47 protein-coding genes and 1 tRNA gene (2 of these 48 cut by a window edge) are annotated in these 57,671 nt (G+C 57.6%); 28 read left to right on the plus strand and 20 right to left on the minus strand.

Annotation, left to right across the window (positions count from 1 at the left end):
• From Q0650_RS05190 to Q0650_RS05205, 4 genes are all read right to left on the minus strand, one after another.
• On the minus strand, positions 1–281 hold the 5' portion of the coding sequence (locus Q0650_RS05190; RefSeq protein ID WP_298816605.1) for a hypothetical protein. Its footprint begins 325 nt before the window's first position; the window shows 281 of its 606 coding nt (coding positions 1–281); it begins with the start codon at positions 279–281; its stop codon lies off the left edge, out of view.
• 75 nt (positions 282–356) lie between these two features.
• Positions 357–1,289, minus strand: a complete 933-nt coding sequence (locus Q0650_RS05195; RefSeq protein ID WP_298816607.1) for a PrsW family glutamic-type intramembrane protease — start codon at positions 1,287–1,289, stop codon at positions 357–359.
• A 44-nt stretch (positions 1,290–1,333) separates the two neighbouring features.
• The gene (locus Q0650_RS05200; protein WP_298816608.1) at positions 1,334–3,913 is read right to left on the minus strand and encodes a M4 family metallopeptidase; all 2,580 of its coding nucleotides are present in this window, start codon (positions 3,911–3,913) and stop codon (positions 1,334–1,336) included.
• Positions 3,914–3,982: 69 nt separating this feature from the next.
• The gene (locus tag Q0650_RS05205; RefSeq protein WP_298816610.1) at positions 3,983–4,627 is read right to left on the minus strand and encodes a redox-sensing transcriptional repressor Rex; all 645 of its coding nucleotides are present in this window, start codon (positions 4,625–4,627) and stop codon (positions 3,983–3,985) included.
• Positions 4,628–5,005: 378 nt separating this feature from the next.
• Between Q0650_RS05205 and coaBC the strand changes: the two genes are divergently transcribed.
• From coaBC to Q0650_RS05260, 11 genes are all read left to right on the plus strand, one after another.
• Positions 5,006–6,244 carry a bifunctional phosphopantothenoylcysteine decarboxylase/phosphopantothenate--cysteine ligase CoaBC gene (gene coaBC / locus Q0650_RS05210; protein WP_298816612.1) on the plus strand — a complete coding sequence of 413 codons (1,239 nt, stop codon included), beginning with the start codon at positions 5,006–5,008 and terminating at the stop codon, positions 6,242–6,244.
• Positions 6,241–7,293, plus strand: coding sequence for an SH3 domain-containing protein (locus Q0650_RS05215; protein WP_298816614.1), 1,053 nt, complete (start codon positions 6,241–6,243; stop codon positions 7,291–7,293). The genes coaBC and Q0650_RS05215 overlap by 4 nt, the downstream gene beginning before the upstream one ends.
• A 63-nt stretch (positions 7,294–7,356) precedes the next feature.
• Positions 7,357–9,612: a glycosyltransferase family 39 protein gene (locus Q0650_RS05220; RefSeq protein WP_298816616.1), complete on the plus strand. Its 2,256-nt coding sequence runs from the start codon at positions 7,357–7,359 to the stop codon at positions 9,610–9,612.
• A gap of 77 nt (positions 9,613–9,689) precedes the next feature.
• Positions 9,690–11,831 (plus strand): glycosyltransferase family 39 protein, encoded by a 2,142-nt coding sequence (locus Q0650_RS05225; protein ID WP_298816618.1) that lies wholly within the window; start codon positions 9,690–9,692, stop codon positions 11,829–11,831.
• 10 nt (positions 11,832–11,841) lie between these two features.
• Entirely contained in the window at positions 11,842–12,786 is a 945-nt protein-coding gene (locus Q0650_RS05230) for a glycosyltransferase family 2 protein (protein WP_298816620.1), read from the plus strand.
• 8 nt (positions 12,787–12,794) lie between these two features.
• Positions 12,795–13,754 (plus strand): lysylphosphatidylglycerol synthase transmembrane domain-containing protein, encoded by a 960-nt coding sequence (locus tag Q0650_RS05235; RefSeq protein ID WP_298816689.1) that lies wholly within the window; start codon positions 12,795–12,797, stop codon positions 13,752–13,754.
• Complete coding sequence (locus tag Q0650_RS05240) at positions 13,751–14,515, plus strand: class I SAM-dependent methyltransferase (RefSeq protein ID WP_298816622.1); 765 nt, start codon at positions 13,751–13,753, stop codon at positions 14,513–14,515. Before Q0650_RS05235 ends, Q0650_RS05240 begins: the two co-directional genes overlap by 4 nt.
• A complete protein-coding gene (locus tag Q0650_RS05245; protein ID WP_298816624.1) occupies positions 14,500–15,426 on the plus strand; it encodes an asparaginase in 927 nt (308 codons plus the stop codon). Before Q0650_RS05240 ends, Q0650_RS05245 begins: the two co-directional genes overlap by 16 nt.
• A gap of 103 nt (positions 15,427–15,529) precedes the next feature.
• Positions 15,530–16,270, plus strand: a complete 741-nt coding sequence (gene ubiE, locus Q0650_RS05250; RefSeq protein WP_298816625.1) for a bifunctional demethylmenaquinone methyltransferase/2-methoxy-6-polyprenyl-1,4-benzoquinol methylase UbiE — start codon at positions 15,530–15,532, stop codon at positions 16,268–16,270.
• A gap of 48 nt (positions 16,271–16,318) precedes the next feature.
• Positions 16,319–17,116 carry a DUF4230 domain-containing protein gene (locus Q0650_RS05255; RefSeq protein WP_298816627.1) on the plus strand — a complete coding sequence of 266 codons (798 nt, stop codon included), beginning with the start codon at positions 16,319–16,321 and terminating at the stop codon, positions 17,114–17,116.
• Between the two features lie 22 nt (positions 17,117–17,138).
• A complete protein-coding gene (locus Q0650_RS05260; RefSeq protein WP_298816629.1) occupies positions 17,139–17,846 on the plus strand; it encodes a response regulator transcription factor in 708 nt (235 codons plus the stop codon).
• Between the two features lie 50 nt (positions 17,847–17,896).
• On the opposite strand, the gene Q0650_RS05265 is transcribed toward Q0650_RS05260, so the two are convergent.
• The 6 genes from Q0650_RS05265 to Q0650_RS05290 form a co-directional block, all read right to left on the minus strand.
• The gene (locus Q0650_RS05265) at positions 17,897–18,115 is read right to left on the minus strand and encodes a hypothetical protein (RefSeq protein WP_298816630.1); all 219 of its coding nucleotides are present in this window, start codon (positions 18,113–18,115) and stop codon (positions 17,897–17,899) included.
• A 252-nt stretch (positions 18,116–18,367) separates the two neighbouring features.
• Positions 18,368–19,285, minus strand: coding sequence for an alpha/beta fold hydrolase (locus Q0650_RS05270; protein WP_298816632.1), 918 nt, complete (start codon positions 19,283–19,285; stop codon positions 18,368–18,370).
• A 3-nt stretch (positions 19,286–19,288) separates the two neighbouring features.
• On the minus strand, positions 19,289–20,461 hold the full coding sequence (gene galK, locus Q0650_RS05275) for a galactokinase (RefSeq protein ID WP_298816635.1): 1,173 nt from the start codon (positions 20,459–20,461) through the stop codon (positions 19,289–19,291).
• A gap of 96 nt (positions 20,462–20,557) precedes the next feature.
• Positions 20,558–22,096, minus strand: a complete 1,539-nt coding sequence (locus tag Q0650_RS05280) for an MDR family MFS transporter (RefSeq protein WP_298816637.1) — start codon at positions 22,094–22,096, stop codon at positions 20,558–20,560.
• Positions 22,097–22,260: 164 nt separating this feature from the next.
• On the minus strand, positions 22,261–23,241 hold the full coding sequence (locus tag Q0650_RS05285) for a patatin-like phospholipase family protein (protein WP_298816639.1): 981 nt from the start codon (positions 23,239–23,241) through the stop codon (positions 22,261–22,263).
• A 550-nt stretch (positions 23,242–23,791) separates the two neighbouring features.
• A complete protein-coding gene (locus tag Q0650_RS05290; RefSeq protein ID WP_298816641.1) occupies positions 23,792–24,850 on the minus strand; it encodes a ParB/RepB/Spo0J family partition protein in 1,059 nt (352 codons plus the stop codon).
• 253 nt (positions 24,851–25,103) lie between these two features.
• Between Q0650_RS05290 and Q0650_RS05295 the strand changes: the two genes are divergently transcribed.
• Both Q0650_RS05295 and Q0650_RS05300 read left to right on the plus strand, forming a co-directional pair.
• On the plus strand, positions 25,104–25,847 hold the full coding sequence (locus Q0650_RS05295; RefSeq protein WP_298816643.1) for an SDR family NAD(P)-dependent oxidoreductase: 744 nt from the start codon (positions 25,104–25,106) through the stop codon (positions 25,845–25,847).
• A gap of 79 nt (positions 25,848–25,926) precedes the next feature.
• Entirely contained in the window at positions 25,927–27,006 is a 1,080-nt protein-coding gene (locus Q0650_RS05300) for an STAS domain-containing protein (RefSeq protein WP_298816644.1), read from the plus strand.
• A gap of 228 nt (positions 27,007–27,234) precedes the next feature.
• Here Q0650_RS05300 and Q0650_RS05305 read toward each other — a convergent pair whose 3' ends face one another.
• Positions 27,235–27,429 carry a hypothetical protein gene (locus Q0650_RS05305; RefSeq protein WP_298816645.1) on the minus strand — a complete coding sequence of 65 codons (195 nt, stop codon included), beginning with the start codon at positions 27,427–27,429 and terminating at the stop codon, positions 27,235–27,237.
• Positions 27,430–27,761: 332 nt separating this feature from the next.
• Here Q0650_RS05305 and Q0650_RS05310 point away from each other — a divergent pair, with 332 nt between their 5' ends.
• Complete coding sequence (locus tag Q0650_RS05310) at positions 27,762–28,676, plus strand: hypothetical protein (protein WP_298816646.1); 915 nt, start codon at positions 27,762–27,764, stop codon at positions 28,674–28,676.
• 182 nt (positions 28,677–28,858) lie between these two features.
• A complete protein-coding gene (locus tag Q0650_RS05315) occupies positions 28,859–31,615 on the plus strand; it encodes a TPM domain-containing protein (protein WP_298816648.1) in 2,757 nt (918 codons plus the stop codon).
• Here Q0650_RS05315 and Q0650_RS05320 read toward each other — a convergent pair.
• On the minus strand, positions 31,580–31,816 hold the full coding sequence (locus Q0650_RS05320; RefSeq protein WP_298816650.1) for a hypothetical protein: 237 nt from the start codon (positions 31,814–31,816) through the stop codon (positions 31,580–31,582). The genes Q0650_RS05315 and Q0650_RS05320 overlap by 36 nt on opposite strands.
• A gap of 275 nt (positions 31,817–32,091) precedes the next feature.
• Between Q0650_RS05320 and Q0650_RS05325 the strand changes: the two genes are divergently transcribed.
• Together Q0650_RS05325 and pyrC are read left to right on the plus strand one after the other, a co-directional pair.
• Positions 32,092–33,024: a TerB family tellurite resistance protein gene (locus Q0650_RS05325; RefSeq protein ID WP_298816652.1), complete on the plus strand. Its 933-nt coding sequence runs from the start codon at positions 32,092–32,094 to the stop codon at positions 33,022–33,024.
• On the plus strand, positions 33,021–34,013 hold the full coding sequence (gene pyrC / locus Q0650_RS05330) for a dihydroorotase (protein WP_298816653.1): 993 nt from the start codon (positions 33,021–33,023) through the stop codon (positions 34,011–34,013). Before Q0650_RS05325 ends, pyrC begins: the two co-directional genes overlap by 4 nt.
• A gap of 298 nt (positions 34,014–34,311) precedes the next feature.
• On the opposite strand, the gene Q0650_RS05335 is transcribed toward pyrC, so the two are convergent.
• Positions 34,312–34,776 (minus strand): hypothetical protein, encoded by a 465-nt coding sequence (locus Q0650_RS05335; protein ID WP_298816654.1) that lies wholly within the window; start codon positions 34,774–34,776, stop codon positions 34,312–34,314.
• Positions 34,777–34,885: 109 nt separating this feature from the next.
• Between Q0650_RS05335 and Q0650_RS05340 the strand changes: the two genes are divergently transcribed.
• Positions 34,886–36,016 carry a lipocalin-like domain-containing protein gene (locus Q0650_RS05340; RefSeq protein ID WP_298816655.1) on the plus strand — a complete coding sequence of 377 codons (1,131 nt, stop codon included), beginning with the start codon at positions 34,886–34,888 and terminating at the stop codon, positions 36,014–36,016.
• Positions 36,000–36,962 carry a GTP-binding protein gene (locus Q0650_RS05345; RefSeq protein ID WP_298816656.1) on the plus strand — a complete coding sequence of 321 codons (963 nt, stop codon included), beginning with the start codon at positions 36,000–36,002 and terminating at the stop codon, positions 36,960–36,962. The genes Q0650_RS05340 and Q0650_RS05345 overlap by 17 nt, the downstream gene beginning before the upstream one ends.
• Here the strand turns inward: Q0650_RS05345 and Q0650_RS05350 are convergent.
• The 3 genes from Q0650_RS05350 to Q0650_RS05360 form a co-directional block, all read right to left on the minus strand.
• Positions 36,873–37,850, minus strand: coding sequence for a hypothetical protein (locus Q0650_RS05350; RefSeq protein WP_298816658.1), 978 nt, complete (start codon positions 37,848–37,850; stop codon positions 36,873–36,875). The genes Q0650_RS05345 and Q0650_RS05350 overlap by 90 nt on opposite strands.
• Complete coding sequence (locus Q0650_RS05355; protein ID WP_298816660.1) at positions 37,834–39,204, minus strand: PP2C family protein-serine/threonine phosphatase; 1,371 nt, start codon at positions 39,202–39,204, stop codon at positions 37,834–37,836. The genes Q0650_RS05350 and Q0650_RS05355 overlap by 17 nt, the downstream gene beginning before the upstream one ends.
• A gap of 346 nt (positions 39,205–39,550) precedes the next feature.
• A complete protein-coding gene (locus Q0650_RS05360) occupies positions 39,551–39,769 on the minus strand; it encodes a Franean1_4349 family RiPP (protein WP_298816662.1) in 219 nt (72 codons plus the stop codon).
• Positions 39,770–39,928: 159 nt separating this feature from the next.
• Here Q0650_RS05360 and Q0650_RS05365 point away from each other — a divergent pair, with 159 nt between their 5' ends.
• The 3 genes from Q0650_RS05365 (at position 39,929) to Q0650_RS05375 (ending at position 44,041) form a co-directional block, all read left to right on the plus strand.
• Positions 39,929–41,569: a trypsin-like serine protease gene (locus tag Q0650_RS05365; RefSeq protein WP_298816664.1), complete on the plus strand. Its 1,641-nt coding sequence runs from the start codon at positions 39,929–39,931 to the stop codon at positions 41,567–41,569.
• Between the two features lie 204 nt (positions 41,570–41,773).
• Entirely contained in the window at positions 41,774–42,382 is a 609-nt protein-coding gene (locus Q0650_RS05370; RefSeq protein ID WP_298816666.1) for an inorganic triphosphatase, read from the plus strand.
• Positions 42,383–42,547: 165 nt separating this feature from the next.
• Positions 42,548–44,041: a CHAD domain-containing protein gene (locus Q0650_RS05375; protein ID WP_298816668.1), complete on the plus strand. Its 1,494-nt coding sequence runs from the start codon at positions 42,548–42,550 to the stop codon at positions 44,039–44,041.
• Here Q0650_RS05375 and Q0650_RS05380 read toward each other — a convergent pair.
• Positions 44,002–44,751 (minus strand): TIGR02206 family membrane protein, encoded by a 750-nt coding sequence (locus Q0650_RS05380; protein ID WP_298816670.1) that lies wholly within the window; start codon positions 44,749–44,751, stop codon positions 44,002–44,004. The genes Q0650_RS05375 and Q0650_RS05380 overlap by 40 nt on opposite strands.
• A 605-nt stretch (positions 44,752–45,356) precedes the next feature.
• Here Q0650_RS05380 and groES point away from each other — a divergent pair.
• Positions 45,357–45,659, plus strand: coding sequence for a co-chaperone GroES (gene groES / locus Q0650_RS05385; protein ID WP_298816672.1), 303 nt, complete (start codon positions 45,357–45,359; stop codon positions 45,657–45,659).
• Positions 45,660–45,706: 47 nt separating this feature from the next.
• Positions 45,707–47,347 carry a chaperonin GroEL gene (gene groL / locus Q0650_RS05390; protein WP_298816674.1) on the plus strand — a complete coding sequence of 547 codons (1,641 nt, stop codon included), beginning with the start codon at positions 45,707–45,709 and terminating at the stop codon, positions 47,345–47,347.
• Between the two features lie 60 nt (positions 47,348–47,407).
• On the opposite strand, the gene Q0650_RS05395 is transcribed toward groL, so the two are convergent.
• On the minus strand, positions 47,408–48,232 hold the full coding sequence (locus tag Q0650_RS05395; RefSeq protein WP_298816676.1) for a hypothetical protein: 825 nt from the start codon (positions 48,230–48,232) through the stop codon (positions 47,408–47,410).
• A 200-nt stretch (positions 48,233–48,432) separates the two neighbouring features.
• Between Q0650_RS05395 and Q0650_RS05400 the strand changes: the two genes are divergently transcribed.
• A tRNA-Gly gene (locus Q0650_RS05400) sits at positions 48,433–48,508 on the plus strand.
• Positions 48,509–48,622: 114 nt separating this feature from the next.
• Here the strand turns inward: Q0650_RS05400 and Q0650_RS05405 are convergent.
• Together Q0650_RS05405 and Q0650_RS05410 are read right to left on the minus strand one after the other, a co-directional pair.
• Positions 48,623–50,095 (minus strand): P-loop NTPase fold protein, encoded by a 1,473-nt coding sequence (locus Q0650_RS05405; protein ID WP_298816678.1) that lies wholly within the window; start codon positions 50,093–50,095, stop codon positions 48,623–48,625.
• A gap of 84 nt (positions 50,096–50,179) precedes the next feature.
• Complete coding sequence (locus tag Q0650_RS05410; RefSeq protein WP_333691927.1) at positions 50,180–52,225, minus strand: SUMF1/EgtB/PvdO family nonheme iron enzyme; 2,046 nt, start codon at positions 52,223–52,225, stop codon at positions 50,180–50,182.
• A gap of 533 nt (positions 52,226–52,758) precedes the next feature.
• Between Q0650_RS05410 and Q0650_RS05415 the strand changes: the two genes are divergently transcribed.
• The 3 genes from Q0650_RS05415 to Q0650_RS05425 form a co-directional block, all read left to right on the plus strand.
• Positions 52,759–54,741 carry a GAF domain-containing protein gene (locus Q0650_RS05415; protein WP_298816682.1) on the plus strand — a complete coding sequence of 661 codons (1,983 nt, stop codon included), beginning with the start codon at positions 52,759–52,761 and terminating at the stop codon, positions 54,739–54,741.
• Positions 54,738–56,906 carry a GAF domain-containing protein gene (locus Q0650_RS05420; RefSeq protein WP_298816684.1) on the plus strand — a complete coding sequence of 723 codons (2,169 nt, stop codon included), beginning with the start codon at positions 54,738–54,740 and terminating at the stop codon, positions 56,904–56,906. The genes Q0650_RS05415 and Q0650_RS05420 overlap by 4 nt, the downstream gene beginning before the upstream one ends.
• 134 nt (positions 56,907–57,040) lie before the next feature.
• Positions 57,041–57,671 carry the 5' end (the start) of an ATP-binding protein gene (locus Q0650_RS05425; protein WP_298816685.1) on the plus strand. 2,108 nt of this gene lie beyond the right edge of the window, so only the first 631 of its 2,739 coding nucleotides appear in the window; it begins with the start codon at positions 57,041–57,043; its stop codon lies off the right edge, out of view.

Genomic DNA, 57,671 nt, shown 5'->3' on the forward strand with positions numbered 1-57,671 from the left:
TCGCGTTGTTCTACGCTCAACGTGGTTTTAAACAAGCTGACTGTCTGCGGATCTTCGACTTTGAGTAGCAGATCGCTGAGCGAGTCGACACTCACCCACCGGGCAGGGTAAGCCAGGCTCAGGCTGTTGTCAGGGCTGCTAAACGGGCGTGTCGCCGTTTCGGTGCGCCACATCAGTAACGTGCCGGCCAGCAGCGCCAGCGCCGTGATCAGGGCCACTCCCAGGTCTTTATTCCAGAGTCGCAACCGCCAGACTTGTTCGTTGCCAACTCGACCGATCATCCTGACCTCCTGCCGCGAGGATCAACGTTTGTGAACAATGCGTAGCGCTGGCTATACGGTATCTGCGCTTTCGTTTCAAGGAGAGCGCTGTAGTGTGACCGAGATACTGCGACGGATCAATCCGATCAGCGTCAGGTAGGCCAGCACTGCTACTGCCACTCCCAACCACAAAGAGCGCCATGGATCGACCGTTAGACCAACAGCGCTCACTTCAGCGATGAACCAGCTCACCAACCCGTTGAGCGCTGCGATGATCGCAAACCCGAGCGGAACAAACCAGAGCGGACGATGGCTGAATTTCGCTTCGGCCATGACATAGCCCATCAAGCCGCCAAAACTGGCCTGGGCAAGCGCCGTGGTCGCGGTCGCAATCACGCCAGCGGTCAAGACAATCCCTTCGCTGGCCAGGATGTAACGCAAGTTCAGCAGCGTGGCAACTCCCAGTCCGGCGACCGTTCCGTAGACAATCCCGTCCATTCGTTCGTCAAATTCAGGCGTCGCGTAAACAATTGCTCGCACCGCCACATAAGCGATAACCTGGCGCAGCGGCCCCAGAATGCAGAGCGCGGCCAGTAGTGAGGTGGTTGTATCGAAGGTTGACCACGCGCTCAGACGCCACCACTCTTCGACGGCGCGCCGCCCAATCACATCGGTAAGGAAGAGCGCAGTCAGCAAGACGGCAATAATGCCTCGTTTCGGTTCAGGTTCGAGTCGATCTTGTTGGTAGAAGAAGATAAGCCAGAGCGCTGCCGGCAAGACCGACAGCACAATGCCAGCGAGGAATAGGGGCAGGCCGCTGAGCGGGCCGATGACATTGCCCAAACCGGCCAGCGCCGCGCTCAACGCTGCCATACCGATAATCTGGATCAAACCTGCCTGCCAGAAACCGCGATGCGGTTTGTTAACGATCGCGTAATGGCGCGCGCAGTAGATGCGTCCACCGAGAATGTGGTAAGGGGGCGATTGAGGCTGGTGACAGATACAACACTCGAAGCGTTCGTCGTTCATGGTTTGTACCGGTAGCGTGTAGGGGCACTACACCCTCTAATCAATTACGGACGAGATCGGCGCATCTGCGCATCGAGTCGATACGGATTGGTGGCTGTGGCCGGGATTCGTAACTCACCATCTGACAAGATGGTGCGATAACCACGCGCCACAACGATCACACTGTAACTCTGCCCACGTGGAACCGGTTGTTCGGTGCGAAAACCACCGCTATCGTCGGCAACAGCCATCGTCAGCACCTCATCGGGGGTGAGAGTGTCATCGGCGGCAGCCTGGCGGGTGGTTAAACCCGGTCGCAGAATGAAGACCTGAGCGCCGCGTATACCGCGTCCGCTATCGGCATCGCTAACCGTGCCTTGCAGGAAGACAAGATCGTTGTTTGCCGGCGGTGTCGTTGGCGCCGCGCCGGTTGTGCATGCGATCAGCGCAACATCATCAACAAACATACTGCTGACGTTACCGCGCGGATTTTCCGCCGCAAAGAGCAAACGGATTGTTTTGCCAGCATATTGGCTCAGGTCGGCGCGCCGGTCACGCCACCTGTCATCACCATCGCTCGACTGAATCTGCTCGACTGTGGTTAACGGATTCGCGCGGGTATCGGCGATGACAACTGAGAAGATCGCCTCACCGGCGAAGAGGCCGGCAATTCCGCTCAGTTCGAAATGAACGAGGCGTGAATACCGCAGTTCGACCCCGGTGGCGTTGGCCGGAATCCGCACATCTTGATAGATGTACTGCAAGCTCTCTTGATCGGTGCCACCCAGCCAGGCGCTACGCTTGCCGCTGCGCGGCAACTCGGTATCGATCAATGATGCATCCAGGTTAGTCACCTGTTGCCAACCGGCATCGGCTTCAAAACCGCCATTGACGATCAGATCGCTGCATCCAGGCGGAATATTCTGCGCAGCAGGCGGCAGTGGTGATGGCTCAGGCAACGTATCCGGTGGTTGAGTAACCGGTCCGCCGGGAATCGCCGTACTGGTGATCCCGACTGCGGCGAACGCTTTGCGCGCGGCTTCGACTTCAGTCGGGCCATAAAGATCGGCGGCAGCGCGAGCGGTAGCGGCGGCGGCATCGGCGAAATTACTGTCTGGGGTAAGGTATTGGGTCAGGGCGCGGTAGTAAATCTGTTCTACCCGTTCGCGTCCGATCTGTTGCGCCAACAGGTACGCCGCGTGATTGGGAATGCCGCTATTGATATGGACACCGCCGTTGTCTGTGCGACGGGAATTTGGCAGATTAGCGTATTCTTGCATTGTGGCCGGCTGCCCAATGCTACTCAACGGATTACGCGCATCGTAACGACCACCGAGGGTTGGATCAGCGAGGCTGCGCAGATGGTTAACCGGATATGGCGGCGATTTGACGACATCTTCACCGATGAGCCAGTCATCGCGGTCAATCATCACGGCGAAAACATCGGCATACGACTCGTTAAGCGCACCCGATTGCCCCTCGTAGATCAATTGCGCAGTTGCATCGATCACTCCATGGGTAAATTCGTGACCGATAACATCAAGGCTATAGGGCAGCGGGCGAAAGAGGCGTCCGCCATCGCCATAGATCATCTGCTTGAGTTCACCTATCCAGGCCGCGTTTTCGGCATCTTCAGGATCGCTGCCATAACTGACGGTTGAGACCATTGCGCCGCCTCTACCATCGAACGAATCACGCTGGTGTGTATTGAAGTAGTAATCGTAAACTTTGCCGGCGCCTTCGTGAGCGGCGCGGGCGATGGCATCGCGCGGCAATTCACCCTCTTCGGCGAGCAAACGACCGGGCAAGCGGGTGGTATTGTTAGCGGTATAGGTGCGGCGGCGTTTAGCGGCGGCCAGACGGTCAATCGCATGCACCACATTGCCCCGTCGCGCATGCACAAAAACGAGCCATTCACCCAGCGGCGCTGTCGTCAGCACACGCACCTGCCAGACAACTATCGCGTGACCATCATCGCGCGCATAGACCATCAGGCGCGCGCGGTCAGGGAATGGCGTAAACTGCACTCGCTGGCGTTCGGCGGGGTCAAGTTCACTCCAGATATGCGCGAGCGCAATAGTTTGCGCCGCCGCTGGCGCAATGGCTGGCCGGGGATCGATCTCGATTCCCGGCTCGAAGTGACCATTGACGGCCACGATCTGGTTGGTCGGATCAAGGTGAACAACAAGCTGGCGGCCAAAGACCGGCAGGCCGGCAGCGATCTGTTCGAAGCGAATATGGCTGAAACCGCGTTGATGGTCAGGTTCAATCGGTAGCGGTCGGAGTTCGGCGGCGACGCTACGCAGACCAAAGAGCGCGCGTTCACGGTCAAGAAAACCGCGAGCAATGGCGAGCGGGTTGCCAGTTTCGGCAGCGGTAGGAGTGTAGGGAAGATGACCATCAACGGTAGCGGGGGCAAGAAAGGTGGGAATACCATTGCGGGCATCCCAGGCGGCGAGCAAGGGGCCATTGGCGCGCGCGACAAGGGCGCTAAAAGCGTGATCGGCTGCGGGAGCGACCAGCGCAGGGCGCTGAATCCGTTCAATTGTCGACCAACTGCTCAACCACGGTTGAACCAGCCCGATACCGACAATGATGATCGCAACCAGCGCGCCTAATCGGTTGGTTTTTCGTGTGGCCAGCACACCGATCCCTTTCATGTATGGCGCTGGCTTGCTCCAGATTATGCTGCGCTACGGCTCATAGTACCGGCATCAATGCTCAAGTTGCTGATCGCGAGCCAGATAGTAGGTCATGCTTTGGAGGACTGCAACCGGATCGATATACCTGACCCAGACATCTTCCGGCACTTGCAAAATCATCGGCGCATAGCTGAGAATGGCGCGCACACCAGATTCGATCAAGACATCAGCGACGCGCTGCGCTTGCAACGCCGGCACAGCAATGATGGCGAGTTTAATCTGTTTCTCGACGATCACCCACCGCGCATGGGCGAAGTCTTGCACAGTCAGATCACCAATCTTCTGCCCAATCTTCGCCGGATCAGCGTCAAACAGGGCAACAATCTCAATCCCCTCGGTGCGAAAACCTTCGTAACGCGCAATCGCCTGTCCGAGTAGACCGATACCAACCAGTGCCACCGGCCAGTGCTGGTTGATACCGAGAATCCGCTCAATGTGCTGCAAGAGCTTTTCGACATCGTAGCCGATGCCTTGCTTGCCAAACTCGCCGAAATACGAAAGATCCTTGCGGATTTGGGCGGCTGTGACATTAATGCGCTCGCCCAGTTCTTGTGATGAAACCGAGTGAATGCCCTCTTCGAGCAGATAACGTAGACTGCGCGCATAAAGGGGAAGTCGTCGGATTACGACATCAGGTGGTAAATCTGAACGCTCCACGAAAGTCCTCCATTGGCTCGAGGAGAGTGCCTTCAGCTATTCAAGGCTATTTGCCTCAATTCATGCGTAACTCTGGGCTGAATACCTGAGTACAGCGGCGCGGACTTTTGACCTGGCAGTCGGCTTTTTGTGAAGTGTAGCACTAGCTTGCCGGTTCTGCAAGAGTGTAACCGAGGACATATGTGAATCTTGCGCTTCACGACAGGAACGCAATCGGATTTGCTCATCAATTCTGCTGGCGTCGCTACAGGCAATTGCTCGTTACCGGTTGGTTGTCAGACAGGCAGCCGGTCACGCATACTGCCGGTCGTGAGACCTCCTCCATTCAGATGTGCTACAATGCGCCCGCAGGGAGTCTGCCTGAGCAGTGAGAGGCTTATGGATACGCTGGCGGGCAAACGAGTTATCCTGGGAGTGTGCGGAAGCATTGCCGCTTACAAGGTCGCTCAACTGGCGCGTGATCTGACTCTGGCCGGCGCGCGCGTCGATGTGATTATGACCAAAGCCGCCGAACAATTCGTCGGCGCGGCCACATTTCAGGCCCTCACCGGGCGACCGGTGCTGACCGATATGTGGACATTGCCGGAAGATGGTGTGGTCGGTCACGTGAGTCTTGGCATGCAGGCGGATGTGGTGGTGATTGCGCCGGCGACGGCCAATACTATTGCGCGACTGGCTGCCGGGTTGTGTGACGATCTGTTGACGACGACAGTATTGGCAACGCGCGCGCCGCTGTTGATTGCGCCGGCGATGAATCCGGCCATGTATGATCATCCGGCAACGCAAGCCAATATCGCGACCCTGCGCGCGCGGGGCGCTTGCGTGCTCGAGCCAGAGTTTGGTCGGATGGCCGAACCGCTCGTTGGCCGTGGTCGATTACCCGAACCGGCTGATCTGCTGGCCGAGATCCGCGCGCTGCTTGGTCGTCACAACGGGCCGTTGCGTGGTCGCCACGTGGTGGTAACTGCCGGTGGTACTCGTGAGCCGATCGATCCGGTGCGTTACCTCGGCAATCGTTCGTCGGGGCAGATGGGGTATGCGCTGGCGGCGCGAGCGCGTGACCTTGGCGCGACGGTCACGCTGATCAGCGGGCCAACAGCGCTGACACCACCGCGCGCGGTACATGTTGTAGCCGTGGAGACGGCGCTCGATATGCGAGCGGCAGTGCAGGCTGCCTGCGCTCAGGCTGACATTTTGATCATGAATGCGGCAGTGGCCGATTTTCGCCCCGCCCAACCCTCGACTGAGAAGATCAAAAAGCAGGCCGATGAGGGTTTGACGATCCAGCTCGTGCAGAATCCGGATGTTGTGGGAGAGCTGGCTCATCGCAACGATCTGTTCAAGGTCGGGTTTGCCGCCGAAACGCGCGATTTGCTGGCTAATGCCCGCAGCAAACTGCAACGCAAAGGATTGCATTTAATTGTTGCAAATGACGCTGTTGCCAGTATCGGCCAGGCCGAGATTGCCCTGGTCGTCCTTGATGGTGAGCAGGCAATAGAATTGCCGCGCCAATCGAAGGAAACTGCGGCAGCGATGCTCCTTGATCTGATAGTGGAACGTTTTGAGCAATGGTTGCCTGGCCGGCAACCATCCGCCAGAGAGAACGGAGACCGATGACCACCGAACCAGAGTCGAACCAGTCATCTTCTGAGTCGCTACCGTCATCGAGGCCAACGCGACGCTTGACTGCCCCTCGCATGCCACGCGCGACGACTCCGGTCGAGAGACCTGCATCTCGTACCGAAATTGATGAATTGATCGGCGCGCTCGGTAACCCGACCCATCCGCGTCATGCTGAAGCGGTTGATGCACTGGTTGCCATCGGCGCGGCGGCAGTGCCGGCATTATGCGCAGTGGTAGGGCCGCAGCAACCATGGTTGCTCGTTTACCGCGCGACCGAAGTGTTGGCTCAGATTGGCGATGGTCGAGCAACCGGGCCGTTGATCGCTGCTTTGAAACATCAGAATGCTAATGTGCGTTGGGGAGCAGTGCGCGCATTGACTCAGGTTGGTGATGTGCGCGCGCTGTTTGCCTTGCGCGAAGTTGCTCGCTCGGATCAGGGACGCACGAGTTGGGGTGAGTCGGTGGCCGGCGCAGCGCAGAGCGCGCTTGATTTGCTGAGCCGGCGCAGTATCTGGGCACAGAGCCTGGAACTGATAAAACTGTCTATTGTGAGTGTGATCTTTTTGTTGTCGGTTGCGCTCGCCTTTGGCGTGATCGGTACGCTGCGCAACGAGCTGGAACAATTCGGTCGGTATGTTCCCGGCCAGACTGAGCTACCGAATCTGGTCTTGCCAACGCCGCGTCCTACGGCTACTCCCCGCCGCTCGACACCGGTTGCCGATCAGCCAACTGCTTTGCCGGCAGCAACATCGGTAATCACCGGCACTGTGTTACAGGTAGCAAATGTCCGTCCCCTTCCCGGTACCAATAACCAGCCAATTGGTCGGATCAACGCTGGCGATGAGATCATCTTTCTCGCCCGGACGACCAACGGTCAGTGGTACCTGATCCGACTCGGCGATCAGTATAGCCCTGACTCGTTCATTGCCAACCCCGATGGAAGTGGCGCCGGCTGGGTCAATCAGGCGCTGGTCTCACCGCCACCGGCAGACGTGCCGGTGCAGGAGCCGTTACCGTTAATCGTGCCGACAGCGACACCGTAAGCCTGGTGTGGCCCGCAGGGGTAGGGATGGAAACGATCGTCTGGGTGTCAGGTGAATACAGGTATGTCCCCAGACCGTCAACAACGCGCGCAAACATCACCGCAACCGGCAGATCTGCCGGTTGCGCCCCGCTTTGCGTGCCTGTCTGCGCCGGGCGCGCGTAAGCTGGCCGCTCTCTTCGGTTGGGCTGTCTTTGCGGCGCTCATCATCACGCTTTTCAGTCAGATACCGGCGCGGCAGACGTTTGACATTGGGCGTAACGATGCTGCGGTGGCGCAAGGGTTGGCCGAACCTGAAATGGAATTGCCCGGTTCAGATGGGGTCGCGCGGCGATTGACACCGGAAGCTGCGTTGCGCCTGCCGCAAATCGGCATGCCGGCAACGGTAACTTTACGCTGGTATGCAGCGGCTGGGACGCCGGTGTTCGTTCAGGTCAATAATGATCCACCAACCCAGTGGATCGCCAGCGGTGATTGGGTAGAGCAGAGCGTTACAATCAGGAGTGGCTGGTTCAAGGCTGTTGATGTTGTTATCAAAATCTCGGCGGCGACCGCAAGCGATCCCGTCTGGCTTGATCGAGTGACACTGGTGGCAATGCCACCGGTAGTGCCTTATCCGGCGCAACTAGGGTATGCTGCATGCGCCGGCGCGTTGGCGGGCGCCTTACTGGCCGGTCGTCCACGCCGGCAGATACTGGTTGCGCTTGCCGGATACGGCGGATTGTGGTTGTTGCTCTACCGTATCAGCCCTTATCCGCTGCTCTACCTGCCGCCGGTGACTGTGGCCGGTCTGGCTGTCGGTTGGCTGGTCTGGCGCTGGCCGACGATGAGCGAACGCTGGCCGCGTTGGGCTACGCCGTGGCTAGTTGGCGCTATCATTGCGCTCTGGATGGCATTGATGTGGCCGGCGATGCAGGCGCGCGTTACACTGGCCCGGCCCGGCGTTGAAAACGATTTTCGCGTTTTTGCCACTCGCGACACGCTGGAGACCATCTTTCAAGCCGATGGTTTCTACAATCTTGGTTACCCCTTGCTCCTCTGGTTGACACGACCTTTTACGCATGATAATCCTTTTCTGGCCGGTCGCCTGATTGCCCTGATCGGCGGTGGTTTGCTCATCGGCGCCGGCTATCTGCTCGCGCGTTGCTTTAACTCGCCTGGACAGGCGCTGCTGGCTGCGATCATCCTGGCATTGAGCGGCATGGTGGCGCAGTACGGTTTGCTGGTGGGCAGTGATATGCCATTTGCGGTCTTGTTTACGCTGGCTGTCGCTGTGACACTGCGCGTCAGACCTGACTCACATCGTATGGTTGCGTTGGCTGCCGGAGTGCTGGCAGGGGCTGCCTTCCTTATCCGGCATCCAGGATTGCTCTTGTTACTGTGGGGCACGATAACGCTATGGTGGCTGGTTGATCGACGAACGGCGATGCGTTTTGCATTGGGATTTGCCCTGGCTGCTTCGCCTCAATTGATTGTCAATATGCTGCAAACCGGTCAACCGTTGTTTAATCAGCAGGTCAAGAACGTCTGGCTGGCAGTCTATGCCAATACCGATTGGAGTCGTTGGGATGAAGTGCCCAATAGTATCGGTCTCTTCGAGGTAATTGCTCGCGATCCGATCCGTTTTCTGGCTAACTGGAGCCGTAATGTGATCGGATTTATCGGGGCGGGCGCGGAGGATGTAAGCGAATTTGGCCGGGCCGATCAGTTACGGTTGCTGGGTTGGCCGGCAAACTGGCTGGCTATCGGTGGGTTGGCGCTGGCTGGCTGGCAGGCGTGGCACGGTAAAGCTGATCGGCGCTGGCTGGCTCTGGTTGCGCTGATTGGCCTCTATGTAGCCGTCATCGCGATAGCTTTCATCCTGCCACGCTTCTTTCTGCCGCTGACACCGATATACGCGGGAGCTGCGACGTGGATGGTAAGCCGGCTATGGAATCATTCGCGCGCTCTGGTATCGACAGCGGTTGCGCTGATCGTGCTTCTTGCGCCTGGCCCGGCAATCGCCGTTAACGCTGTGCTGGCAGCTCAGCCGGCAGAGGAAGTGGCAGCGGTTGCGTTGGTGCAACGAACTCTACCAGAACCGGGAGCGCGGCTCGTGGCGGCGATACCCGAACGCTTGCCGTTGGCCAAATATTCGGCGATTGCCCATCTGATCGATGAGCGTGTGCCGGTGACGGTGACATCCGTCGAGTTACAGGCATTGCAGGCCGATTACCTGCTCTGGGACAATGCTCAGGGGCCGCCGCCAATTGCAGAACTAGATCGGAAACAGATTGGCGATGGTCGATTCTCGTTATACGTGTTGCTGCCAGCTCGTTGAAATGCGCAAGCCGAAAATCTCTGCTATGATAGAGCGGATCCGCGGCTGGAATGCGCGCGATTAGTAACCTGGAAACTATGGTCTCTTCATCTACGCGCCCGCTCGCAACCGAAAAGCATCGCTCCCAGACCGTCAAACTTGCGCATATCGCGCGCCGTCCGGCAATCTGGTTGGGCGCGCTGATGATCATCGGTCTTGGGTTGCGGCTCTGGTTTTTGTCCGTGAACCAGATCGACCCCCGCTTTTCGGCAGCCGACGACGGTGACTACTATCTGCGCGCGCTGCAATTTGCCGTCACCAGCGAATATCAAGACAATTCGTGGCTGGTGCGTCCACCCGGACATATCTTTTTCTTTGCGGCATTATTGCGAATTGGGCTGATTTTCGGCGATCCGGCCATTGGCATTGCGCTCATCCGCGTGGCGCAAGTTGTGATGTCGTTGGCGCTCATTCCGCTGGGCTACGATCTGGCGCGGCGTCTGTTTGATCGGCGCACTGGCTTCATCTTTGCTCTGATTCTGACCGTCTGGTTACCGATGGTCGAGTTACCGGCGCTCATTCTGAGCGAACCGCTGTTCTTTTACATGCTCGTTACCCATGTCTGGATGTTGGTGCGCTGGCGCGATGACCGGCGCGCTGGCTGGTTGATCGGCGCCGGGATAACGCTGGCGCTGGCGGCGCTGGCTCGATCGCCCGGTCTCTATGGCGCGCTGTTTGCTGCGCTCGTCATTGTTGTGATTGCATGGCAATCGGCTACTCAACGGCGGTTTCAGCGTATTGTTACGGCGCTCGTGACCTTCTCGTTGCCATTTATCCTGACAATTGCGCCATGGACGATCCGCAACTACCTGTTGTATCAGGACATCATTCTGGTCGATTCGCTGGGGCCGGTCAATCTCTGGATTGCGATGAGCGATGCGGTGCATGAAGGGCGCGGCGAAGGTGAGGCAAAGGGTATCTTGCTCGCTGTGCCTCAGGCCGAACGTCAGCGTTTTGTCAGCGCTGAATTGCGTCGGATTGCGCAGACGGAACCGGAGCGCTTCGTTCGCAATTTCTGGTCTCATTTTCAGCACATCTGGAAAGCGCAGTTTATCGAAGACTTCCTGGTCAAAGCGAGTTTTTTTACTCGACCTTTGCGTGAAGTCTGGCTGCTCGGGATCGTCGGCGATCTGATCTGGCTTGCATTCACACTGGCAGCGCCGGTTGCCTTCTGTTTACGCTGGCGTGATGGCGCGTTTCGCTTGCTGGCCTTGGGCTGGATCGGGTATACCTGCCTGATGGTGATGCTCATCCATGTGGAACTGCGTTATTTGCTGCCGATCTGGTTTTGGCTGGCGCTGTACGGCGCAGCGGCAATCGCCCATAGCAGTCACTGGCTGCGCCGACCAGGTTGGCCAGTGCTGGCCGGTCTGGCCGTAAGCTGTGGTCTGGCAGTGCTAATCTTCAGCTACTGCAACTACCCGCAGATTATGCGCAATGGGCTGGCGCGTGAGCAGGCCTGGATAGCGGCTCAGCAAGCACTGGCGCGCAATGATGTCGTGGCGACCGAGCAGGCATTGCGGGCCATGCTGTCGGCTGATCCCGATTTTGCCGATGGGCAGGTCGAATTTGCCCGCTGGTTGCTGACGCAGGGGCGTTACGATGAGGCATGGCAGGTTATCGGTGACTATCAAACCCATCGCGGGAATCTGGTGCGCGGCGCGCTGGCCAGAGCGCAGGGAGATATGGAAACGGCTGCGGTCTACCTGCGCGATACCGAAGAACGGGCCGGTGAGGATGTGCAGCGACTGGCATGGGCCTGGCTGAAACCTTCGCCAATAACAGCGCTGACGTTGGGCAACGATCTCGATCTTGGTTACCTGCACGGATTCGCTTTCGGTGAGCGGGCGGGTGAGGTTACGTTCCGCTGGTTGCAAGGGCAGGGTATGATCAGGTTGCCATTACCTGAACCATTGGCCGGCGATGAAATCTTGATGCTGCGCCTGGCAGCGCCGGAGCCAACCCCGTTAACGGTCATTATCGCCGAACAGCATTACAATCTAACGGTCACGCCGGGCGACTGGCGGGTGTATCGGTTGCCGCTGCCGGCGCAGGCGCATGGCTTGCAAGAAGTGACCATTGAGCTGCGCGCGCCGACATTTCTGCCTTTCCAGCGCTATCCCGGTAATCCCGATGCGCGCCCGCTGAGCGTGATGGTTCAGCGCATATCTATTCGCTAAGGAAGGAAGAATGCAACAGATACAAGTATCGCCCCAGTCGATGCTAAAGGAAACCGGTAGCTATCCGTTTACTGTCAGTGTGGTGATTCCTGCCTATAACGAGGCGCACGGCATTGCCAGTGTGATCGAACGTGTGCGCACCGTACTACCCACGGCTGAAATCATCGTTGTCGATGACTGTTCACGCGATGAGACGGCGGCAGTAGCGCAAGCCGCTGGCGCGCGAGTGATCCGACACCCGGTCAATCGGGGTAACGGCGCAGCGGTGAAGACCGGGATCCGGCGAGCGCGCGGCGAGGTAGTGCTGCTGATGGATGCCGACGGTCAAATGGATCCGCGCTACATTCCCGATCTGCTCGGTGGAATTGCCGCCGGTTACGATATGGTCGTGGGCGCGCGTACCCGCGATACGCAGGGCGATTCGATCTTTCGACGCTGGGGGAACCGGGCGCTCGATGCATTGGGCAGCTATCTGGTCGAAACCGAGGTGCGCGATCTGACTAGTGGCTACCGGGCAATGCGGCGCGACGTGATTATGGAATTTATTAATTTACTGCCTAACCGGTACTCATACCCTACCACCAGCACCCTCGCCCTGCTCAAGGCCGGCTACCATGTCGGCTATGTACCGGTGACCGGTCAGCGACGACAAGGCGGTCAGAGCGGGCAAAAACTGGTGCGCAACGGGATTCGGTTTGGCCTGATCATTCTGCGCATCGTTTCCCTCTTTGCCCCGTTGCGGGTCTATTTTCCGGTTGCGCTCTCGATGCAGGGGCTGGCGCTTCTCTCGTTCCTGGTCAGCTTCTTCATTACCGATCCGTTTCGTTTCCATATTCCCAATTCGGCGGTGGGCTTATTTGTGGGCAGCATCATCATCTTCATGTTTGGCCTCAATGCCGAACAGGTTGCCGCGCTCCGCTTCCAGCGTCCGCCGCGCATCGCTGACGAGGAGTAACCGCTGTGATGCGTCATGTCATCTCGTGGTTGCTACGCTTGATCGGGCCGGCGCTGTTAATTGCCTTTCTGGCGACCAGTGACCTTAACAGGCTTTGGGAAATTGTGCGTTCGGCGGCAATTGTTCCGATCCTCTGGTCGCTGGCATTATTTCCGCCGTTTGTTATCATCAAATCGTGGCGCTGGATTCAGATTATGCGCGCCATGAATCTGGTGCTCGATCTGCCGACGGCGTGTGTGCTTTACATCGTTGGGCTGTTCTACGGCGCGACGACCCCCGGCCAGGCGGGCGATCTGCTCAAAGCGGTTTATCTGCGTGAGCGCGGCCACCCGTTTGCGCCGGCGCTGCTCTCGGTAGTGCTCGATCGACTGTGTGATCTGATCATCATGGCTGCTTTGGGCGCGATTGGCGTCTTCGCGTTAGGCCGCTTGCTGCCCAGTCGTGAGTTGCAACAGGCAATCGTCATCGTGTCCGGGATCGGGCTGGTGGTAGTTACCGTGTTGCTGACCGCGCGCGGGCCGCGTTCGTGGGCGCTCACCGTAGCGCTGCCCAGGATCGCGCCGCGATTGCGCGCGCGCCTCGACCACTGGAATGAGCAGATGCACAGCCTGACATTGACCCCTGCTCTGATTGCAACTGTGAGTGGCGCGACACTTATCTCGGCCAGTTTTACTTTTTTGCGCTTGTGGCTGCTCTTCCTGGCCCTCGATCTGGGCGCGGTGCCCTTGCCGGTTGTGATCGGCTCGTCGGCCTTGATCGCTGTGTTGCAGGCGTTACCCATCTCGATTGGCGGCGTTGGTGTGCGCGATGTCGTGCTGGTGGCAACTCTGGCCGCGTATGGCTACTCACAAGAACAGGCGCTCACCCTGTCAGCCCTCTTCTTATTGATTAACGTCGAGCATATCATCATCGGTTTTATCGTCTCGTTATGGTTTCCGATCAGGCAGAGTGGTACAATATCTTCATGACGTATAACCGTTACGCTGCTGTGTATGATGGCAGTGGGCAGATTCGGTTTGCCTTGCTGACCGGAATCTATCTGGAAGAGATCTTGCAACGCCACCCGGTTGATGGTCGGCGAGCGCTCGATCTCGCTTGCGGCACAGGTACCTTGTTAGCGATCCTGGCAGAGCGGGGATGGGAGGTAACCGGGCTTGACGCCTCGGCAGCGATGCTGGCGCAGGCGGCAGCAAAACTGGCGCAGGCGTCTACCAGAGTTGAACTGTATCAGGGTGACATGCGTGATGTGGCCACACTGTTGCCGGCCAACACCTTTGATTTGGTGACGTGTACGTATGATAGCCTCAATTACCTGATCGGCGGCAACGATCTGGCTACCTGTCTGCGTGGTATTGCGCAGGTATTGGCGCCAGGTGGCTTATTTGTCGGTGATATGAATACCCGCCACTTTCTGGCTGTTGATTGGGGACATTGCCTGTTGAGTGAACAGCCGGGTTATGTGCAGGTGGAACAAACTCATTTTGACCCGGTAAGTGACACATCGACTATGTGGCTTACCGGATTTATCGGCAATGATCACGACGGCTACGAGCGGTTTGATGAGATTCACATCGAGCGCGCCTATCCGACTGAACAGGTAGCAATGCTGATCAACACTGCCGGGCTGACAATTGAGGGATGTTACGATGGCTTTACCTTCCAACCGCCGGTAGCAACGACTCAGCGTATCTTCTGGGTCGCCCGTAAACCACTATGCCGAAACTTTTAATCCTCTCAACCGGGGGCGCTCTTGTGGTCAGGCGCGCTTTAGGCTGCCGCGATGACCAGCCGGTGACGCTGCGCACCGATCTGGTTGCGACTATCGAAGAGTTTGCTAACCTCCCCGGCAGTCATCTAACGCCGCAGCAGGTGTTTACGTTAGCGCAGCGGATTCATAGTCTGCGCGAAGCGTATGATGGTATAGTCGTCGCTTCTGGCAGCGACACGCTAGAAGAGACCGCATTTCTGCTTGATCTGCTCGTGCCTGATGGGTCGCCGGTAGTCATCACCAATCTGCCGCGCCTCAATGCCAGCGGCGTAGTGGCTGCCAATGGTTTACAGGCAGCAATCGCGGTAGCGGCAACACCGGCAGCAGCTCAGTTGGGGGTGCTGGTGGTAGTTGACGACTCCATCTATGCGGCAATGAGTGTACAGACCCAATACAGTCAGGGTAGCAGAATGTTTACCGATCCTTTTGGCCCGTTAGGACGGGTTGAGGGTGAACAGGTCAGCATCTGGTTGCGACCGACAAACCGGCAGTATATCGCCGCGACGCGCCTGGTTGAACCAGTCGATCTGATTCGGGTCGGGCAGGGTGCTGATGATCGGCAATTACGTCACAGCATTGCCGATCAGGTGGCCGGGATCGTGATTGAAACTCTGGGAAGCGGACGGGTGCCGCCGTGGTGGTTGCCGGCTATTGGCGAAGCGATTCAGCGCCGGATTCCGGTGGTTGCGGTCAGTCGGGCCGGCGCCGGCGGACTGGGTGATGAGTTTGGTTTTGTCGGTGCATACCACGATTTGCGCAAACTGGGCGTCATTTTTGCCCCCAATCTCAGCGGGATCAAAGCCCGGGTGAAGTTAATGGCTGCGCTGGCAGTGGCTCGCTCACCGGCTGAGCTGCGTTCCTTGTTTCGCTAAAACACCACCGGCTTCGACAGATGAGGAATAGCAAGAAGCCAGTTTCAAACAGCCACCGAATGGCTTCATCGCAGGATGGCGCTCCGTATCGATTGAGGTGATTATGGCAGAGGAACGAACGATCACAAACGTCTTGCCGCCGCCAGAAGAGAAGGCGGCATACGTTGAACGAATGTTTGCGCGGATTGCCCGCGGCTACGATCGCGTCAATCGGGTCATGACCTTTGGGCTTGACCAGACCTGGCGGCGTAAAGTGGTCGAGGCTGTTGCGCCGCCGATCAATGGGCGAGCGCTCGATGTAGGCACCGGCACCGGCGATTTCTTGCCGGAATTGGCGGTATGGATGCGCAACGGGATTGTGATCGGAGTTGACTTTACCGTGCCGATGATGCGTGCCGGTCAGTCTAAGATTGCTGACCTGACTGCGAGCGGAAGAGGCATGTTTGTAGCCGGTGATGCCTTGCAGTTGCCGTTTCCTGATAACACCTTTGACTCGATTACAACCGGTTTCGTCTTGCGCAACGTAACCGACATCCCCACTGCCTTGCGCGAGATGTACCGGGTGGCCCGCCCTGGCGCTATGATGGCGTGCCTGGAAGTTGCGCGTCCGCGCAACCCCCTGATCCGCTGGGGGCATCGCCTCTACTTCGAGCAAATCGTGCCGTGGATTGGCGCATTGCTTGGCGGCGACCGGCGCGCCTATACCTATTTGCCGCAATCGGCCCGCGCCTTCCCGCCACCCGATGAACTGGCAGCGATGATGCGAGCCGCTGGATGGCAGCATGTGTCTTACCGTTTGTATGGACTGGGCGCAGTCGCGATCCACGTTGGCGCTAAGGTGTAGCGCGAGGCTCAAACCGTTGGCGTCACAATCAAAGGATGAGGTTGTCCGATGAACTACGACGACGACGATATTCGCTTGCGCGCGCAGCGATTAAGGCGGATTCGCCGACAACAAGAATGGATCGATGATGATTGGGATGATCTGCCGTCGGTACGGTATCGGTCACGGCCTGCCGGTGGCGGCTGGTCGTTGTCATTCATCAGCCTGCTTCTGATCATTCTGGTGGGAGGTCTGGCCGCATTCTGGTTGACGCAACGCATGAATGCCATCGGTTCAGCGATGCCGAATCTCCAGGTGATTGTGCAAACCCCGACACCGCAGATTATCAGCGGCGCGGCAGTTGTGCAACGCATTCAGCAGTTGAGCCGGTTAGAGACGAGCAAATATACGATCGAGCGCGTGATCGACATCAGACAAGGAAGCAACATTCCAATCATCGGCGACTGGCTGGCCGGTGATGCTCTCTTGCTGATTGCCCACGGCACGGTCGTGGTCGGAGTCGATTTGAGCCGGTTGACACCGGACGCAGTAACAGTTTCACCGGATGGCAAGCAAATCACCGTGCGCTTGCCGCCGGTGCAGGTCTTCAGCGCGACGCTCGACAACGGAAAGACGCGGGTCTATAGTCGTGATCGCGGTCTGTTTGCGCCAGAGAATCCTAATCTGGAGACGCTCGCTCGACAGGCAGCCGAGCAGCAGATTTTGCAGGCAGCCTGCGAGGATGGAATCATGGAACAGGGTACCCGCAATGCTGAGCTGGCCTTGCGCCAGTTCTTAGGGTTGATCGATGGAGTTAACGTCGAAGTAGTGACTTCACCACCAGAGTCGTGTGCGGTAACACCCTGAAGCAACGAGGCAAAACAGTAACATGAGTGTTCCTCGCGGTATTTTGATTGGTGGGTTGGGCGAATTTGCAGATGAGTACCTTGTGCCGCTGTTTCAAGCTGCTGGTTATTACATCTCTGTCGCGCGAGGTTGGACGCAATTACTCGACACGTTCAGTCGCCAGATCGATCTTGCCTTACTCGATCTGCCTGGTGAGCATGCTATTGACCGATTGCGCGAGGCGCGCAATCAATTCACTGGCGTGCTGATGATTTTGGGGCCACGCAATGATCGGTTAATTGTAACCGCCTTTGCCGAGGGAGTTGAGGATTACGTCCCCCGCCCTTTTCGCGCCGACGAGCTGATGGCGCGCGCGCGAGCGCAGTTGCGGCGCCAGCAGCGCCACCTCCCACCTCCATTTACTCTCGGACTGTTTACCTTTGATCTGGCGGAACGTTCGATTACGTATGCCGGACGTCGGCTCGATCTCGATCTGCCGGCGTATACCTTGCTTTGCGTGTTGGCTGAAGCGCCGTATCGTACCTTCACTGCAGAAGAGCTGGTCGCGCTGGTTTGGGGGCGCAATCAGGCGCACAACCTGCTGCTGATAGACGCTCTATTGCAATCATTGCGCCGGCAGATCGGCGATCAATACGCTCACGAGGCGCTGGTGGGTGATCTCCAGTGTGGCATATCGTTACTGCCAACAACCGCACATAATGCGCCTAACACACGAGAACAATCCGGTTAAGCAAACCTGTAGTTTGCTCTCGTTCCTCGCAACTCATATCTGGCACACTCCTACCTCGGCGCAATCTGGGTCACTACCCCCATAATGTAACTCACTCGCACCGGATCGCCCGCTTGCGGGTTTGGATAAACGCTCTCGGCGCCGATCCGCGCGCGAATTGCCTGCGTCTCGCCCTGATGGTGGAACGTCACATCGTAGAAGATGGTGCCGTGAATATCAACGCGCTGAACTTCGAGCAGCACAGCGTCACGGATTCCAGAAAAGATCATAGCAGTTCGCTCCTCGTTGGATGTTGTTATAGCGCGATTCCAATTGGTGTTCGCAATAACAACCACCGCTGTTTAAGCGGTGGTTGCTGGCGTTGAGTAAGGGCAACTTGCCTGAGTATTATACCGCTATTTTACCTGATCCAATCATTCTGACGCAGACGAGGCGAGGCAAGGTTTACCGGTTACCGATCCGGCCTGTTCCGGCAGGAGCGAGCAGAGCAAAGCGGTCATTTCAGATCGGTAGGAGAGCAGTTACGACTCTGGCTGACCGACAGGCTGTGATCCGGCGATAGCGCGAGCAAACTCACCGATGAAGGCCGCCACTGCGCGTGGCCGTTGTTGTTGTGGCATATGGCCGCAGCGCGGCAGGAACAGAACCCGCGCCTGCGGCAGATTTGAGCAGAAGAAATCGCGCGACTCACGGGGAATGAAATGATCAGCTTCACCCCAGATAAGCGCCACCGGCACACGCAATGCTTGCAAGTCTTCTGCTCGCAGCATAGCGTTTTCATCAACTGAGGCGACAAATTGCATCACCGGGTCACGGCGGAAGATTGAGCGCAATCCCTCGCCAGCGAGATAGAGCGGTAGCGGTGGACGCCCGTACATCTGCTGCAGCACACGTCGCGCGGTGCGACCATCAGGCAGGGTGATCGTTTGCAAGAATGGCTCCCACGACTCGCGGCCACGCAAGATCGCCCCTCCCGGCGCGAGCAAGACCAGTCCGGCCACCAGCTCGGGGGTGGCGAGAGCAACCCGGACAGCGATCCATCCTCCCATCGAGTTTCCAACGATCAGGGTCGGTTGCCCGATCACCTCGCGGATCATTGCCTGCACCAGCGCGACCTGCTGGTCGATGGTGGCATAACGCTGTCCGGGGGGAAACCCGCTCCGACCGAATCCCGCCAGATCGAGCGCATAGACCGGGCCGATGGTCGTAAGACGGGGCATCACAAATGACCAGGTTTGGGCGCGGTCAGCGATGCCGTGCAAGAGCAGCAAGGGCAATGTGCCGGCACCGCGCGCCGGCATCGCATAGTAGTGAGCGCAAATACCGGCCAGCCGTCGTTCATGGCTGGTCGCGCCTAACCGCAACAACGCGCGGTGGCTCAGGCCGTAGATCAGCGGTATGGAAGCGGCAGATAACGGGGTGAAGAGCCTGCCCAGCATAGTTCACTCCTCTTCACTCGCGTAGACGCATGAAACACCAGCGCCGGCAGTGCAGACCAGCGGTTGTAGCACGCGACCGGTGCGGATCGCATAGCCGGCGGTCATCGCGGCAACAAACTCGTCAACTTTATCGACGGCTACCAGTGAAACGGTGCTGCCGCCAAAGCCGCCGCCAGTCATTCGACTGCCGTAGCAACCTGGAGCGGCCAGCGCCAGTTCAACCAGGGTGTCGAGTTCGGTCACGCTCACCCGATAATCGTTGCGCAGACTTTCATGCGACTCAACCATCAATTGCCCCATCTTGACCAGATCACCGGCGGCCAGAGCATCGGCGGCGGCCAGCGCGCGCTCATTTTCACTGACCACATGCCGCGCCAGTGGCAGCAGCTCAGGTGGCAGTAGATGACCATACCTGGCCAGATCAGTCGAATGCACGTCGCGCAATGCCTGAATCTTCCCCAGAGCCGGCTTGAGCAAGCGCACCGCTTCTTCGCAACCGGCGCGGCGCTGGTTGTATTCCGATCCGGCCAGGCGATGGCGCACGCCGCTATCACACACCACCACGCGCACCTGGGCCGGGATCGGCACCGGACGATAACTGAGATCGCGGCAGTCGATCAGTAGCGCGTGACCGGCTTCGCCCAGTGCTGCAATCAGTTGATCCATAATCCCGCATTTGACACCGACAAACGAATGCTCGGCGCCTTGCGCCAGGAGCGCTAGCTCCTCACCGAGCAGATTGATATTATTGAGAAGCTGAAAGGTATAACCTACCGCCACTTCAAGCGCTGCCGACGACGATAATCCGCTACCGGCGGGCACGTCACTATCAATCAGCAGATCGGCTCCGCGCAGTGGCAGGTCGCGGGCAAGCAGTCCTTTAACAACTCCACGGATATAGTTCACCCACTGACGTTGCTCATCACGGACGACCTGATCGAGATCGAATTGATCCTCTTCACGGAATTTAACGCTAAACACGCGCACGATTCGATCAGCGCGCGGTCGCGCTGCCACGTAGGTAGCGCGATCGAGGGCCATCGGAAAGACGAAGCCATCGTTATAGTCGGTATGTTCTCCGATCAGGTTGACGCGACCAGGCGCGCGCGCAATTCGTGTGGGTGGTTGCCCGAAATAACGTTCAAAGGCGGCGTAGAGCGCAGATAATTCATACATAGTTTGATACTCCGTAGCGGCACCTGACAATGCCTGCTGCGGAGTATATCATTTGTTGGCGTAACAATGCAACGATAGTGTAATGAGCGCTTTCTGTTATGCGCGCTGACCCGGCAACGCCTGACTCGCCGGTTGGGGAACGCTATCGGTGGTAGCGCCCATTTCGTCGTTGCGCGCTCGTTGCCGACGTAAGTCGTCTGGACTACGCACCGGCGCGAGGAACGTCACTGCCAGCGCGGCAAGGGCGAAGATGAGCGGCGTTGTGAAGACGGCGGCAAGCGCAGCCGCCAGCGCGAGACGTGGTTCACCGGCGAGCGTTGCCGCTGTGCTACTCTCACCGATCAACGCATCCACCGGAATTGCATCAGGTTGCAAACCACGCGCCGCCAGTTCCGCTGTCAATCGGTTGGTTAGCAGCGTGCCGAGGGCGGCAACACCAATCGTGCCGCCAATAGTGCGTGAAAACTGCAAACTGGCTGTTGCTGCTCCCAAAGCATTGCGCGCAACAGTGCTCTGCACGGCAATCAAAAATGAAGGGATGCTGGCGCCCATGCCGATTCCCATTAAGCCTAGAGCTAACGCCAACTCGAAGTGGCTTGTGTCAGAATTAAAGCGGCTCATCAGGAACGTTCCCAGCGCAAAGATGATCATGCCTCCAATGACGATAGAACGGTAGCTGAAGCGCAAGAGTAATCGGCCTCCGACGATACTGGTGAAGACCCAACCCAGCATCATCGGCGTCAGCGCGGCGCCGGCTTCGGTTGCGCTTACTCCCAGTACGCCCTGACCGAAGAGTGGCACATAGTTCATGCTGCCAAACAAGACACCGCCGGCAAGGATGCCATGCGCGCAGGCGACGGCAAACATACGGTCACGCAACAGATGCACCGGCAAGATAGGCGCCGGCGCGCGCAGCTCAACCGCAACCAGGAGAATGAGCAAAGCTACCGCTGCGCCTAACATTGCCATGCCTGATAACGAGGTGGGTGCGTCAAGCCCAAGCAAGAGTAGCACGACACCGGCGCTCAGCAAGACAACGCCAGCATAGTCGATCGGTGGTCGTTTGCCGTCGGTTCGGGCAGGATCGCGCCATGCCGACCAGACCAGCGCTGCCGCAATGGCTGCCGGTGGCAGGTTGATCCAGAACACCCAATGCCACGAGATGTAATCGACCAGGAAGCCACCGAGCAATGGGCCGATCACCGAGCTGATCCCCCAGACGCCCGCAAAAAGGCCCTGCACTTTGGCCCGCTGATCAAGGGTAAAAATGTCGCCAACGATAATGAATGCCAGCGGCAACAATCCACCTGCGCCCAGCCCTTGCAATGCTCGCGCCACAATCAGTTCTGGCATCGTCTTTGCCAGGCCACACCACAGCGAACCGAGGCTAAAGAGCACAATGGCGACCATATAAACGGGACGACGGCCAAACAGGTCTGAAAGACGACCGAAAACTGGCCCGGCGGTGGTGCTGGTCAACATATAGATGGCAAATACCCAGCTAAAACTTTCGATGTCGCCAAGGTCGCGCACGATGCCCGGCATAGCCGTAGCAATGACGGTCGACTCCATCGAGGCCATAAACATGCTCATCATCACGCCGAGCGTGATCAAGACTGTGCGCTGGCGGGTCACGAGGCGCTCCTTCAGTTTGCGTAAAAACAATGAATAGTCCAATATTGTTCTGTTAAACGATACCGCAAAATGGTTGCCAGCGCAAGAGGAAATCAGGTACTGTTAGTGGAAGAACCGGTGATAATCATGCCCGCCGCGTCACCAAGACGCGGCGGGGATACTTTCTACGATGCCGGGGTGGGCACACGGCGGTACGCTGGCAATATCGGAGGACGTAACAGACGGGCCGGTCGCGGTTGAGCCGCCAGTTGGGTGCCGTTGCGCCACAGTCGCAGGTCGATCAGTTCGCCGAGCAGCTCGCGCGCTGCTTCGAGGCCGATGGCAAATCCCTTTTCGGGAGTAGACAGATCAAGGGTAGCAATTGAACTCACATCGGGCTGAATAAGGAGATCGGGCGGATACTGCTGGAGACGTAACTCAGTTGCTTCGGCCATCAGCAGGCTAAGCGCGCGTTGGGCGACGGCAAACTGTTTGGGCGCAAACATGAAACGGGCCAGCAGGTTGTCATTCTCTTCCGGTTGGAGCGAGAAACCGGCATTGGCGTCGCGCAGATCGACGGCAATGACCCGCTGCGCGCCAAGCTCGTAAGCGACATCGACCGGCAGATTGTTGAGAATGCCACCGTCAGCCAGTAGCATATCGCCGTAGGGTACCGGTGGGAAGAGGGCTGGCAGTGCCGTAGTGGCCAGCAGCGCCGGAACGACCGGGCCTTCACGCAAGACCACCAGTTCGCCGCTCACCAGATCGGTGGCGACGACCGCGCAAGGAATGCGCAGATCGGCAAACGTCCGGTCGCCAAGCAAGCGACGCAACATCTCTTCGCGTCGGCGCTGACCGATAATGCCGGTGCCGGTCGGATCAGGAGTGGCAATGCGACGCAACGCACTCTGGCGAAACACATCCTGAATAGCAGGAAGGTCAAACCCGGCGGCATAGAGTACAGCAACTGCTCCTCCAGCCGATGTGCCAACGATCAGGTCAATCGGAATGTCCAATTCCTGAATGACCTGCAAAACGCCGATATGCGCCGCTCCCTTGCCGCCACCGCCACTCAGCGCCAGACCGAGCCGCCGTTCTTCCGGCGGCTCGGCTGGTTGTTGTAATCGTTCCCGGATTCGGTTGAGCCATGTTGTTGCGTTGTTCATACTTTTCATTATACGTATTCTCGTCGGTTTGAGGAATAGGTCGCTGGTGGGAAGCGGTCCTATCCGCGTAGAGCGAGCATAAAAGACGAGATTCGCAGAATGACTGCTCCGGTTTAGACGATTCATATCTGATTTTCATCCTACCGTACAGGGAGCGAAGATTCGCAGAATAACTGCACTGGTTTAGACGATGCCGCGCAACCGCAGGTTACAGCGTCTGGGCAATGATATGCGATTGTCGCCTCAACAGCGAGGAATTGCCGTCAGATTGCAGAAATATCGCGTTTGACTGACGACGTGCCGCAGTCAGGCACACATCCCTTTGTCGGTCAGGTGGTGGTACAAGGACGGTCGGTGAAGATCAGGCTGATGCGCGCCTGAGTGACAGGTGTGTCCAGGCGGCTGGATACAGGAATAATGCCAGATTCGAGAACTACCGCGTCTGGCCGGTGGCAGGCCGGGCCACAACAGGTTGCGATCAGTACACATCTCTCGGTCGGTCGGTGACCCTTGCCTGCCGGCAGGCCAAACAGCAAGTCGCTACCTCTCCCTATTCGTCTTCATCTAAAGGCAGATTATGCTGGCGGGCAATCTCGCGCAGCGCGCGGGTCAGGCTTTCGAGCTGGCGCAGCAGCAGACGCACTTTGAACACTGCGCCTTCGTCGCGTTCAATCCACTTCAACACATCGCCATCGTGTACGGCGCGGGCAAGGCGGTCGCTCTCGTCAACCATCTGGTCGAGCGAGCGGATCCTGAACACGCGGGCCTTGTTCTTCGGCTGATTCTCAATCGTCTCTTCTTCCACCGTCAGATACGCGCCGTCGCTACCGTGCTCTTCCTCATCCCAATCGTCATCGTGTTCGGGCAGATCGACAGTCGTGACCGGGGTATGGCTAAGCAGACTACCGCTATGGTCGGCGGGGCTGGCTTTCGCGCGCAGCTCTTCACCCTGTTCAAGCGCCTGCAATGCCACATCGAGCGTCAGGTTAGGGTTAGCGGCAAAATAGGTGGTGAGGCGGCTCAATTCCGCTGCCGACATGCCCTCCTCGACGGCAAAGCGAGCAAGATCGATCTGGGTCTTGGGGTTAGTAATGCGGCGCAGATGTTGCGCCTGGGTGACATTCAGCTCGCCGCGCCGGATCATCTGTTGAACCTCTTCGGGTAGTTCAAGCAGACCGAGGTAGCGACGCACCGTGCGCGCGCCTAATCCGACGGCCTGTCCGACCGCTTCATCAAGCTCGTGGTCGGGTTGCCTGCCGCGGGTGGCAACGATATGCTCTCGCAGGCGGGCAAAGGCGCGCGCCTGCTCGATATCGTTGAGATCCTGACGTTGCACATTCTCGATCAACTGACGCAGCAAGAGATCGGGATCATCGCTATCAAGGACGATGCAGGGAACTTTGCTCAGCCCAAGCTGAATGGCTGCGGCCCGGCGGCGTCCGCCGTACACTACCCGATAACGGCCACTGCCAGTAGGGGTCACGCCGATTGGTTGCAACAGACCATATTCGGCAATCGTCGCTGCCAGTCCGGCGACATCACCCGGCTCTTCGCGCACCCCATCCGGGTCTATGTCTAACTGGCGCGGATCGAGATAGAGCAATTGCATCGCGGATTTCTCCTTGACAAGGCAATGACCGGGCCAGGCCGGTCATCGCTGCAAGAATTCGAACAAGTGTGCAGATTATAGCAGAATCGCCCTGTTCTGGCAACAGTCTGCATTGTTTGTCTGATACTTTATTATAGTATGAACAATGGCTGGCCTTCATTCAACAAAGGGATGTTCACGCATATCAGCGTAAAGCGGTATCGGCAGAGTTTGTTTTCGGAACCGCTGACAAATTGCGAGGTAAGATACTCCGATGTTTGATCTCAGTAATCGTACCGCAATTGTTACCGGCGCGGCGCGCGGTATTGGCCGCGCCATTGCTGCTGCTCTCGTCGAGCGCGGCGCGCGAGTTGCGCTCCTTGATCGCGAGCCAACGCTGCTCGCCGAGGCGACGGCGCAGCTCGGCCCCGCTACGCTGAGCGTCGTGGCCGATGTTGCCGATGCCGCCGCAGTAAAGGCGGCCATCGACGCGGTAAGTGCGCGGTGGGGAAGGATTGATGTGCTGGTGAACAATGCCGCAGTGATCAGTTCGGCGCCGTTTCTTGAGCTCCATCCAGCCGAATGGGAGCGGACGCTGGCGGTCAATTTGACCGCAATCTATCATACCTGCCGGGCTGTTGTGCCAATGATGATCGCTAACGGCTATGGTCGCCTGATTACAATTGCTTCGGTAGCCGGTAAACGCGGTGGCGGGATTCTGGGGAGCGCGGCGTACAGCGCCGCCAAAGCGGGCGCGATTGGCCTGACCAAAGCCCTGGCTCGCGAACTGGCGCCGTATGGCATCACCGCAAACGCGATTTGTCCCGGCCCGGTTGAGACACCTCTGCTGGCTACGATGACACCGGCGCAGCGAGCAAGGGCGCAGGCACTCATTCCGCTTGGTCGCTTTGCGCAGCCGATGGAAGTTGCCGCCGCAGTGGTCTTTCTCGTCTCGCCAGAGGCGGCTTTTATCACCGGCGAAACACTCGATGTTGATGGCGGTATCACAATGGATTAAAAATAGCAATTACAGCGCGTTTGTTTAGATATGGTAGGATTACAGCACTATTGCAGATCATAACCCTCATGAGGACGCCATGAGCGATTCGTCAACTCCAACTCTGTCGCTGGCACAGGTGCGACAGTTACAGCTTTTCTTCGCGTTTGTGGCGGGTATTGTGGGCGTGGTTGCAGTTGTCGCAACCATCTCGACCATCATCTGGCAGACCTCAACCCTGATCGCGCTCATGGTGCTGGATTGGATGCTGGTGGTTGGGTTCTTGCTGGCCTGGTCACAGGTGCGCGCCGGCCAGGTGCGCGTAGGATTAGCCACCTCGTTCATTGCGCTGATCGGGTATGGTTTGATAGGAGCGTTGATACTCCCTACTGTGACCGCGCTAATGGCGTTTGCTCCGGTAATCGCCATCGTCACAATGATGCCGTTTCTCGGTGGTGTGATTCTCAAGCGATTATTGATCATCGCATGGATTGGTGTTGTTGTGACGATGATTGTGGGTACGCAAATACGTCTCTTCCCTCCAATTCCGGTTGCACTTGAGATCCCGTTTCAGTTTACCGGTGTACTGGGGATCAGCGCAATTCTGCTCTTGCAGCTCTGGCTGTTTCATGAGCGGTTGATGGGAGTGATTACCCAGTTGCGTAAGGTCAACGCGGATCTGGAGCAGGAGCGGGCCAGTTTGCAAGAACGGATCGCAGCGCGCACCCAGGAATTGCAACAGGCACTGCATGAGATCGAGCGGCAGATGACTGAGCAGAGCCGATTGCTGGCCGAGAATGAACGACAGCGCGAGTTGATCCGCGGGCTAAGTATGCCGGTGTTGCCGGTTGGTCAGGCGACGCTGGTCATGCCACTGGTAGGGGAACTTGACGATAGTCGGATCCAGCTTGCCCAATCTACCGCGTTGCAAGCCATCGACCAAACCGGCGCGCGCTATTTGGTGCTCGATATTACCGGTTTACCGTTTGTCGATACAACCGTTGCCGCCGGTCTCATTCGATTGGCGCAGGCGGCCCGTTTACTCGGCGCCGAAGTGATTCTGGCCGGCGCGCGACCAGAAGTAGCGCAGACAATCGTTGCACTGGGGATCGATCTGGCAGGGGTGACTACTGCCGCCGATCTGGCATCGGCGCTGCGCCGCAGTCAGATGGTGTCCTGAGGCAATGACGCAGAGAGGATGCGCCTGGCAGTCGATGGTTTGCCGGCTATCGCATAATTGCAAATACTCTTGCCGGTGGAGGTTGTTTCGATTGAGGGATCGATCCGGGGATAGGCGCTACGTCGCTGGCTACGTCGCTGTCAAATGGTGGCCTGAAACAGTGGCGCAAAGGGTGTGTGCCGGCAGTCAGGATGTTACCGGCACACAACCGCTTTGCGCCTGGGAGAACTAGCGGAACGAACGATTCCGCCGCTGGCGCTGGCGTTCGGCCAGCCAGCGATCAAAAGCTTGCGATAACTCTCGCCAATTGAAGATCTTGACATCGGGCGCAACCTGGTTGCGCCGGATAATGACCCACGACCACAGGATAGCCTGACCAATAAAGACGAAGATAACAATTCCAATCATGATCCAGAAATCCATCGCTGGCCTCCTGTCCTGTACCGCTCTTTTGACGTATCATACTCCGATTGTGCCTGGAATGCAACTGGTCTCTAACATGCAGGTGTACTTTTATACTACGACATGTTAGCCGTGTTGCGCCAGTGCAGAATGTTATCATTCATTTATTGTAAATGCGTCCCAACTTCACGTGGCAGTTGACCATCTCGATTGTGTCTGTTGTTGAAGCGGGAGTGTAATGGAAATTGGTCAGAATAAGATACTTCAGCGCAATTCTCATCAATGCTATAATCGAATTGCATTCTGCCCATCAGGTAGAGTTGGGTCCTGTCTGAGGAAAGGATGGCTTTTCCTTGCGTTCGCTCGTATCTACTATCATTATCGCGGTTTTGCTGGTGGCTTGCGCTGCGCCGCCGGCGCCTACGCCAATCCCATCACCAACCGCCACACCTACATTGCCGCCTACGCCGACTTTTACCCCCACGCCGGAGCCGACACCAACCCCTGCTGCGGCGCCGGCGGGCACGGCGATTCCCGCTGCGATCCGCCAGACCGCAAATATCACGACGTATCGCATGAAGTTAAATCTGCGCGGTAGCGGTCTGGTTGGTGGCTTCAATCTCGGCAATAATCTAACCGAGCTGCTGGATCTCGATGCGGAGTTTGCCGGGGCTGATGTTTCTTTTACCTTGCGCGGCTTTCTGGCCGCATTTCTCGGCGCTGATGTAACCCGCGGTTTGCAGGCGATAACGGTTGGCGGGGTAAGCTATGCTCGTGGCCCGCTTACCTTTCTCGGCGCACCCGATGATGTCTGGTATCGTTTGTCGCCTGATCAGAGCCTGATTGCAACCCCGCCGGCGCAGGTTGATACGACGCTCAATGCTGTGAATAGCGCTGGCGCCGATTTCAGTCGCTTTGCAGTCGGCTCAACCGCCGAACTTGATGGTGTGCGCTGTCAAGAGTATCTCGGCGATCGCGAGGCGACTACGGCCCTCTTCGCCAGTCTGGGGGCGGTAGGATTGCCCACCCAGTTGCCGGAAAGCACTGTCACCGATGCTGCCGCGCAGGTCTGGGTATGCGCAGATGGTTATCTGCGTCAGTTGAGCATCAGTTTCAGCGGCACGGCAACCGACGTTCAGGGTCAGGCGCAGCCGTTTTCGTTTACGCTCGATGTGCAATTGAGTCAAATTAATGGCGATATCCGGATCACGCCGCCACCTGACGCGCGCGATCTGCCGGCGCCAGGGAGTGGTTCGTTGCGTCCGTAACCGGGCAGTGGCCCGATTTCTCTCCATCTGAAGACGGCTAAAATCACAGATCGGCGCAACTCTGGTCGTCGCCGACCGTACTATAAGAGTATGAGCATGCGTCAAGCGCAGCTATCGTGCTGGTAACAGGTAACGTATTTGCGCGCAATGCGAGACTTGACTCTTGCGCAAAGGAGCACGCCATGCGCGTCTCGATTCGCTGGTTGATCGGCCTGGCGCTCGGGCTATTGCTGGTCGCGCCAGTGCTCGCTCAAGGCCGGTTGATCCTGGTCGATCCTGATGGTCGCCTGAATGAAACGGCTATTCAATCCGCTGCCGGGCCATTGATTCGGCGTGGCGCTCAGGTGGCAGTGTATGTTGTCGATCGGGGCGGTGAAGCTGATTTCGAGCGCCGTCTGATCGCCGATGGCCTGGCTCGAAGTGATGGCTTGGTGCGCAGCACTCTGATCGCGATCTATGTCGCCGTTGACGATCGCTACAGCGGAATCTTTTTCGGTGACGAATGGAATGCGGCGCTGGCGGTGAACGATCATTACGAGACGATCCGTTCCACGAAGCTCAATCCTGGCCTGGCTGCCGGTGACTTTACGCGGGGGGTGACCGATGCGCTCACTGCCATTGAAGAAGCGATTGTGAATCCGCCTCGTCCCGGTGGTGGGGTTACTATCATTACCGATCTGACGCCGGTTGTGGTTGGTGGGTTAGGACTGGCTGGCGCAGCCGCAGCCGGCGCCGGCGCGTACCAGTTGCATCGGCGTCGCCGGACCCGGCAAGCGGCAGAGAAGCGGTTACGCGATGCGCGCGAACAGATTGGCGGACTGGTTGTGCAGCTTGGCAGACGGTTTAACGATGCGGTTGAGAAGGCGAAGTTTGATCGGGTTTCCTATCCACCGGCAGCAGTTGCCGAATTAGAGCAGATGCTCACGGCGGCGCGCAATACCTTTGCTGAACTAAAGGTCTCATTCGACGAGATTGGCGAACGTCTGAACCGTGAATCTAAACCGTCTCCGGCGACCCTGGAGGCGGCTGCCGCGGCGTATGAGCAGTTGCAGGCCAGAGCAGCAGCGGTCAGTGAACAATTGCAGGCGATTGAACAGCGTCGCGCCGAACTCGATGCGCTGGCCCGACAGGCGCAGGAGGATGTCAATCAGGCAAAAAAAGTCCTGACCGGCGTCGCTGAGCGGCTACCTCTGTTTGGCAATGAATTGACTGATCATGCCGCAGTGGTGGCGCCGGTGCAACAAGCGTTAGATCGGGCTGAAACAGCGTTGCAACGGCTTGAAGCGGTTGAAGCTATCGCAGCAGCGCAGGCAGCGACCAGATTGGGACAGACCTTGATCGATGTGCTCGATCGGTATGCCAGAGCGCGCGCTGCCATTGCGCAGGGTCGGCGCGCGGCAAAAACACTTGCTGCCGAGGGCTATCGGATGGAGGCCTGTCACGCTGCGATGGATGCGGCGCGGATGGCGCTCGACCGGCTGGCCGGCGCGTTGCAACAGGGCCATCTGAAGGCTGCTCTCGCGGCAATCGACGAGGCAGAAGCGGCCCTGGAGCGCGCTCGTCGAGAGGGTTTCGATTTGCCGGCGATCCGGGCAGATAACGAACGACGGATTGCAGCGTTGGCCGAGCGTGGCCCGCAGATTGCCGAACTTATCGAACAAGGTCGCGAGCAGTTCGATCTGGTTGACGAATTTGCCGAGAGCGCGTGGGCAGATATTCGCGGTAATGGTAGCGAAGCAGAAGCGGCGGCAGAGCGCGCTTTTGAGCATTGGGAACAGGCCCGCGCCGCAAATACTATGGAAGCGCAGGAATTTCTGGCCGCGCAGTCGTATCTCGATGCTGCTGAGCAAGAGCTGGCCCATGTTGAGCGCCTGATTACCGCGATTACCGATCGGCTACAAGCGCTCGAACAGGCGCGCGCGATTGCCCGCGATCTGCTGGCCGAGGCGGAACGTTCAATCGATAGTGGACGATCATTTATTGCTGCCCACGATGCCGATGTCAGTCCTCAGGCTGACGCATTGTTAGACCAGGCGACGGCACTACTGCAAGCGGCGCAGGCTGAAATGGCGAAAGAGAAGCCCGACTGGCTGCAACTGGTTCGCCAGGCGCAAGAGGCTGACCGGCTAGCCGACGAGGCGCTGGCCGGCGCGCGCGATGAAGCTGAACAAACGGCGCGACTGCGCGAACGTGCCCGGCAGGCGCAGCAACTGGCAACTGCCGAGGTGCAGAAGCTGGTACATTACGCCTCCATCCACGATGCCGATCTGGCGCCGGCCACGTTGCAGCAGATCGAGCAAATCCGCCAACAGGTGCAGCAGGCCTATACGCTATGGAAGCAGGCTGATGAGCGAGAAGATGCCGCGCGCCGCCAGGCATTGGCCGCTGTGATAGAACAGTACCAGGCGCTTGCGCAGGCGACGGCGGCGGCGTACCAGGTAGCGTATACCGATGTGCAGCGTCTCGAAGCGTTGCGCGCTCAACTCAATCAGTCCTTGCAACAGGCGCGCGACCGGTTGGTTCGTCTCGAACAGGTACGACAGCTCTCGGCCCCTGGCTATCCGGCAGCTATTACCGGTAACATCACGGCCTTGCAGCAGCGATTCAACCGGATTCGACTGCCGATCAACGGTGAAGCAGCGTTACGCGCTGCGCTGACCGAAGCGCAATCGATCATAGCGGCTGCAGAGGAGCTGCTCCAGACATTGCGACCACCATTACCGTCACGGCAGGCAACCGACAGTATCGCTTCTACTATCGGGCGCGCAACCGGTGGTTGGGGGCACAGCAGGAGCTGGAGCAGCTCGTCATCACGCCGTAGCTCGTGGGGTGGATCGTCGTCTGGTGGCTGGAGCCGGCGCGGTGGCGGCGGTGGCTCATTTGGTCGCGGCGGTGGTGGCGGCTCATTTGGCGGTCGCGGCGGCGGTGGTGGCTGGTAAGATGAGTAGCTCAGGCGCCTCTTCCGTCAGCGTCTGCCACGGCATCAAGTGCGCGCTATGGTCTTCCGCAGTGGGAGCAGCCACCAGCAGGCGCGGGCCGTAGCGGAAGAAGAGACCGTGCGTGACACAGCGCAGGTAGGTATCTTCGGGAGTGAGCGCTTGACCGCAGCGTGGGCAGTTGAGATGTGCAGGCGCAGGCATGATTGTCTCCTTCAAATCACACGCCGCTCAACCCTGACGGGTGAGCGGCATTGCTTTGGCCGGCCTCTTTACCGGAACATAATCTCTTCTTAAGTATTGTACAATAAAGTAGTTACCAGGTACAGAGGATAATCCGCTCAGCCCGTAGCTATTGCGCATCGATCTTTCTCTGTTCGTATTCTGACAGAGATAGTCAAACGCGCGACAACAAATACAGATGCTGAGCGACAATCGACGACACACTGGCTTCATTTGTTGCGCGAACCGGAAAGCCTATGGCCAAACATCCTCTCGCAATGGCGCTCGCCAAGGTCATTATCGCCGCCGCGTGGGCTGATGGCGAGCTATCACTCGATGAGGTGAATGACCTCAAGCGGCTGCTGGCTGAGCTCGGTCAGACTAGCGGCAAGCTGGCACTAACGGCTGAGGAATGGGCCGAACTGGAGATCTATCTGCATTCGCCGGTAGAGTCAGCCGAGCGCGCTCGCTTGATTGCCGATCTGCGCGATCAGATTGCTACCCCGGCTGAACGTCAGATTGCAATCGATGCGATTAATCGACTGCTTTCCGCCGATCGCGTATTGACTCCAGCCGAGCGGGAAGTAGCGGAGCAGATTCAGGCTGCTCTCGATCACGACAACCACAGTCTGCTTCACCAGATTGGGCGGGCGTTTCGGCTCGCGCTTGGCATTCGCGCTCGCGGCCCGAATCGGGAAGATTTATTGGCTGAGTTTCTGCATAACCGTATCTACTACGCGCTGCATATGCGGCTTGGCGCGCATATTGACGAACTGGGTATCGATCAGCGCGAGGTGTACGCGCTGGCGCTGGCCGGCGGTTTGCTGGCGCGGGTGGCCCGGGTTGACAATCAGGTAACGCCTGCTGAGCATGATCAGATAGTCGCTATCCTCAAAGAGTGGTGGCATCTCGATCATCCGCGCGCGACGCTGGTGGCCGAGGTTGCCCTGGCCGAGAGCGCGGCTAGTCTTGACTTTTTCCGTCTCGCCAAAGAGTTTGCCGACTCGACGACCGTTGAACAACGCGAGCGGTTCATTGATGCGCTCTTTGCCGTCGCGCTCGCCGATGGTGAGCTGTCTGGCGTCGAGAGCGCTGAAATCAGCCGTATTACTGCTTCGATCAATTTGCCGCACGATCGCTTTGTGGCAGCGCGCATGCGTCTGCCGCGCCAGCCCGGAAAACGTTTATGAAGATTACGCTCTTCGCGCCCCTCGATATGCACCTGCATCTACGTGAAGGCGCAATGCTGCGCCTGGTTGCCCCCTTTTCCGCCGCGCAGTTTGCCGGCGCGGTGATTATGCCCAATCTCGTGCCGCCGGTCGATAATGCCGACCGGTTGGATCGCTATCGCGCCGAGGTGCTCTCAGCTACGCAGCCGTATCCGTTTCTGCCATTAATGACCCTCTTCTTTCGCCCTTATGACGCGGCTACGCTCCAGACGTTGCGCGACCAGATCTTTGCAATTAAGCTCTATCCGGAGGGGGTGACGACCAATAGCTCCGGCGGTGTGAGCGATATGGCTGCAATTGAGCCAACCCTTGCTCTCATGGAAGAGCTGGGCATTCCGCTGCTCGTTCATGGTGAGACCCATGGCTTCGTGCTCGACCGCGAGACTGAGTTCTTGCCGATCTACGAGCGCTGGGCGCGCGCGTTTCCGCGTTTGCGCATTGTGATGGAGCATATTACGACCGCGGCGGCGCTCGATCTGCTTGAACGTTATCCTAATCTCTTCGCGACTGTTACCTTGCATCACCTGATGATTACGCTCGATGACGTAGCCGGTGGGTTGTTGCAGCCACATCTGTTCTGCAAACCGATTGCCAAACGGCCTGCCGATCGTGATGCATTGCTGGCGGCGGCGCTGTCCGGTCATCCCAAACTTATGTTTGGCAGCGACTCGGCGCCACACCCGATCGATCGCAAAGAAGCTGCTTTCTGCGCTGCCGGGGTATTCTCGGCGCCGGTGCTGCTGCCGATGCTCGTTGAATTGTTTGAGCGCCACGATGCCCTCGACCGCCTGCCTGATTTTGTGAGCGGCAATGCCTGTTGCATCCACGGTTTGACGCCGCCGTCCCGCATAGTGAAGCTGGTAGAGGATCCCTGGCAGGTGCCGGCCCGCTACGGCGATGTGGTACCCTTTGCCGCCGGTCAGACGCTGCGCTGGCGCGTGGTTGATTGAGGTATACTGTTTATTGACATAAATTATTCCTCCTGAAGCGAGGTGATTGGTTGCCTGAGTTCGCAACTCTGCCGGCGAGCAGTCTGGCGCGCAGCTCGAAACGGATTCCGGCGAGGGCATGCGCAGGCGGGGCAGAGAGCAATTGCCCGACGGCGTGACGCTACCGGTGAGCGGTCTGGCCCGCGGCACAGACTCTGGCGAGCAACGATACCGCTTGCGCAGGTGAACTCAGGCGTAGCAGACACTGATCCAGCCTCGCGAATAACGTGACCGCCGCCGTTATCACCGCTATATCGAACTACCTGATCGACCGACCGGCTAATCCGCTCCCCCATACATCGGGTGGCGGTGGTGGTATGAACAGATCGGTTACGTCGAGCGCTTGTTGTAAGCGGCCAAAGGTGGTAGCGATAAAGGTAATGCGACGGAGTCGCGCCGCCGGCACCGGCCGATCAAGCTCACGCAAAGGCCCGACATCGATCCGATAGTAGCGTTCGTTGGCGCGAGGGTGGCGTGGCTCGTCTGGCAGCAATTCACGGCGCAGCGCAATGCGATAGCGAATCACTGCGGCGTACCGCTGCACGCGCCAGCGTTCGGCGCCAAACGATCCTGGCTGGTAGAAGGCCAGATAATCGGCGGCCAGACGCGGCGGGGCGTGGGCCAGCGGGAGCCGGTACCAGCCTTCTCTGCGCGCCAGCTCGAGGTCGCGTGGCCGCGGCACGATGACAACCAGTACCCGCGCTTCATCGTCAGGTTCAAACATTTCCTCCCTCGCTGAACTTCGTTGTCGGATCAGTCTGATACCGGCGGCAAACCCGTGGTACACTACAAACAGGTACTACTTATTAAACCGCAACATCTGACAAAACGTTATGCGCTTTTCTTCCTTATTGTTTCTGATCGGGATGGCAGGCTTTGCGCTGAGCGCCTGCGCTGCGCCGGCTCAACCGACAGTGCGCGCCTCTATTGGCGCCATTGAAGCGGTGAACGCCGGCAATAACGAGGGTTTTGAGCGCGTTGTGACACCGCGGCCCTTCGTCTTTCCCATCGACCACGGCCCACACCCGACCTTTCAAACCGAGTGGTGGTACTATACCGGCAATCTCACGGCTGAAAACGGGCGACGGTTCGGATTTCAACTCACCTTCTTCCGCCGCGCGTTGACGCCTGATCCGCCGGCGCGTGAGTCGGCCTGGGCTGCAAGCGAGATTTACATGGCCCATTTTGCCCTCAGCGATATTGATGGTGATCGCTTTTACGCCTTTGAACGCTTTAGTCGCGCCGCCGCCGATCTAGCCGGCGCCAGCGGTGATCCGTTTCGAGTCTTCCTCCACGATTGGTCGGTAGAGGGAATCGGGCCGGAAGGCATGACAATGCGATTGTACGCCGCTCAAGATGGCGTGGCGATTGATCTGACGGTGGTCAACAGTCGTCCGCCAGTGTTGCAGGGCAATGCCGGCGTAAGTCAGAAGGGATCGCAGATCGGCAACGCATCGGCCTACTACTCGCTCACGCGGATGGTCAGCAATGGCGTTATTCGCATTGGCGAGGAAACGTACCAGGTCAGCGGCCTGACCTGGATGGATCGCGAGTGGGGAACAAGCGCGCTTGAAGAGGGATTGACCGGATGGGATTGGTTTGCGCTGCAACTCGAGAGCGGTCACGATCTGATGTATTATCAACTTCGTGAAGCTGACGGCAGTCCATCGCCGTTTGTTGGTGGCAGTCTGCTTTTGCCCGACAATACAGTCATCATTCTCGGCCCAGGCGATGTAGAACTGTCTGTCACCGATACCTGGCGCAGTCCGCGTAGTGGCGCTGTTTATCCTTCGGGATGGCGGTTGCGCATTCCAGACTACGGAATTGATCTGATTGTTACGCCGGCGCTGCGCGATCAAGAACTACCGGTAACCGTCGTCTATTGGGAAGGAGCCGTTGAGGTAAGTGGTAGCATACGCGGGCGCGGCTATGTGGAATTGACCGGCTATGCCGACGCGAATTGATCCGGTTGTCCCACCAATTACTCTGATCAGCGGTTTTCTCGGCAGTGGCAAAACGACGCTGCTGCGTCGTATGCTTCGTGAAGCTGAGCGTCGCATTGGGGTTATCGTCAACGAATTTGGCGCGCTTGGGATTGATGGCGCACTGCTTGAACAGAGCGGCGGCAGTTCACTGATTGAACTCAGTGGCGGCTGCGTTTGCTGTGTTGCCGGTAGCGACCTGCTGGTGGCGCTTGAAACGTTGCTGGACGGCGGCGAACTGGATGCAATTGCGATTGAGACCAGTGGTTTAGCCGAACCAGGCGCAATCGCGCGACAGTTGCGCGCAGCCAATCTGCCGCTCGACGCATTAATCACGCTGGTTTCAGCCGTTGATTTTACGCAAGCGATGGATGCTTCCCCGCTGACACGTCGTCAGATCCAGGTTGCCGACCTGATTGCGCTGACTCACGGCGATCTCGCCGATGTGCAGACAATGCAGCAGGTGAGCGAGCAGCTCCGCAATCTCAACCCGCGCGCGCCGATCATTCCGGCGATTGCGGGCGATATTTCACCCGATCTGATCTTCAGCCCGCGGAGTAGCGGTGAACTACCTGCCGATCTTCCTCATCAACACGGCGAGTTTGAGGCGCTGAGCTGGCAAGCAGATCTACCGCTGCGCCGAACTGCGTTCGAGCAGACGTTGCATACCCTGGCCGGGCGGGGACTCTTCCGCGCCAAGGGGATCGTGTATTGCACCGACTCGCCGTGGGCCGATGAAGTGCATCTGGTCGCGGATCGGCTGCGCTGCAGCGCACTACGACTGGTGCGGCTCCCGATCCCGCTCTGCCGGATGACACTCATCGGGCATCGTGAGGCGCTAGCTCACGCTGGCGCTGCGCTCGACGCATGTATCGATCTGCCCGAACGCATCGCCAGTTGGCGGAATCGGCAGGCCGAACTGGAGTGATTGATAAGAGGCAAACGCTGCCTGACCGGCCTGCTGTTCGGCGGCAATGAGATCGAACAGGCGAGGCAGACGGGGCTGATATGGAGCCAGCGCAACGGCAGCGCGCGCGCACAGCGTGGCGTGCAATTGCGCGACCTGGCGCCGCAGATTCTCATCGAGCAGCCAGCGTCCGGTTATGCGTGCGCTATCGACTGTGCCGGGGTAGCCATCAGTCTGCCAGATAGTAGCAGCGATCAGCGCTATCAACCAGGTAGCGCGACCGGCCTGAGCGTCAGCGGTCAAATCGACCGCATCGTCGCGTAGTTGTCGGGCAAGGATGATCAAATCGAGCGCGCGGGCCAGATCGCGCCGACGGCAGTCGGTTGGCGCCAGCCCGGTAAGTTCCATCTGTGCCAGTTGAATTGCATGCCAGCCGGCAGCTCGCGCGCGCACCCAGCGGGTTGTGAGCGTCTGCAACTGCCTGGCGTGCCACCGGCCATGCACTGCCCGCGCTGCCAGCTCATGCCGGCAGGCAATGGTCATTTGCGTCGATAGTGTCAGTAATGGCGGCAATGCCAGACCAAGGCGGGCAAACAATCGCCAGGCTTGTCGCCAAAGCGCCCGGCGTAACGATCTGAACAATCCTGGCAGTTCTCCATCGCGAGCGGCATCATCCAGGCTAGCTGCCCAGCCACCGGCCAGCGCCGCCAACGTCAGGTGAGTGAGCCCTGGCTTTGGTAACGGAAGCAAGTCGGCGAGCCAGCGCGGCCACAAAGCCAGCAAACGGTGAAATTCGTTGTCAAGGAGATTCAGCGCCGGCAGGCGCAACGCCGCCGGCAGATCGACAACCAAAACGCCTAAACGGCGCTGAACCGTCTGCCAGTATGCTTCTTCAAGCGGCAACAGCATCTGCCTGCGGAGGAATGTTAATAATCACAATCGTCATATCATCAGCCTGTTCCAGATTGCCGCGAAATTCAGTCACAGAGTGCCAGATTTGATCGAGTGCGCAATTGGGGTCAACCGGGTCAACCTGGTCGAGTAACGTCATCAATCGGTGGAAACCGAACAGTTCGCCCTCCTTGTTACGGGTCTCAAAAAAGCCATCAGTCAAAAGAAAGACCTGATCGCCCGCCTGCAAATGGATAATTTTGTCGTTGTAGACCAGATCTGGTTTTGCGCCTAGAGGCAGGCTCCCCTGCCCGATTTCGCTAATGACGGCGCCACGTCGCAGATACGGAAAAGGGTGGCCAGCAGTCGTAAATGTCAGGGTCAACGTCTGTGGATCGAGGACACCGAGATAAACCGTGACGTATTGCGAGCCGATTCCAGATCGATAGAGCGCATTGTTCGTTAGCTGGAGAATGGCAGCCGGCGAGGTTTGAGTTTCAATATACGAACGTAGCAACGATCGCGTCATCACCATGACCAGCGCCGCGGCAATGCTTTTGCCGGTCACGTCAGCGACAACAATTGCCCAGCGCCCATCGGGCATCGCAACAAAATCGTAGAAATCGCCGCTTGTTTCGCGGGCAGCCTCAGAGCGAGCCGCAATTTTGACGTTTTCGATGAGCGGGGGCGAGAACGGGTACAGGCGTTGTTGCAGATTGCGGGCTAATTCCAGATCGCGCTGCGCTAACTGATTTTGCAAAATCTGGTTGCGAGCTTGATTCAGGTCTTGGCGAGAGCGACTGAGTTGCCATTGATAGAGTGAAATTGCAGCCCACGCTAAAGATATATAGATAAAAATCGGCACAAACAATCCGGTCGTCTCTTCAAACACGCCACGAGATGTACCAACTATGATAAAAAATAGAAAATAGATTGCAAAAATAATAAACATATTGACAACAGCGACCAGCCCGGCGGCGCGCCAGCCCAATAAAAGACCGGCTAAAATAACAAAGAGTGGCGTTGTCTCGGCAAATAATGTTGTTCTGAGCAGATCGCGTTCGATTGCGTTTGCTACCATGATCGCCAAAACGCCCAGATTTGTCCAGACAACTAAGAGGCGTGCGCTGAAAACTTCTCGATTTTGTCGAGCCGTCCACTCAACAACCAGGTTGATCGCTAAAGAAATGCCGACAATCGTGTAATACAGCGGGTGAGAGAACGGTGGGATGAGCATGATGAGCAATGCGACCACTGTGAGCAATGTCACCAATCCGTTAAGGGCGCGCGCCATGACGCGAAGGCGCTTCTGCTCGTCTTCAACATCAATCTGATTTAAGAGGTTTTGAAAGTTTGACAGTTCTTTCGCCATAAAAAAATTTGTGATCCCTCGGTGATTTCGAAGGGGTGGGTAATATTCCCTAACTGACGCCATCAATCTTCTCTCAGTCTGCACCCTCTCGGGAAGGTCGCAATGCCACATATCATTCTATTTCGAGAAAGCGCGATCGGTTGCTGAAACCGAATCATATGCAACCTGTCTGTAACTGCCATGCGGCGAGACTACCGGTTAAGGTCAACAATACACGATCGCTAGGCCGGATTGGCCAGCGCCAACGGCAACCGCTTAGCACCAACCGCTGAGCGATTGGGTTTGCCGGTCAAGGTCGGCGATGCGCTAACGCTGAACCGGATCGGCCAGCGCTTTGCGCAACCGCTTAACTCCAACCGCTGAGCGATTGGGTTTGCCGGTCAAGGTCGGCGATACGCTGACGCTGAACCGGATCGGCCAGCGCTTTACGCAACCGATCCATCTCGGCAGGATCTGGTTGCAGGCCGGCTTCTTTCGCCGCCGCGTCTGGATCATCAAGCAGTCGTTTGCGAAAAGCAGGGTCAAGCGCAGCTCGACCGATCAATCGTTCGAAGTCTGGGCTCATGCGGACGTGGCCTCCTGTCAGTATTGGCAAGAGAGCAGGCTTTAGTATACCACTCTTATACCTTTCTGATGTGCAACATCTCCTCGGTTGGCGGTTGCATTTTTCCATGATGTATGTTATCATATATGGTAACCATATTAAAAACAATAGGAGTTTTCTATGCGCTTTCGTAGGCTGGCACTCGTTCTCATTTCGGTCGGGCTGTTCTTCGCTGTTGTCGTATCCGCGCGACAGGTAATGTCAGCTACACCGCCACCGCAGACGAGCGTGGTCGGCGGCGAGCCGGTAGCGCCGGGTGACTACCCGTGGTTGGTTGCGTTGCTGATTGCGGAGGTCACTGAGGAAGCGGCGGCCTTTTGTGGCGGCGCGCTGATCGATGATGGCAACGATTTTACGACGACTCAATGGGTATTGACGGCGGCGCATTGTCTGGTATTTGATGGCGAAGTAGTCGATCCATCGGCGATTGAGGTTCTAGTCGGACAGCAGGCGCTCTCGCAGACGACGCCAGAGCAACGGCGCGCAGTGGCAGAGATCATCACCCATCCTTTCTACTTGCCTGGACAGGTGCTGGCCAATGATGTTGCGCTGTTGTATCTGGCCGAGCCGGTGGTTGACATTACCCCGATCAGAATCGCAACGCCGGATGATGCTGCGCGCTTTGCGCCCGATGTTACGGCGCAGATTGCCGGCTGGGGCAACCGGTTGCCGCAAACGGGGGTTGATGATCCGGATGTCGCCCACAAGGCCCAACTACCGATTGTCAACCTGGCAACGTGCAACGAGCGTTACGATGGCGCGCTGAGTGACATGCATCTGTGCGCCGGTATCTACCCTACAGGTGGCGTTGATACCTGTCAGGGTGATAGCGGCGGCCCGTTGATGGTTCCCGATGGATCGGGTGGGTTGCTACACGCCGGGATCGTCAGCTTCGGCGTCGGTTGCGCCTGGCCACACTTCCCTGGTGTCTACGCGCGCACGGCCTTTTTTGCCGATTGGATTACAGCTCAAATCAACGGTGATCCACACGTTGACATCTGGCAGTTGCAGTTGCCTGAGAATCTTGCCGAGACGCCATGGTATATCTCGACAGCAGCGCCGAATACGCCGTATACTTATACGGTGTTTGTCGCCAATAGTGGCGCTACGCCGCTGACCGATCTCGAAGTTGTGGTTGAGGTTCCCGATGGCGTAACGCTGGCACCCGATAGCATCAGCAATGATGGCGTGTTCAACGGTTCGACCGATGAAATTATCTGGAACGTTGGCAATTTATTGCCTGGTGAGTTGATCGAGCTGACGTATCAAGCGCAGGCTGACGCCAGTGTTGTTGCCGGTAACTATCGCGCGTTGGCCAACGAAGCTACAGCGTCGCGACGCCGTGAGGTTGCGCGAACCCTCATCGATGAGCCTCGTCTGTACGTAGCAGCTTTTGCGCCCTCTGAAGTTGAAACCGGTTCGATCTATCCGATTGAATTTGTGGTCATCAATTTCGGGCAAGGTGAAAACGCCGGTCTTGACAGCTTCGAGCTGGTTGTTTCACTGCCACCCGGAATTGAGGTCGTTGACAGCGGCGGTGGTGTTATCAGCGGTAGCACCGCGCGCTGGTCAATCCCAGAACTGCCGGCATCTGAGGCGGTTGTCAGAACGCTATTGATGCAGGCTGGCGAGGTTGGCGAGGTTGCGCGGATCACGGATTATGGCCTGTACGACGGCGAAACGCTGCTTCGGTACGGCGCTAGGGGAGCGCAAGCGGTAGTCGGCCCGGCGATCCGCTATCTGCCCATCATCAGCAGGTAGTTGGAGGCGGTGGCCGGGGATGAAGCCCGCGCTGACTCATCGCTGCATGTCACTAAACGAGCGCTGCGCAGGAACTCTCGCCACGGCAATACGTGGCGAGAGTTCTGATATTCACATATCCTTGCGAATTTCTACCGTAAACCGGCTACAATAGAGCAGGTGATTGCGCGATGTTTTTGCCGCTCCCAGGTTCAAGGAGTTTTCATGGAAGTTGAAGCAAAATACAAGGTGAACGCCGCCGACCTCGATCGTCTGGCCACATTGCAGGCAATCGGGCACTACACACTGCGCACTTTGGACGGCGAGCGACAACGCAACGTGTACTACGATAGCGCCGATGGCCGGTTGGCCGCCGCGCGTTTTGGGTTGCGCGTTCGTCAGATCGGTCAACGTTCGTTTGTTACGCTCAAAGGGCCGGCCCGGATCGACGAACACGGCATTCACCATCGGGCTGAGTTCGAATTTCCCGGCGACGATCCCAATCCGGCGCATTGGCCGGAGGGTCCCGCTCGCGATCTGGCCCAGGCGCTGTTGTTGGGTGCGCCACTGCGCCCGTTGTTGACGATCGAGACGAATCGTCGGATTATTCATGCTGCGCGCGATGGGCAGGATCGGGTGGAATTGTGTCTTGATCGCGGTACCATCTATGCCGGCAAAAGGCAAGCGCCGATTTGCGAACTCGAACTCGAAGTATTACCCGCAGGATCGGTCTACGATCTGACCGAGCTGGCGCAGGCCTTGCGAGCATTGATCAAGCTTACGCCCGAACGGCAAAGCAAGCTCGAACGGGGGATGCTATTATTGCAGCAGTAGGGTCTGGTTTTGGCATCGGTTGTGGCAGTGTACAGACACGGTGAGCGGAATCCGAAACGCATCGATGTCAGCCTGGGCCAGACATTGATACCGGGTTGGGATCAGAGGTTATTGCGCGCAAGAGCTTTATTGTCCTTGCCCAGATCTTGAGAGAGTGAGGTGTTTATGACACAGATCTCCCATCTCGCTGGCTACGTCGAAACCCTGCTCGCCCAATACCAGGTTGACCATGCGCATGCCCGCCAGGTCGCCGACCATGCATTGACATTGTTCGATGCTCTGGCCGGATCGCGTAAGTGGCCTGATGGGGCTCGCGATCTGGTTGAAGCCGGCGCGTTATTGCACAACGTTGGTCTGACCACCGATCCTCCCGAACATCATCTGGTGGGGCGCGACATCATCTTTCATCACGAGTTGGGTGACGAGTCTGATCAGGCGATTTTGGCTGCTATTGTCGCGCTCCATCGGCGCAAACCGCGCGCTGCGCTTGAACCGGCAGTATTGTGCCTTAATTCTCGCAAGCGGAAACTGGCGCTGGAACTGGCGGCGATTGTGCGGGTCGCCGATGGTTTCGATTACAGTCAGTCGCAAACCACCCAGGTCAAAGTGACGGCGAGCAATGGTCGGCTTAGCTTGCTGGCGATTGGTCCACATGCGGCGGTTGACAGCGAACGGGCATTGGCCAAGGCCGATCTGTGGGAACGGGTTATCGGGCCGCGTCCTGAGGTGATTGTGCAAAGTGAAGGAACGGTAGTGGAGCCGCTGGCTGGCGAGGAGGAGCCGGTTGAGCGATTGGAGTACTGGTACGCTTCCGGGAACGTCTCCTTCGCCGAAGCAGGTCGAGTCGCGTTACGCCGCCAACTGCGGCGTTTACAACAGACGGCGCGCGCGGTAAAGGCCGACGAAACTATTGAAGCAGTGCATGATCTGCGGGTCGCTACCCGGCGGATTCGGGCTGCCCTGCGGCTGCTCGAACCGGTTGCGCCGGCGAAAGCGGCGCGGCGGGCAACAGAGATTGTGCGTGAGCTGGCCCGGGAAGCCAGCGCTACGCGCGATCGTGATGTGCTGCTTAACGACATAGCTCAGCGCAATTTCAGCGGGATAACGCCGGTCGTTGAGGCGCTCCGCGCCGAGCGCGCGCAAGCCCATACAACGCTGGTTGAGCATCTGGAGAGCAAACGATACGATCGCGATATGCGCGTCCTGGCTCGCCTGGCCTGTTATGCTGCCGGATGGGACAATGAACCGCGGATAAAAGATCGCGCCGGCAGTATGCTGTACGCGCACTACGAGGCATTGCGCGCCTACGACCGCAATGGTTTGCCGGAAGACGAGGCGACACTGCATGCCATGCGCATTGCCGGCAAGCGGTTTCGCTATGCGCTTGAGTTGCTAAACGATATTGCCGGCGAGCGGTTAGGCGAGCTACTTAACCCGCTTATCGACTTTCAAGACCATCTCGGCGCGCTCAACGACATTAGCGTTGCCCGTGGCCTGCTGGCCCCACACACCGAACGAGCGTCGGAGGCAGTCGCAGCCTATTTGTCGGCGCGTGAAGCCGAATGGAATGCGCTACGCGCCGGGTTGCCGGAATGCTGGAGCCGGCTGGTCAGCGCTGACTACCGGCGCACTCTGCTCGCCGTAATCGGCGATCTCTGAAACCGATCGGCTAGCGCAAATGGCAGGTAGAGCAGGAGGATTGTCGCGATTCCGATCACTTCCATCCAGATGATGTAGATTGGCCATGGCCCGAGCAGATCGAGCAGACTGGGAGTGTACGGTTTACGCGAGAGAAAGAGGTAGTTGCTGTCGAGCAACCAGTTGATCACACCAACCACAGCCATCAGGATATTGGCGCCGATAATGACTCGCCCCACCGATCCCCAGGTGGGGCGATACCCTTCCAGCGCAATCATCGTCAGCGCCGCCAGAACGATGCCGCCGTGGGAAATGAAGCTCTGGAAGGCGCGAAAATGGGGAAAGCCGTACACTCCGATGTCGGGGGTGAGCAATGCCTGTAACGCGCCGCCGATACCCATGAAGTAAGCGAATTCGAAGATACGATAACTGCGGATGATCAGCATTGCGACGCTCAACCAGGTAAACAGCGTACAAAGGTGCAAAGGCAGCATGTACTGAATTGACCATAACCCATGCACCCAAAACCAGAGGTTGTACGCTAGCTCGTTTACTGCCAGTATAGCAGCCAGCGCGTAACGCCAGTAACGACCGGCTGTGGTTGAGAGCTTGCGCCCTGGGCCGAGCATCCAGCCGCAGGCCACTGCGACACATGCCAGCGCGATGAAATGCGGTGGACTGAAGAGGATGAACGGCGGCCCATTCCAGGACAAACCAAATATGTCTGCCATATGGTACCCGCTCCTCTATGGTAATCTGGTGTTGCTGTTATAGATCCATAATATCAGATTCCCGCCGGTAACGAATAGGCGAGGGGCGAGGGGCGAGAGGCGATAAGAATCATCCCTCTGCGTTCTCTGCGGCCTCTGCGGTTGGATAGGCGATAGGCGATAGCCGATAGCCGATAAGCAATCATCCCTCTGCGGTTCAATAGCCGATAGGCGAGAGGCAATCGTTGCGTGTTGCAGGTAGCGGCGGGCGGGGAGGGGGTAGGGGCGAAGCGGCGCTTCGCCCCTACAATCTGTGGCTGGATCAATAACCGATCGGCGATAACCAATCATCCCTCTGCGTTCTCTGCGGCCTCTGCGGTTGGATCAATAGCCGATAGGTGAGAGGCGATAGGCAATCATCCCTCTGCGTTCTCTGCGGTAGGATTGCCCGATCGTAAGGTTGCTCGTGGCTAGCACTCGTCTGCGATGAGTGCTAACATTGACTTGACAAACCGCCCGATCTTGTGTACTATTACCAGCGGATTAGCACTCTTGAAATGACAGTGCTAACCAGTGGAACCTTCGCAAACCGTTGGAATTGTATTACCGAACGGAGGATAGCAGCTATGGCGGATTTCCGCATCCGACCTCTTGGCGACCGTGTGGTGGTCAAGCCGGTTGAGCGTGAAGAGAAGACCAAGACCGGTATTTTCCTGCCCGATACCGCCAGCAAAGAGCGCCCTATGGAGGGCACGGTGCTGGCGGTTGGCGAGGGTCGTCGGGATGACGACGGCAAGCTGATCCCGATGAGTGTCAAGGTTGGCGATCGGGTGATCTTCGCCAAGTACAGCGGCACCGAGTTCAAGCTTGATGATGTCGAGTATCTGATCCTGGCGGAAAAAGACATTCTGGGCATCGTTCAGGAGTAGCAACCTCGCGCTAATGGCGCTATTCTCAGTGGAGGATTATAGATCCTATGCCAAAGCAGTTGTATTTCAACGAAGAAGCGCGCCGCGCGCTCAAGCGGGGCGTCGATCTGGTAGCCGACGCAGTTAAGACCACCCTTGGCCCCCGTGGCCGCAACGTGGCGATCGACAAGAAGTTTGGTTCGCCGACGGTGACCCACGACGGCGTGACCGTGGCGAAGGAGATCGATCTGAAGGATCCCTTCGAGAACATGGGCGCGCAGTTGCTCAAGGAGGCGGCCACCAAGACCAACGACGTTGCCGGTGACGGCACCACGACTGCTACCGTGTTGGCTCAGGCGATCGTGACCGAGGGCTTGAAGGTAGTGGCGGCGGGCGCCAATGCGATGCTGCTCAAGCGTGGTCTCGACCGCGGCGCCGAGGCGCTGGTTGCGGCAATCAAGGCTAGCGCAGTTCCGGTGCGTGACCGCGCCGACATTGCTCATGTGGCGACCAACTCGGCTGCCGATAGCGAAATCGGTGAGCTGATCGCTGAAGTGATGGAAAAGGTCGGCAAGGATGGCGTGATCACGGTCGAAGAGTCGAAGGGTGTCACCTTCGAGAAGGAATACACCGAGGGTATGCAGTTCGACCGTGGCTACATCTCGGGCTACATGGTGACCAACGTCGAGCGGCAGGAGGCTGAGCTTGACGATCCCTATATCCTGATTACCGACAAGAAGATCAGCAGCATTCAGGAAATCCTGCCCGTCCTCGAGAAGGTGTTGCAGGTGACCAAGAACTTCGTCATCATCGCCGAAGACGTTGATGGCGAAGCCCTGGCGACGCTGGTGGTCAACAAGCTGCGCGGCACGATCAATGCGCTGGCGGTGAAGGCGCCTGGCTTCGGCGACCGCCGCAAGGCGATGTTGCAGGACATTGCGATCCTCACCGGTGGCACCGTGATCAGCGAGGAGATTGGCCGCAAGCTCGATAGCGCGACGATCGAGGATCTGGGCCGCGCTCGCAAGGTGATCGCGACCAAGGATGACACCACCATCATCGAAGGCCGCGGCGATGAGGCGGCAATCCGCGCCCGCATCGAGCAGATCCGCGCCCAGATTGCCACCACTACCAGCGACTTCGATCGCGAGAAGCTGCAAGAGCGCCTGGCCAAGCTCGCCGGTGGCGTGGCCGTGATCAAGGTCGGCGCCGCGACCGAGCCTGAGCTGAAGGAGAAGAAGCACCGGGTTGAGGACGCGCTGAGCGCGACCCGCGCTGCCGTCGAAGAGGGTATTGTCCCCGGTGGTGGCGTGGCTCTGATCAACGCTATCCCGGCCCTCGACAACGTGCAGGTGGCCCACGAGGATGAGAAGGTCGGTCTGCAAATCCTGCGCCGCGCCCTCGAAGAGCCGCTGCGCATTCTGGCCCGCAACGCCGGTGAGGATGGTTCGGTCATTATCGCCAACGTCCGCCGCATGCAAGAGGAAAAGGGTGACAAGACCATCGGTTACAACGTGCTGACCGGTCAATATGGCAGCATGATCGAGCAGGGCATCATCGATCCGGTGAAGGTGACCCGCAGCGCCGTGCAGAACGCGGTCTCGATTGCGGGGATGATCCTGACGACCGAGGCTCTGATCACTGACATCCCTGAGGAGAAGCCGGCGGCTGGCGCTGGCGCCGGTATGGGTGGCGGCATGGACTTCTAAGCCGTCGGGTTGCGTCGGCTGTTACGGGGCGGCCATCGAGCCGCCCCGTTTGCATGCCGGTCAATTATTCTGGCGAGAAACACCGTCAGCGTCGGCAACGAGCGCAAGAATTTCGTCGATTGTCTGCGCAACCGGGCGCGCAAGCGTAAACCAGACTGTACTTACCGGCGCGGCAAAGGTCTGCTCAAGCGCCGCAATCGTCTGCCGACGCCGGCGCTCGACTCGCGCCGGATCGGCGTAACTATCATCCGCCTGCTCGCTAGCGCCGAAATCATCAACGACTACGATCCGATCCGGCGCGGCGCGCAATCCGGCCTGCACCCGCTGCCAGAAGAGCGGTTCGGCCTTTGCGACACCAAGTTCCGCCGAATTGGCAATCAGTGCCATTGGCGGCGCAACGAGCGCATTGCGTCGCCGACGCGCAATGCGCCCATTGCGGAGCTGCAAAGACAACGCTGCCCAGCCCAGCTTTGCCATCTGGCGGGCAATCTGTCTGGTAGCTTCGACATAATGATCGGTGGCGATCAGCGTGATTGCGCGGGGATCGGCGCGGAGCGCAGCGAACAGCCGCTGCCAGGCCGGATCGATCTCCGACGCTGCCATGTAAGACTGGACAAAGCGGGCCGCCCTGCGCGCAGCCAGCGTTGCCGCAACGCCCCGCGCCTCCAGCCAGCGCGCCAACAAGCCCTTTAGCCCGATCTGAGTGGAACTGCCCTCGATCCAGGTCGGCCCAACGACTTCATCCCAATACCGGGCAACATCAATTCCAAGCGTCCACAGTCCGGCATCTCGCAAAGCGGCCTCCAGGCGAGCCGGCGCGCCGAAACGAACCGCTTCCAGGCTGAGAGTGCCGGAAAAATCGAGAATGAGCAGAATCTTTTTCATACCTGCGCCAGCATTGAACGAGATCGCGCGGTAACGATTCGTTACCGGTAAAGCGCCAACTGCTTCCTGTTCATGGTACTCGAAACAGGCTCTATCGAGATACAATGCGGCGCGCGGTATTACCATGCCGGTTGACGCGCGACAACACCCGCCATCGATTGACACATACTCCAAATTGTGTATAATAGCGAGCGTGCCGCGCGGGAGTGGCTCAGTTGGTAGAGCGACACCTTGCCAAGGTGTAGGTCGCGGGTTCGAATCCCGTCTCCCGCTCCAATTCCTCCCAATCTTTCTTCCCCATTCGTAGTATTGAAACTATTCGAAGAGTGAGAACTGCGGCGCAATGCGCGCTGTGAAGGGTTGGTAGCAGGGGAGGATCCTTCTTCTCACTTATGTTGTCGATGTCGGGTTATCGTCGGTGATCCTGCTCTGATAAACAAGTTCACGCAGCTCGTCATCACTGAGGCTGTCAAAGAACGGTTCCTGCTGAAGCATCTCGCGCAAACGTTCATACTCCTTGCTGCGGAGCTCATCACGCAATTCTGGAGGGGCAGATGTGCTGCCAGGTAAACCCAGTATACTACTTTCGATGTGGCGCAGGAGCATTGGGTCGCGCGCGATCCGATCGTAGAGGACGGCAAATCCTGTTTGTATGATGGTCAGCTTTGCGATCAGTCCCACCCGTGTTTGGCGACCATAGGCGCGATCGAGCATGAGATGCAGGCGAAAGATATTGAAGCTTCGCTTGACTTTACGTGGATTGCGAATCAGACCGACGGTCATTAAATTAGCAACTTGATCAATCTCTTGATCATCCAAACCTTCTACCTTTGCCTTTTTTAGTTGTTTTTGCAAGAAGCCCTTGATAACCTGTGGCGCCAGTGGCGGTAAAGTAAACGGTATCTGAACAATCTTCTCCAGGTAATCGCGCTCAGCAACCGGAAAGGGGGCGGTTGCATTCGTTTCGCCAAGGGCGAAATCCTTATAGTGAACGCGGATACCACGTTCGATAATTTCGCGATCAACTCCGATCACAAACACACACCCCGGTATGTCAAGAAAGACCTTAATCGACTCTAGCACCCCAATAGCCTGTTCTGGCAAGCAACGGTCGAGATCGTCGATGAAAAGCACCAGTTTTCGATCGAGGTCGGTAACTAATTCCTTTATCAGTTTTTTCAGTTTTTCGTAAAACTGTTCGAGTGATTGTATCTTTTCACGATAGATACGAGTGTGTTCACGTTGAAAAAGATCTAATATATTTGTCGTATAGCCTTCATCACCTGCCTGCTCACCGCTCGTTGCAAATGCGGCCATGATGTTACCTAAGACTGGCATATATTGAAAGCCAGCATGAATCAGCATGTTAACTATTAGCTTTCCGGCCTGATCCCAGCGAAACTGAATTTCACCTGGCTCCTCCTGCTCTACACTAATGTAGAGACAGGCGATGAGATCGTCGAGCTGACGGTTAATATCAGTGCGAGCCTCTTGCAAGCGCTCCAGCTCGGATGTTGCTCGCGCATTAAGTTTGCAGTATTCGCGTAGCCAGCCATCATCGTACCGGACTCGCTCACGGAGTGCCTCGACGACGCACAGTAATAGCGTCCGCCAGAGCGCATCTTGCTGCGCATAGCGCCACGCATCGAACCAGACAGTGACGCATTTCGTATAATCCAGTTTCTCCAGGATCATGCGCATCATGCTGGTTTTACCGCTTCCCCAGGGGCCGTAAATGCCAATGGTCAGCGGTGTGTCAGCTTGTTGAGCATCTTGAATGATCTTTGTGAGTGTTTTGATCGCCGGGTCAAAACCCAGTTCGTCTTCGGTCGCCGGCAAGTCGCCATAACCGACTGATGGCATAGTGTGTACTTTCTCCGACAATTACAAATAAGAGCTGCTATTGTATTGCGAGAGAATATGTTTACACCGTGCATCTTTTGCGCCTCAGATCGGGAAATCACAGGCGATGCGAAATCCTATGGTATATTGGCGATTGCGCGGAAGGAGATTCAAGCGGCGCGATCCGCGAGTGTCTTTATGTTCGGAAGAATGCGAGCCACAGCGAAGAGCGCGACGAACATTTCCCTTTAAATAGTTCGCTTCCCACTCATTTTCCACTTGATAAGGGTATTGTTTCTGCCATTTTGTTGCGCACCACTCCCAGACGTTTCCAGCCATATCGAGAACTCCGTACGGGCTAGCGCCTATGCGATAATATCCAACTCTGGTTGTCCGATGATTTCCATAGTTACAAGCTGTTGGATCCCAACTATCTCCCCATGGCCAGATCCTTCCATCCGGTCCGCGCGCTGCTTTCTCCCACTCAGCTTCGGTTGGCAGTCGAAATGTAATGCCGATTTGCGCACTGAGCCAGCGGCAATAGGCTACAGCCTCAAACCAGCTTATACCGATCACGGGATGATCAGCGCCATTATATTCCGGGTTGTCCCAATACTCAGGTTGAACAAACGGACGTTTCTGACACCAATCCCAGCCCTCTTCTGTCCAGTAATTTCGATTGGTGTAGCCATCACTTTCTACAAATGGCCGGAACTGGGCGTTAGTGATGGGTGTTTTACTAATCCAGTAATCTGGTAATTCTAATCGATGTTGTGGCATTTCATCAGAATTCGCCCATGGATCGTTCCCATTACTACCCATAATGAATGGACCAGCCGGTATTTTGATAAATTCGGGGAACCAGGTAGGAAGAGTCGGATCACGCAATTGCTCAATTCGGGTAAGGCTGGTTTCTATCTCGCGCAGGCGATGTTGCAAATCTGACCGTTTCTCAAAAATAACAGAGCGTTCAAGCTGCGTAGCAATATCCTGTCGTTCGTTGCGCAGAGTGGTAATGTGCTGGACACGAGCTGTTCGCTGGGCCACTAGCGCTGCATTTTGCACTGACATTTGAGTGGGAAGGGATAAACCTAGCCATTTAGCCAGCGCAACACTAAACAGCGAGTTCCGTGGTCTCCAATAGTTATCGGCGCGGTGGGCAATGCCTAGCAGTTCTAGCTTCTTGATATGGTCGGGGGCGTGATCGGCGACGGGTTGAATAACGCTGAGCAGTCTGAGTGCTGCGTCTTCGAGTTTATGGGTTCTAAGATTTTGTTCCAGACTTTTTAGGAGTGAGTCATTGGTCAAGAGCGACCATGCCAGTTGATCGAACTTCTGCGCATCGACTTGCTCTCCTGCCTGGTATTGATTGACCAGCATTTCACCCAGTCTCTGGGTGAGATATGGATGACCATTAACGCAGGCGTAAACTGCCTTGCCTGGTTCGTGTCCCTGGGCTTGCGCTATGCCGAGTACGCTTAACCCACCTGCTATGAGATCAATTGCCTCTGCTTCACTAAGATCGCCCAGATAAACTATCTCGCAGATATTGCGAAGTGATACTTTCCCACTAAAGACTAGATCATAAAGGTCGATGCCACCAGCGATTACACATTGAACTTTAGCAAGCGTTGAACTGGTCAAGCGTTTTGTGTGCAGTCCACGCAAGACGTAAGCAAGATCAGTACGGGTAGTTTCGGGCAGAGCCGTTAATGCGTCGAAGATCAATACGAAACGCTTTACCTGATCTGAGGAAAGGGCACGTTCCAGAAAATTGATCAAAGCTGCGCCATCAGTCTCGTTACTATCAGGTGTCTCTGGTAAGTTGGGCAACACCTTCTCCGCTTCTTTTGCTATGTGGCGGTAAACTTGTGATTGATTGGCGCCTGAAAGAGATTGAAAATCGACCCAGCAAGTCCGTACACCATCGCGCCAATGCCTTTCCAGATTGGACTTGAGTCTCAGTAGTAAACTTGTCTTGCCAGTCTGAAGACCACCACAAACCAGTAAAAAAGCATCGTGATAGTTTCGGCATACCTGCTCGAGTTTGTCCAACTCAGCCTGCCGTCCTCGGAAGGATGGATGACTAATTTCTAGCGCACCTATACATTTAAAAGTGGGGTATTGATTACTCACAGGCACTGAATACACTTTGTGAATAATCTATGTAATTGTATTATACCAGAACTCTGACATTGTTGTTGCGATCGATACGCAGGATATCAATTACTATCAAGCATGAGCAGGTCAAGATAGTTGTCCATCCATATTAAAGCGAACGATGCAACTGGTCAGGCATACCCCCATCAGCGCCACAGTTGAGCCGCTGGTAGGGCGGGAATGGGGTAATTACCCTGGTCAGTCTGTCGCGCATGCCGGGATCTGTTTTGCCCCTGGAAGCGAGGTAGAGTCGGGCAAACATTTTGTAATCGACAAATTTGGGGTTTGGAAGGAATTGTAAAGGGTCATTTCCTCAATTGTGCATCTCGCCGGTTACGATAGCGCTGCGCGAGTCTACGGTGTTGGGCAGATCTAACGAGTTCAATCAAGCTACGACACTACCTCTCCACACACCCATTTGTGCCGCGCCGGTTGCAAAACCGGCTATAATACACGTGAGAACTCTGGTATATCGTTGCGTTCATTTGATCAGGCGTTAATGATCACTGTCCTGTGGAGTCTCCGTGTATCTACCGCGCAGTAATTTGCGTCGCATCCTTGCGTTGACGTTGCCCGGCGGGATTTCGCTCGGCGTCTTGCTCTATGCGCTCGTGACGCAACTCTCTGATCCAACGTCACCACTGACAGTGGCGCTCGCTTTGCTCTTCGGCGGTGTTATCGGTATCGCATTGTCGGTGACGGCCTGGCTTTCTCTGCGTTATGCGTTGGAAGAGGCGCGTCGCCATGCGGTGCGGCTGTTGAATGCCGATCTACCGCCGCTCGATGATCGCGATCCGCTGGTTGGATTGCGCCAGACTGTGACTGATGCGATCAGCGCCGTGCCCCGCGCAGAGACGATTGCTGGCCTGGCTGAGCGGTTGCGCGATGCGGGGAACTATGCAGCGTTGCTTGCGGCGGTCGCTGAGAGTCTGGCCGAGCATCTGCCGGCGCGCGGCGCAGTGCTTTTATTGCACGATGCTGAGCGTGGTGTGCTGACACCGACGGTTGCCTGGGGAGTTGGGAACGTTGATCGCACTGTGACGTTCGACATCAATGGTAGCGCGATCGGGCGCGCGGTGCGTGAGCGACGGTCGGTTACGCTGCCACATGTGCAGATGCGCGGTTTGCTGGCCGCCTCTGCGCCGATAGCGCTAACGGTGATAAGCTGGCCGCTGTGGGCGCAAGACGTGCCGTTGGGCGCGTTGTGCCTGATCATCGCCGGCGCCGATGCGCGGCTCAATGAGAGTCAACAGCATCTGATCGAACAGGCTACAGCCTTGTTGACGGTCACGTTGCAAACGCAGGTCTACCGGCAATGGGTCGATCGCGAACAGCGTCGCCTGGCTGCTTTCGATCAGGTGATGAATAACGTGGCCGAGCAACCCGATCTCGAGCGTGCGCTGGCGCATTTGCTCAGGATCGCCGCCGAAGTGACCGACTCGAACCACGGCACCCTGTTGCTGATCGATCCTGACACGATGACGATCAAGACGCGAATCACGCTGAGTGGCGGTGATATGTTGCCGCGCAACCTTGCCACAGCGCCGATTCTGAAGCTCGGCCTGGCCGGTTGGACGCTGCGCGCGCGGCGTGGCGCTATCATTGATGATGTCGAGCGTGATACGCGCTGGATTCCGACCCCTGGTCTGGAATTGATGCGGTCGGCGCTGGCAATGCCTCTGTTCCACGGCGACCGGCCATTGGGTGTTTTGACCCTGGCCGATCCCACACCCTCCCGTTACAGCCAGCGTTCGCTGGCGCTGGTGGCTGCGCTGGCTGCGCATGCAGTGGCCATCCTGGTGCGCCATCGTTATGAGGGGTTGATCGAACCGTTAGAACAGGCTCAGGCCCGTCAGGTGCTCAGTCTGTATCTTGGCCCGGAGATGATCCGCGAGCTGGTGGCGCAGCGAGCAATGTTAATGCAGGCAGTGCGCCCACAGACATTGATGGTGACGGTGGTTTATGTCTGTTTGCGCGGAATCGAGCGAGTTTCCGGATTGACAGCGCATCAGTTGATTGAACAGATTGCCGCGCCGTTGCATGCGGAATGTCGCGCGGTTGTCTATGGCCGGCAGGGCGCTTATGTGGCGAGCAATGAGCAGAGTTTCTGCGCCGTCTTTGGCTTTCCGCGACCGCGGTTTGATGACGCAGCGCGAGCATTGCAGACGGCATGGCAGTTGCAGGAAACAATTGCTCGCCTGCGGTTGCAATGGTGTCAGCAAACTGGCGCCGAGCTGACAATGGCGGCAGGCGTGACCACCGGTCAACTGGCGGTGGGAATGGTTGAGCATGATCATTCGGCAATGCTGATCTGGACGGGCGCTGCGATGCGCGATGCGCGTCGATTGGCGCAGTTGGCGCGCAGCGATGAGATTATGGTCGCAGATTCGGTTTTGAAGACGATTCAGCCTGCCCAGTTTAGTCTAGAGCCGTTGACGCCGGTAAGTTTACATAATGGTGATGAACCGGTATCGGTCTACCGACTGGCGGCGTGTGTAACGAAATGAGCGAGGCTTTTCCAGTTATCGGTCAATCAGAGCGGAGTACGGCAGGATTGTTGCGAATCGCAACCGCGATTGAAACGGCAACCACGCTCGATGAGTTGCTTATGCTGGCGCTCAATGAGTTTGTGCAGGGGTTGGGCGTTTCGCTCTGCGGTGTGTTGCTGCTTGATGCGGGTGGCGAGACTCTCTCGCTGGTCAGCACCTTTCCGCCGCGTGTCTCGTTACCGCCGCCGTTCCCGCTGCGCGATTTCCCGCTGACTCAACGCGCATTACAGCAGCGGCAATGGTTGCAAATTGCCGATGTTGCCGAACTGCTCAATCAACCTGACCGCGCGCCAACTGCCGCGCAGGTCTTGAGCATGCTGGCGGAAGCGCGTATTCGCTCACTCTTAGTCATTCCGCTGGTGGCGCAGGATCGCGTGATCGGAGCGCTGGCGTTCGCTACGATTGATCAAGTGCGTCGCTTTGACGAATCGGAAGTGAGTCTTGCCCGCTTGATGGCCAGCCAGTTGGCGGCGGCTATTACCGCTTTTCGCACCATCGAAGAGGCAGAACATCGCAAGGCTGAACTGGCTACGCTGAATGATATTGCGGCTGCGGTTAATTCGCTGCTCGATCCCCACGACATTTACCTTCTGGTTATGGAAAAGATCAACCAGTTCTTCCAGGTTGATGCCGGTTCGTTGCTGATGCTTGACTCAGAGACTGAAGAGCTGGTCTTTGTAATCACGCTGGAGAGAGGACAGGAAAAACTGGTGGGGATGCGGGTGCCGCCAGGCGTGGGGATTGTTGGCGATGTTGCTCGCACGCAACAGTATGCGATTGTGCATGATCCTGCGCGCGATCCGCGTTTTTATCGCGATGTGAGTGATGGGATTGGCTATGATGTCCATTCCATTCTCTGCGTGCCAATTGTGGTTAAGGGACGCACAATCGGGGTGATCGAGCTTCTGAACAAGCGCACCGGCTATTTTACCGAAGAAGAAGCGATCCGCCTGACCCGCATGGCCACGACTATCGGGATTGCGCTTGAGAATGCGCGCCTCTTCCAACAGGTGAGCACAGTGCGCGATCGATTCGAGGCAATTGTTAACTCGACCAGTGACGGGATCTTGATGGCCGATATGCGCGGCGTGGTGGTAGCCAGCAATGTGGTTGCAGCCCGGCTCTTCCGGCGGTCGCGCGAAGCGCTGCTCGGCTGCCAGCTCGATGATCTGATTGCAGAATTGCTGGCGCGGGCGCAAGAAGTGGCAGAGCCGGCCTGGCTTAACGACGGCGCGCCGCATCCGGTGATAGAGATTGAACTGGCGGATGGGCCAGGTCGTTATCTGCGCCATACAATTGTGCCGGTGCTCGATGCCGGCGGGATGCAGATTGGTCGTCTCGCTCTGTTCGAGAATATCGATAAAGAGCGCGAATTGGCCCGGTTGCGCGAAGACTATACGGGCATGTTGATCCACGACTTGCGCGCGCCGCTTACCGCGATTATGAATGGCATTATGATGGTGCAGCGCGGGTTGGGTGGACCAATTTCACCGCAACAGCAGGAGTTGCTGGGCATCGCCTACCAGGGCAGTCAGGCTATGCTTGAGATGGTAAACACCTTGCTCGACATCAGTAAGATGGAGCAAGGACGCATGAACCTCAATCTCGAACCATTGTCGCCGTATGCGGTGGTTGATAAGGCGATCGAGCGCTTGACGGCCTATGCCCAACAACGGCAGATCACCCTGATCCAGGATCTGGCGGTTGGGTTGCCGCCGATCGAAGTCGATCAAGAGAAGATCGCGCGGGTGCTGCAAAATCTGATTGATAATGCGATCAAATTCTCGCCGACCGGCAGTGTGGTAACAATCGGCGCCCGTTGTCTGACACTTACTGATGAGACGGAAGACCAGCAGATCGACATTCCCTTGTCATTGCCCGCATTGCCGGCAGGAACGTGGCTGATTTACTGGGTGCGCGATGAAGGTCCCGGTATTCCGCCACAATTCCACGCGCGCATTTTCGAGAAGTTTGGGCAAGTTCAGCATCAAAAATCCCAAGGCACCGGTCTTGGCCTGACCTTCTGCAAGCTGGCTGTTGAAGCGCATCGCGGGCAGATCTGGCTGCGTAGCCGCGAAGGTGAAGGCAGTATCTTCGCATTTGCGTTACCGGTTGCGCGCTGAACCTGTCTCTCCCAACGCTGCTGAGATGACGAAACTGTTAACGATTACCCCTATGATTAGACGCTGCCATCAGCTATACTGGCAGCGAGTCGTCGCCGCACATATGAGCATCGATTGAAACCGGGGGTGTTGTCGTGCGGCCTTTGCTACGCCTTCTGCGCTCGCGCATTCAATATACGATTATTCTCCCCTATCTGGCGCTGATGGTGATGGTCATGCTGGTGGGTTCTGGCATTGCCATTACCCTGGTCGCCGGGAGCTGGCAAGAGCGTTTTAATAACCAGCTCGGTCAGGTGGCGCGCAATTTCGCCGAGACACTGGCATTGCGCGAGATCAGCAACATTGCGTTCCTTGGCCAGATTATCTTTACTGCCGCTAATGCTGATACCGGCGCGCCAGCGGTGGTAGACGCGATTGCGCAGCGTGACAAAGAGGGGTTGGCGCAGGCTTTGCAGGGCCTGTGGACGCTTGGACAGAGCAATGAGAATGTGTCGCCCGATCGCCTGATCATCTTCGATCCGGCGGGTGTGGCCTTGCTCGATTGGGAACGAGCGCCAAACGGTAATGCGCCAGCGCGTTACGAGGGTACCGATTTGTCAGGTTTGGCGCTGATCGAGAATGTTCTCGGTGGAGTGCAGACACCGATCGGGGCCGGTGAGGTATTGGGCGATAAATATAGTGGTCTGATCGTCTTTCGCCAACCTGATGGCAGTGAGGTCTTGCACTTTTTCACCGTTGCGCCAGTCTACGCGCGCGCCAGCAATG

Origin of the sequence: uncultured Chloroflexus sp., assembly GCF_937129525.1 — a bacterium.
Taxonomy (GTDB): Bacteria; Chloroflexota; Chloroflexia; order Chloroflexales; family Chloroflexaceae; genus Chloroflexus.

Bases quoted from the DNA above. Each gene is read 5' to 3' on its own strand.
- Q0650_RS05225 (WP_298816618.1), top strand. From the start codon at position 9,690: ATGGTCTCTTCATCTACGCGCCCGCTCGCAACCGAAAAGCATCGCTCC.
- Q0650_RS05365 (WP_298816664.1), top strand. From the start codon at position 39,929: ATGCGCTTTCGTAGGCTGGCACTCGTTCTCATTTCGGTCGGGCTGTTC.
- Q0650_RS05380 (WP_298816670.1), bottom strand. From the start codon at position 44,751: ATGGCAGACATATTTGGTTTGTCCTGGAATGGGCCGCCGTTCATCCTC.
- Q0650_RS05235 (WP_298816689.1), top strand. From the start codon at position 12,795: ATGCGTCATGTCATCTCGTGGTTGCTACGCTTGATCGGGCCGGCGCTG.
- Q0650_RS05305 (WP_298816645.1), bottom strand. From the start codon at position 27,429: ATGGATTTCTGGATCATGATTGGAATTGTTATCTTCGTCTTTATTGGT.
- Q0650_RS05270 (WP_298816632.1), bottom strand. From the start codon at position 19,285: ATGCTGGGCAGGCTCTTCACCCCGTTATCTGCCGCTTCCATACCGCTG.
- Q0650_RS05315 (WP_298816648.1), top strand. From the start codon at position 28,859: ATGCGCGTCTCGATTCGCTGGTTGATCGGCCTGGCGCTCGGGCTATTG.
- ubiE (WP_298816625.1), top strand. From the start codon at position 15,530: ATGGCAGAGGAACGAACGATCACAAACGTCTTGCCGCCGCCAGAAGAG.
- Q0650_RS05265 (WP_298816630.1), bottom strand. From the start codon at position 18,115: ATGATCTTTTCTGGAATCCGTGACGCTGTGCTGCTCGAAGTTCAGCGC.
- Q0650_RS05320 (WP_298816650.1), bottom strand. From the start codon at position 31,816: ATGCCTGCGCCTGCACATCTCAACTGCCCACGCTGCGGTCAAGCGCTC.
- Q0650_RS05360 (WP_298816662.1), bottom strand. From the start codon at position 39,769: ATGAGCCCAGACTTCGAACGATTGATCGGTCGAGCTGCGCTTGACCCT.
- groL (WP_298816674.1), top strand. From the start codon at position 45,707: ATGCCAAAGCAGTTGTATTTCAACGAAGAAGCGCGCCGCGCGCTCAAG.
- pyrC (WP_298816653.1), top strand. From the start codon at position 33,021: ATGAAGATTACGCTCTTCGCGCCCCTCGATATGCACCTGCATCTACGT.
- Q0650_RS05335 (WP_298816654.1), bottom strand. From the start codon at position 34,776: ATGTTTGAACCTGACGATGAAGCGCGGGTACTGGTTGTCATCGTGCCG.
- Q0650_RS05370 (WP_298816666.1), top strand. From the start codon at position 41,774: ATGGAAGTTGAAGCAAAATACAAGGTGAACGCCGCCGACCTCGATCGT.
- Q0650_RS05220 (WP_298816616.1), top strand. From the start codon at position 7,357: ATGTCCCCAGACCGTCAACAACGCGCGCAAACATCACCGCAACCGGCA.
- Q0650_RS05345 (WP_298816656.1), top strand. From the start codon at position 36,000: ATGCCGACGCGAATTGATCCGGTTGTCCCACCAATTACTCTGATCAGC.
- Q0650_RS05195 (WP_298816607.1), bottom strand. From the start codon at position 1,289: ATGAACGACGAACGCTTCGAGTGTTGTATCTGTCACCAGCCTCAATCG.
- Q0650_RS05375 (WP_298816668.1), top strand. From the start codon at position 42,548: ATGACACAGATCTCCCATCTCGCTGGCTACGTCGAAACCCTGCTCGCC.
- Q0650_RS05420 (WP_298816684.1), top strand. From the start codon at position 54,738: ATGAGCGAGGCTTTTCCAGTTATCGGTCAATCAGAGCGGAGTACGGCA.
- Q0650_RS05300 (WP_298816644.1), top strand. From the start codon at position 25,927: ATGAGCGATTCGTCAACTCCAACTCTGTCGCTGGCACAGGTGCGACAG.
- galK (WP_298816635.1), bottom strand. From the start codon at position 20,461: ATGTATGAATTATCTGCGCTCTACGCCGCCTTTGAACGTTATTTCGGG.
- Q0650_RS05295 (WP_298816643.1), top strand. From the start codon at position 25,104: ATGTTTGATCTCAGTAATCGTACCGCAATTGTTACCGGCGCGGCGCGC.
- coaBC (WP_298816612.1), top strand. From the start codon at position 5,006: ATGGATACGCTGGCGGGCAAACGAGTTATCCTGGGAGTGTGCGGAAGC.
- Q0650_RS05355 (WP_298816660.1), bottom strand. From the start codon at position 39,204: ATGGCGAAAGAACTGTCAAACTTTCAAAACCTCTTAAATCAGATTGAT.
- Q0650_RS05350 (WP_298816658.1), bottom strand. From the start codon at position 37,850: ATGCTGTTGCCGCTTGAAGAAGCATACTGGCAGACGGTTCAGCGCCGT.
- Q0650_RS05215 (WP_298816614.1), top strand. From the start codon at position 6,241: ATGACCACCGAACCAGAGTCGAACCAGTCATCTTCTGAGTCGCTACCG.
- Q0650_RS05240 (WP_298816622.1), top strand. From the start codon at position 13,751: ATGACGTATAACCGTTACGCTGCTGTGTATGATGGCAGTGGGCAGATT.
- Q0650_RS05285 (WP_298816639.1), bottom strand. From the start codon at position 23,241: ATGAACAACGCAACAACATGGCTCAACCGAATCCGGGAACGATTACAA.
- Q0650_RS05260 (WP_298816629.1), top strand. From the start codon at position 17,139: ATGAGTGTTCCTCGCGGTATTTTGATTGGTGGGTTGGGCGAATTTGCA.
- Q0650_RS05405 (WP_298816678.1), bottom strand. From the start codon at position 50,095: ATGCCATCAGTCGGTTATGGCGACTTGCCGGCGACCGAAGACGAACTG.
- Q0650_RS05325 (WP_298816652.1), top strand. From the start codon at position 32,092: ATGGCCAAACATCCTCTCGCAATGGCGCTCGCCAAGGTCATTATCGCC.
- Q0650_RS05245 (WP_298816624.1), top strand. From the start codon at position 14,500: ATGCCGAAACTTTTAATCCTCTCAACCGGGGGCGCTCTTGTGGTCAGG.
- Q0650_RS05230 (WP_298816620.1), top strand. From the start codon at position 11,842: ATGCAACAGATACAAGTATCGCCCCAGTCGATGCTAAAGGAAACCGGT.
- groES (WP_298816672.1), top strand. From the start codon at position 45,357: ATGGCGGATTTCCGCATCCGACCTCTTGGCGACCGTGTGGTGGTCAAG.
- Q0650_RS05340 (WP_298816655.1), top strand. From the start codon at position 34,886: ATGCGCTTTTCTTCCTTATTGTTTCTGATCGGGATGGCAGGCTTTGCG.
- Q0650_RS05290 (WP_298816641.1), bottom strand. From the start codon at position 24,850: ATGCAATTGCTCTATCTCGATCCGCGCCAGTTAGACATAGACCCGGAT.
- Q0650_RS05255 (WP_298816627.1), top strand. From the start codon at position 16,319: ATGAACTACGACGACGACGATATTCGCTTGCGCGCGCAGCGATTAAGG.
- Q0650_RS05395 (WP_298816676.1), bottom strand. From the start codon at position 48,232: ATGAAAAAGATTCTGCTCATTCTCGATTTTTCCGGCACTCTCAGCCTG.